At 61.8% G+C, this 57,671-nt stretch carries 48 protein-coding genes, 1 tRNA gene and 1 pseudogene (2 of these 50 cut by a window edge); 21 read left to right on the top strand and 29 right to left on the bottom strand.

Annotated features, from left to right (window positions below; all coding sequences use genetic code 11):
• Positions 1 to 173, top strand: partial view of a hypothetical protein gene (locus tag OIS53_RS00425; protein WP_264680414.1) — the 3' portion only. The gene continues 3,619 nt to the left of window position 1, outside the view; the window shows 173 of its 3,792 coding nt (coding positions 3,620-3,792); the start codon falls outside the window, past its left edge; it ends in the stop codon at positions 171 to 173.
• Between the two features lie 202 nt (positions 174 to 375).
• Here the strand turns inward: OIS53_RS00425 and carB are convergent, their stop codons facing one another.
• The 8 genes from carB to OIS53_RS00465 all read right to left on the bottom strand — a co-directional run bounded on the left by carB (position 376) and on the right by OIS53_RS00465 (position 10,301).
• Entirely contained in the window at positions 376 to 3,618 is a 3,243-nt protein-coding gene (gene carB, locus OIS53_RS00430) for a carbamoyl-phosphate synthase (glutamine-hydrolyzing) large subunit (RefSeq protein ID WP_264680415.1), read from the bottom strand.
• Between the two features lie 61 nt (positions 3,619 to 3,679).
• A complete protein-coding gene (locus OIS53_RS00435; protein ID WP_264680416.1) occupies positions 3,680 to 4,105 on the bottom strand; it encodes an immunity 7 family protein in 426 nt (141 codons plus the stop codon).
• A gap of 100 nt (positions 4,106 to 4,205) precedes the next feature.
• Entirely contained in the window at positions 4,206 to 5,282 is a 1,077-nt protein-coding gene (carA, locus tag OIS53_RS00440; RefSeq protein ID WP_264680417.1) for a glutamine-hydrolyzing carbamoyl-phosphate synthase small subunit, read from the bottom strand.
• An 80-nt stretch (positions 5,283 to 5,362) separates the two neighbouring features.
• Positions 5,363 to 5,764, bottom strand: coding sequence for an endonuclease domain-containing protein (locus OIS53_RS00445; protein ID WP_264680418.1), 402 nt, complete (start codon positions 5,762 to 5,764; stop codon positions 5,363 to 5,365).
• A 178-nt stretch (positions 5,765 to 5,942) separates the two neighbouring features.
• Positions 5,943 to 7,193 (bottom strand): 5-(carboxyamino)imidazole ribonucleotide synthase, encoded by a 1,251-nt coding sequence (locus OIS53_RS00450; protein WP_264680419.1) that lies wholly within the window; start codon positions 7,191 to 7,193, stop codon positions 5,943 to 5,945.
• Positions 7,190 to 7,726 carry a 5-(carboxyamino)imidazole ribonucleotide mutase gene (gene purE / locus OIS53_RS00455; protein WP_319805468.1) on the bottom strand — a complete coding sequence of 179 codons (537 nt, stop codon included), beginning with the start codon at positions 7,724 to 7,726 and terminating at the stop codon, positions 7,190 to 7,192. The genes OIS53_RS00450 and purE overlap by 4 nt, the downstream gene beginning before the upstream one ends.
• Before the next feature lie 220 nt (positions 7,727 to 7,946).
• Complete coding sequence (locus OIS53_RS00460; RefSeq protein WP_264680420.1) at positions 7,947 to 9,224, bottom strand: dihydroorotase; 1,278 nt, start codon at positions 9,222 to 9,224, stop codon at positions 7,947 to 7,949.
• Between the two features lie 96 nt (positions 9,225 to 9,320).
• Positions 9,321 to 10,301 carry an aspartate carbamoyltransferase catalytic subunit gene (locus OIS53_RS00465; protein ID WP_264680421.1) on the bottom strand — a complete coding sequence of 327 codons (981 nt, stop codon included), beginning with the start codon at positions 10,299 to 10,301 and terminating at the stop codon, positions 9,321 to 9,323.
• A gap of 394 nt (positions 10,302 to 10,695) precedes the next feature.
• On the opposite strand from OIS53_RS00465, the gene OIS53_RS00470 reads away from it, so the two are divergent.
• A complete protein-coding gene (locus tag OIS53_RS00470; protein WP_264680422.1) occupies positions 10,696 to 11,076 on the top strand; it encodes a hypothetical protein in 381 nt (126 codons plus the stop codon).
• Between the two features lie 220 nt (positions 11,077 to 11,296).
• On the opposite strand, the gene OIS53_RS00475 is transcribed toward OIS53_RS00470, so the two are convergent.
• From OIS53_RS00475 to OIS53_RS00505, 7 genes are all read right to left on the bottom strand, one after another.
• The gene (locus OIS53_RS00475; RefSeq protein ID WP_264680423.1) at positions 11,297 to 13,369 is read right to left on the bottom strand and encodes a beta-N-acetylhexosaminidase; all 2,073 of its coding nucleotides are present in this window, start codon (positions 13,367 to 13,369) and stop codon (positions 11,297 to 11,299) included.
• A 547-nt stretch (positions 13,370 to 13,916) separates the two neighbouring features.
• A complete protein-coding gene (locus OIS53_RS00480) occupies positions 13,917 to 15,260 on the bottom strand; it encodes a DUF58 domain-containing protein (protein WP_264680424.1) in 1,344 nt (447 codons plus the stop codon).
• Between the two features lie 119 nt (positions 15,261 to 15,379).
• Positions 15,380 to 16,273: an AAA family ATPase gene (locus OIS53_RS00485; protein WP_413775201.1), complete on the bottom strand. Its 894-nt coding sequence runs from the start codon at positions 16,271 to 16,273 to the stop codon at positions 15,380 to 15,382.
• A 342-nt stretch (positions 16,274 to 16,615) separates the two neighbouring features.
• Positions 16,616 to 18,073, bottom strand: coding sequence for a DUF4350 domain-containing protein (locus OIS53_RS00490; RefSeq protein ID WP_264680426.1), 1,458 nt, complete (start codon positions 18,071 to 18,073; stop codon positions 16,616 to 16,618).
• Between the two features lie 12 nt (positions 18,074 to 18,085).
• Entirely contained in the window at positions 18,086 to 18,853 is a 768-nt protein-coding gene (locus tag OIS53_RS00495; protein ID WP_264680427.1) for a DUF4129 domain-containing protein, read from the bottom strand.
• 109 nt (positions 18,854 to 18,962) lie between these two features.
• Positions 18,963 to 19,880: a hypothetical protein gene (locus tag OIS53_RS00500; protein ID WP_264680428.1), complete on the bottom strand. Its 918-nt coding sequence runs from the start codon at positions 19,878 to 19,880 to the stop codon at positions 18,963 to 18,965.
• A gap of 1 nt (position 19,881) precedes the next feature.
• Positions 19,882 to 20,856, bottom strand: a complete 975-nt coding sequence (locus OIS53_RS00505; protein ID WP_264680429.1) for a stage II sporulation protein M — start codon at positions 20,854 to 20,856, stop codon at positions 19,882 to 19,884.
• A gap of 167 nt (positions 20,857 to 21,023) precedes the next feature.
• On the opposite strand from OIS53_RS00505, the gene OIS53_RS00510 reads away from it, so the two are divergent.
• On the top strand, positions 21,024 to 21,758 hold the full coding sequence (locus OIS53_RS00510) for an RDD family protein (RefSeq protein WP_264680430.1): 735 nt from the start codon (positions 21,024 to 21,026) through the stop codon (positions 21,756 to 21,758).
• A 289-nt stretch (positions 21,759 to 22,047) separates the two neighbouring features.
• Here OIS53_RS00510 and OIS53_RS00515 read toward each other — a convergent pair whose 3' ends face one another.
• The 3 genes from OIS53_RS00515 to OIS53_RS00525 all read right to left on the bottom strand — a co-directional run bounded on the left by OIS53_RS00515 (position 22,048) and on the right by OIS53_RS00525 (position 26,768).
• Complete coding sequence (locus OIS53_RS00515) at positions 22,048 to 24,066, bottom strand: DUF4394 domain-containing protein (RefSeq protein WP_264680431.1); 2,019 nt, start codon at positions 24,064 to 24,066, stop codon at positions 22,048 to 22,050.
• A 333-nt stretch (positions 24,067 to 24,399) separates the two neighbouring features.
• Positions 24,400 to 24,924 (bottom strand): energy transducer TonB, encoded by a 525-nt coding sequence (locus tag OIS53_RS00520; protein ID WP_264680432.1) that lies wholly within the window; start codon positions 24,922 to 24,924, stop codon positions 24,400 to 24,402.
• A gap of 302 nt (positions 24,925 to 25,226) precedes the next feature.
• Positions 25,227 to 26,768: a carbon-nitrogen hydrolase family protein gene (locus OIS53_RS00525; protein ID WP_264682409.1), complete on the bottom strand. Its 1,542-nt coding sequence runs from the start codon at positions 26,766 to 26,768 to the stop codon at positions 25,227 to 25,229.
• 444 nt (positions 26,769 to 27,212) lie between these two features.
• On the opposite strand from OIS53_RS00525, the gene OIS53_RS00530 reads away from it, so the two are divergent.
• The 4 genes and pseudogenes from OIS53_RS00530 (at position 27,213) to OIS53_RS00540 (ending at position 31,402) form a co-directional block, all read left to right on the top strand.
• Positions 27,213 to 27,692, top strand: a complete 480-nt coding sequence (locus tag OIS53_RS00530) for a hypothetical protein (RefSeq protein ID WP_264680433.1) — start codon at positions 27,213 to 27,215, stop codon at positions 27,690 to 27,692.
• 505 nt (positions 27,693 to 28,197) lie between these two features.
• A pseudogene (locus tag OIS53_RS20420) lies at positions 28,198 to 28,386 on the top strand (hypothetical protein); the annotation flags it as partial.
• A gap of 519 nt (positions 28,387 to 28,905) precedes the next feature.
• Positions 28,906 to 29,943: a sensor histidine kinase gene (locus OIS53_RS00535; protein WP_264680434.1), complete on the top strand. Its 1,038-nt coding sequence runs from the start codon at positions 28,906 to 28,908 to the stop codon at positions 29,941 to 29,943.
• Between the two features lie 61 nt (positions 29,944 to 30,004).
• Positions 30,005 to 31,402 (top strand): sigma-54-dependent transcriptional regulator, encoded by a 1,398-nt coding sequence (locus OIS53_RS00540; protein WP_264680435.1) that lies wholly within the window; start codon positions 30,005 to 30,007, stop codon positions 31,400 to 31,402.
• 42 nt (positions 31,403 to 31,444) lie between these two features.
• Here the strand turns inward: OIS53_RS00540 and OIS53_RS00545 are convergent, their stop codons facing one another.
• The gene (locus tag OIS53_RS00545) at positions 31,445 to 32,575 is read right to left on the bottom strand and encodes a hypothetical protein (RefSeq protein ID WP_264680436.1); all 1,131 of its coding nucleotides are present in this window, start codon (positions 32,573 to 32,575) and stop codon (positions 31,445 to 31,447) included.
• A gap of 155 nt (positions 32,576 to 32,730) precedes the next feature.
• On the opposite strand from OIS53_RS00545, the gene OIS53_RS00550 reads away from it, so the two are divergent.
• Positions 32,731 to 33,207 (top strand): hypothetical protein, encoded by a 477-nt coding sequence (locus OIS53_RS00550; RefSeq protein WP_264680437.1) that lies wholly within the window; start codon positions 32,731 to 32,733, stop codon positions 33,205 to 33,207.
• 109 nt (positions 33,208 to 33,316) lie between these two features.
• On the opposite strand, the gene OIS53_RS00555 is transcribed toward OIS53_RS00550, so the two are convergent.
• The 9 genes from OIS53_RS00555 to OIS53_RS00595 form a co-directional block, all read right to left on the bottom strand.
• Positions 33,317 to 33,973, bottom strand: a complete 657-nt coding sequence (locus OIS53_RS00555; RefSeq protein WP_264680438.1) for a CoA transferase subunit B — start codon at positions 33,971 to 33,973, stop codon at positions 33,317 to 33,319.
• A gap of 109 nt (positions 33,974 to 34,082) precedes the next feature.
• Complete coding sequence (locus OIS53_RS00560; protein WP_264680439.1) at positions 34,083 to 34,787, bottom strand: CoA transferase subunit A; 705 nt, start codon at positions 34,785 to 34,787, stop codon at positions 34,083 to 34,085.
• 191 nt (positions 34,788 to 34,978) lie between these two features.
• Entirely contained in the window at positions 34,979 to 36,418 is a 1,440-nt protein-coding gene (locus OIS53_RS00565) for a T9SS type A sorting domain-containing protein (protein ID WP_264680440.1), read from the bottom strand.
• A 77-nt stretch (positions 36,419 to 36,495) separates the two neighbouring features.
• Complete coding sequence (locus OIS53_RS00570; protein ID WP_264680441.1) at positions 36,496 to 37,452, bottom strand: bifunctional riboflavin kinase/FAD synthetase; 957 nt, start codon at positions 37,450 to 37,452, stop codon at positions 36,496 to 36,498.
• 138 nt (positions 37,453 to 37,590) lie between these two features.
• Positions 37,591 to 38,463: a tRNA pseudouridine(55) synthase TruB gene (gene truB / locus OIS53_RS00575; RefSeq protein WP_319805469.1), complete on the bottom strand. Its 873-nt coding sequence runs from the start codon at positions 38,461 to 38,463 to the stop codon at positions 37,591 to 37,593.
• Positions 38,464 to 38,493: 30 nt separating this feature from the next.
• Positions 38,494 to 39,282: an undecaprenyl-diphosphate phosphatase gene (locus OIS53_RS00580; protein WP_264680442.1), complete on the bottom strand. Its 789-nt coding sequence runs from the start codon at positions 39,280 to 39,282 to the stop codon at positions 38,494 to 38,496.
• A 123-nt stretch (positions 39,283 to 39,405) separates the two neighbouring features.
• A complete protein-coding gene (locus OIS53_RS00585) occupies positions 39,406 to 39,708 on the bottom strand; it encodes a DUF3098 domain-containing protein (RefSeq protein WP_264680443.1) in 303 nt (100 codons plus the stop codon).
• A gap of 161 nt (positions 39,709 to 39,869) precedes the next feature.
• Positions 39,870 to 40,763, bottom strand: a complete 894-nt coding sequence (locus tag OIS53_RS00590) for a cell division protein FtsX (protein ID WP_264680444.1) — start codon at positions 40,761 to 40,763, stop codon at positions 39,870 to 39,872.
• 225 nt (positions 40,764 to 40,988) lie between these two features.
• The gene (locus OIS53_RS00595) at positions 40,989 to 45,563 is read right to left on the bottom strand and encodes a translocation/assembly module TamB domain-containing protein (RefSeq protein ID WP_264680445.1); all 4,575 of its coding nucleotides are present in this window, start codon (positions 45,561 to 45,563) and stop codon (positions 40,989 to 40,991) included.
• 278 nt (positions 45,564 to 45,841) lie between these two features.
• On the opposite strand from OIS53_RS00595, the gene tsaD reads away from it, so the two are divergent.
• From tsaD to OIS53_RS00625, 6 genes are all read left to right on the top strand, one after another.
• The gene (tsaD, locus tag OIS53_RS00600; RefSeq protein WP_264680446.1) at positions 45,842 to 46,849 is read left to right on the top strand and encodes a tRNA (adenosine(37)-N6)-threonylcarbamoyltransferase complex transferase subunit TsaD; all 1,008 of its coding nucleotides are present in this window, start codon (positions 45,842 to 45,844) and stop codon (positions 46,847 to 46,849) included.
• Between the two features lie 173 nt (positions 46,850 to 47,022).
• The gene (locus OIS53_RS00605; protein ID WP_264680447.1) at positions 47,023 to 47,430 is read left to right on the top strand and encodes a thioesterase family protein; all 408 of its coding nucleotides are present in this window, start codon (positions 47,023 to 47,025) and stop codon (positions 47,428 to 47,430) included.
• A gap of 76 nt (positions 47,431 to 47,506) precedes the next feature.
• Entirely contained in the window at positions 47,507 to 47,977 is a 471-nt protein-coding gene (gene smpB / locus OIS53_RS00610; RefSeq protein WP_264680448.1) for an SsrA-binding protein SmpB, read from the top strand.
• A 173-nt stretch (positions 47,978 to 48,150) separates the two neighbouring features.
• Positions 48,151 to 48,960, top strand: a complete 810-nt coding sequence (locus OIS53_RS00615) for a C40 family peptidase (RefSeq protein WP_264680449.1) — start codon at positions 48,151 to 48,153, stop codon at positions 48,958 to 48,960.
• 220 nt (positions 48,961 to 49,180) lie between these two features.
• Positions 49,181 to 49,675 carry an HNH endonuclease gene (locus OIS53_RS00620; RefSeq protein ID WP_264680450.1) on the top strand — a complete coding sequence of 165 codons (495 nt, stop codon included), beginning with the start codon at positions 49,181 to 49,183 and terminating at the stop codon, positions 49,673 to 49,675.
• Positions 49,676 to 49,790: 115 nt separating this feature from the next.
• On the top strand, positions 49,791 to 50,165 hold the full coding sequence (locus OIS53_RS00625) for a hypothetical protein (protein WP_264680451.1): 375 nt from the start codon (positions 49,791 to 49,793) through the stop codon (positions 50,163 to 50,165).
• A gap of 84 nt (positions 50,166 to 50,249) precedes the next feature.
• Here the strand turns inward: OIS53_RS00625 and OIS53_RS00630 are convergent, their stop codons facing one another.
• Positions 50,250 to 51,119, bottom strand: a complete 870-nt coding sequence (locus tag OIS53_RS00630; protein WP_264680452.1) for an alpha/beta fold hydrolase — start codon at positions 51,117 to 51,119, stop codon at positions 50,250 to 50,252.
• Between the two features lie 117 nt (positions 51,120 to 51,236).
• On the opposite strand from OIS53_RS00630, the gene OIS53_RS00635 reads away from it, so the two are divergent.
• The 7 genes from OIS53_RS00635 to cphA all read left to right on the top strand — a co-directional run.
• Positions 51,237 to 52,469 (top strand): DUF3298 and DUF4163 domain-containing protein, encoded by a 1,233-nt coding sequence (locus OIS53_RS00635; RefSeq protein ID WP_264680453.1) that lies wholly within the window; start codon positions 51,237 to 51,239, stop codon positions 52,467 to 52,469.
• A 216-nt stretch (positions 52,470 to 52,685) separates the two neighbouring features.
• Positions 52,686 to 53,750, top strand: a complete 1,065-nt coding sequence (locus tag OIS53_RS00640; protein ID WP_264680454.1) for a fatty acid desaturase family protein — start codon at positions 52,686 to 52,688, stop codon at positions 53,748 to 53,750.
• 91 nt (positions 53,751 to 53,841) lie between these two features.
• Positions 53,842 to 54,144, top strand: a complete 303-nt coding sequence (locus tag OIS53_RS00645) for a hypothetical protein (protein ID WP_264680455.1) — start codon at positions 53,842 to 53,844, stop codon at positions 54,142 to 54,144.
• Positions 54,141 to 54,545: a putative toxin-antitoxin system toxin component, PIN family gene (locus OIS53_RS00650; RefSeq protein WP_264680456.1), complete on the top strand. Its 405-nt coding sequence runs from the start codon at positions 54,141 to 54,143 to the stop codon at positions 54,543 to 54,545. The genes OIS53_RS00645 and OIS53_RS00650 overlap by 4 nt, the downstream gene beginning before the upstream one ends.
• Positions 54,546 to 54,713: 168 nt before the next feature.
• On the top strand, positions 54,714 to 56,831 hold the full coding sequence (gene rpsA / locus OIS53_RS00655) for a 30S ribosomal protein S1 (protein WP_264680457.1): 2,118 nt from the start codon (positions 54,714 to 54,716) through the stop codon (positions 56,829 to 56,831).
• A 298-nt stretch (positions 56,832 to 57,129) separates the two neighbouring features.
• Positions 57,130 to 57,200 (top strand) — tRNA-Cys (locus OIS53_RS00660).
• Positions 57,201 to 57,442: 242 nt separating this feature from the next.
• Positions 57,443 to 57,671 carry the 5' portion of a cyanophycin synthetase gene (gene cphA, locus OIS53_RS00665; RefSeq protein ID WP_264680458.1) on the top strand. 2,402 nt of this gene lie beyond the right edge of the window, so only the first 229 of its 2,631 coding nucleotides appear in the window; it begins with the start codon at positions 57,443 to 57,445; its stop codon lies off the right edge, out of view.

The raw sequence follows: 57,671 nt of genomic DNA on the forward strand, positions 1-57,671 counted from the left end.
TAGGCCTGGAAATCCTGCAAGCCCTGCGCCCCGGCGCCAATTTTACCTGGAACCTGAACCTGGAGCAGCGCCTCAGCAACGGCCTGAACGTGACCCTGGCCTACGACGGCCGCAAGCCCAACGGCCTCCCCGCCGTACACACGGGCAGGATGCAGGTATCGGTACTATTTTAGGAGAGATATACAAAGGGATGGCGCGGGGGTGTGGTCCACAGTCATCGAAACAGCTTGTGTAGAGACGCGACCCTTCGAGTCTCATCGTCCGCGCCGGCAGAACGAGCTAGTTGGGTCGTACAACGAGGAGACGCGAAGGGGCGTGTCTCTACAATCGTGCAGACAATTATTCTGGCAGAGGAGCAGAAGCTCCCGGACGGCGCTACATCGCCTTATACTCGTTCCAACTCTTAATTTTCAAGTCCTCTATCCCCAGCGTGCAGAAAGCCAGAATAAAGGCCCGCGCCAGCCGCGCATTCGTCAGCAAGGGCACGCCGGAATCCACGGCGGTGCGGCGGATTTTGTAGTCGTTGTCCAGCTCGCCTTTGGAGAGGTTTTTCGGGACGTTGATGACCAAGTCGATTTTCTTTTCCTTCAGGTAGGTTAGCACGTTGGGCTCCTGCATATCGTTGGGCCAGAAGAGCAGGCTCGAGGGCACGTTGTTTTCGGCGAAGAAGCGGTGGGTGCCCTGGGTGGCGTAGATCCGGTACCCGCGCTTCACCAGTAGCTCGGTGGCGGAGAGCAGCGCCACTTTCGACTGGATGGTGCCGCCGGAAATCAGCACCGATTTCTGCGGGATTTTGTAGCCCACGCTCAGCATGGCTTTCAGCAGGGCTTCCTCGGCGGTGTCGCCCAGGCAGCCTACTTCGCCGGTGCTCACCATGTCGACGCGCAGCACCGGGTCGGCGCCGGGCAGGCGGGTGAACGAGAACTGCGGGGCCTTCACGCCCACGAAGGGCAGGTCGTACACCCGCTCGCTTTCGTCGCGCGCTACTTGCTTGCCCAGCAGCACTTGGGTAGCCTTTTTGATGAGGTTGTTGCCCGATATTTTCGACACGAACGGGTAGCTGCGCGAGGCGCGCAGGTTGCACTCAATCACGCGTATTTCCCGGTTTTTCTCCAGGAACTGGATGTTGAACGGCCCGCTGATCTGGAAGCGCCGGGCAATCTTCTCGGCAATGACCTTGAGCTTGCGCACCGTGCCCACGTACACGCGCTGCGGCGGGTAATACATGGTGGCGTCGCCGGAGTGCACGCCGGCAAACTCCACGTGCTCCGATATGGCGTAGCTCACGATTTCGCCCCGGTCGGCCACGGCGTCCAGCTCGATTTCCTTGGCTTCCTGGATAAACTCCGACACCACCACCGGGTACTCGGCGCTGACGGCGGCGGCCAGCTTCAAGTACTCTTCCAGCTCCTGCGGGTTCAACACCACGTTCATGGCCGCGCCCGACAACACGTAGCTGGGCCGGATGAGCACCGGGTAGCCCACTTCCCGCACGAAGGCGTGAATGGCTTCCATGCTTGTCAGCTCGCTCCAGCGCGGCTGGGCAATGCCCAGCTCGTCGAGGATGCTGCTGAACTTGTGGCGGTTCTCGGCCTCGTCGATGCGGGCCGCCGAAGTGCCCAGGATGGGCGCGCCGGCCTGCTCCAGGCGGGTGGCGATGTTGTTGGGAATCTGCCCGCCGGTACTCAGAATCACGCCCTCGGGTAACTCAAACTCCAGGATGTCCATCACCCGCTCGAAGCTCAGCTCCTCGAAGTAGAGCCGGTCGCTCACGTCGTAGTCGGTCGAGACGGTTTCGGGGTTGTAGTTGATGATGATGGACTTGTAGCCTTCCTCGGCCACGGTCTGCACGGCCTGCACGCCGCACCAATCGAACTCCACCGACGAGCCGATGCGGTACACGCCCGAACCCAGCACGGCCACCGACTTGGCGGTTTCGCGGGCCAGGTCGTTTTCGGTGCCGTGGTAGGTGAGGTAGAGGTAGTTGGTGCGGGCCGGAAACTCGGCGGCCAGCGTGTCAATCTGCTTCACCACGGGCCGCACGCCCAGGGCCTGGCGGCGGGCGCGCACCAGCAGCTCGTTGGCTTTGACGTTGCTGGTGGCGCTGTTCTCGCCCAGCAGCAGCACGGCAATCTGCTGGTCCGAGAAACCGGCTTTCTTTACCTCGCGCAACAGCTTGGTTTCCAACGAGTCCAGGCCGGTGGCGCGGCCGGCGGCCAGCTGCTGGCCGAGTTGGAAAATCGTGAACAGGCGCTGCAAAAACCAGTGGTCGATGCGCGTCAGCTGGTGTACCTGTTCCAGCGTGTAGCCGGCCTCGAAGGCGTGGTTGATGGCGAAGATGCGCTCCTCGTTCGGCTCGCTCAGCAGCTTGTCAATCGTGTCTTGGTCGACGTGCTCGGGCCGGTTGGCCACAAAGCCGCGCCGGCCGGTGTCGAGCATCCGCAAACCCTTCTGAATGGCTTCCTCAAACGACTTGCCGATGGCCATGACCTCGCCCACGCTCTTCATGGCCGAACCAATCTGCCGGTTCACGCCCGAGAATTTGCCCAGGTCCCAGCGCGGCAGCTTCACCACTACGTAGTCCAGGGCCGGCTCGAAAAAGGCCGACGTGGTTTGCGTGACGCTGTTTTTCAGCTCGGCCAGCGAGTAGCCTAGACTCAGTTTGGCGGCCACGAAAGCCAGCGGGTAGCCCGTGGCCTTGGAAGCCAGCGCCGAGGAGCGCGACAAGCGCGCATTCACCTCAATCACCCGATAATCTTCTGACTCCGGATCCAAAGCGTACTGAATATTGCACTCGCCCACGATGCCCAAGTGCCGGATGGTCTGGATGCCGATGCTGCGCAGCTTGTGGTACTCGCGGTTGCTGAGCGTCTGCGACGGGGCCACCACGATGCTCTCGCCGGTGTGGATGCCGATGGGGTCGAAGTTTTCCATGTTGCAGACCGTGATGCAGTTATCAAACTGGTCGCGCACTACTTCGTACTCCACTTCCTTCCAGCCCTTGAGCGATTCTTCCACCAGAATCTGGTCCGACGTGGTAAAGGCCTGCCGGGCCAGGGCACGCAGCTCGTCCATGTTGTTGGCAAAGCCGCTGCCCAGCCCGCCCAGCGCAAACGCCGCCCGCACGATGATGGGAAAGCCGATTTTCTCGCCGGCCAGCAGGGCATCGTCCAGCGTCGTCACGGCCACGCTGCGGGCGCAGAGTACGCCAATCTGCGCCAGCTTCTCCTTGAAAATCTCCCGGTCCTCGGTGTCGATGATGCTCTGCACGGGCGTACCCAGCACCCGCACGCTGTACTTCTCAAATACGCCGGCGCGGAACAGGGCCACGGCGCAGTTCAGGGCCGTCTGCCCGCCAAACGCTACCAGAATGCCATCGGGCCGCTCCTTTTTGATGACCTCCTCCACGAAGTAGGGCGTCACGGGCAGAAAGTACACGTCGTCGGCCATGCCCTCCGAGGTCTGCACGGTGGCAATGTTGGGGTTGATGAGGATGGTACGGATGCCTTCCTCCTTGAGTGCTTTGAGGGCTTGCGAGCCGGAATAGTCGAACTCTCCGGCCTCGCCGATTTTGAGGGCGCCGGAACCGAGGATGAGAACTTTGTTGGGTTTGTTCATTCTAAGGGTTGGGTAACAGACCGTCGGGTCGTGTTAAAAAGGCAGTCGGGTTAGTGATTTCTTAGTCTTTAGGAGGATGGTTCTCGTCGTAGTCTTGCTCTACTTCTTCCACGTAAGGCGACAGGAATAAATCTTTTGACTTTACAAGCCGGCCTCGTTTCAAGACGTACACCTGAAATTCATTGTGCTGACACTCATCTTCATCATCATGAAAATGAAGAAGTCCATAGCTACCCGTTGAATTATCAGCTACCCAAGTAAAAATTTCTAAGGGATAAAATGGAACGCCTAAATGATTATGCTGCACTGTAAGAGTAAAGCAGGCCAATCCATTACGGCTCGTTAACCTACCCACTTGGTCATCAAGCATTCCTGCATACTGCCTAAGCAGAAATTGTTTGAAGTTGTACAGAAAGTTATTCTGCTCAGAATCTTCTGAGTGATAGTCGCTATAACGCAACGTGATCCAACCATGTACTTCTACCATTCTGAGTTGCGCTAACCTTATTAAGCCGGTAACAGGAAGCTTTAAACAAAGCGGGCAAGATGCTTCGCTACGCTCTGCATGACATTCTTTTTAGCTCCTTCTATTTACCCTCCTTATACTCCACCACCGCCTGCAAAAAGTCATCGAACAGAAACTCCGTATCCTCCGGCCCGCCCGCCGCTTCGGGGTGAAACTGGGTGGAGAAAAACGGCTTGGACGTATGCTTGATGCCCTCGCAGGTGCCATCGTTCAGGTTCTCGAACAGCATTTTCCACTCGACGGGTAGCGTATCGGTATCCACCGCGAAGCCGTGGTTTTGGGAGGTGATGTAGCAGCGCTGGGTGCCGGCCAGGCGCACGGGCTGGTTGTGGCTGCGGTGGCCGTATTTGAGCTTAAAGGTGTCGCCGCCCGCCGCCAGGCCCATGAGCTGGGAGCCCAGGCAGATGCCGAAGATGGGCTTGTCCTGGGTTAGGGCCTTTTGCAGGTGCTGGATGGTGGCGGTGCACATTTTCGGGTCGCCGGGGCCGTTGCTCAGGAACAGGCCGTCGTAGTCGAGGGTCGTGAAATCATAGTCCCAGGGCACGCGAATCAGCTCTACGTCGCGCTCCAGGAAGCAGCGGATGATGTTGGTCTTGGTGCCGCAGTCCACCAGCACGATTTTGTGCTGGCCGCTGCCGTAGTGCTGCACGCCTTCGGGGCTCACCTGCGCCACCAGGTTGTCGAGATTGGGGTCATGAAAGGGCACGTCGTCCGCGGCCACGATTTTGCCCAGCAGAGCGCCTTGCTCGCGCAGCTTCTTGGTGAGCAGGCGGGTATCGACGCCGCAGATGCCGGGGATGTTGTATTCCTTCAGCCAGTCGCCCAGGCTTTTGGCGGCGTTCCAGTGGCTGTGCTCCTCGGAGTAGTAGTTCACCACCAGCCCGGCAATGTGGATTTTGTCGGACTCGAAAATCTTCGAAATCGACTCGTAGAGTTCCTCGCCGGGCACGCCGTAGTTGCCCACCATGGGTGTGGTGAGCACCAGAATCTGGCCCGCGAAGGAGGGGTCGGTGAGGTTTTCGGGGTAGCCCGTCATGGCCGTGCTGAACACGACCTCGCCCGCGGCGGAGGTAAAGGCTCCGAAGGATTCGCCTTGAATTTCGGTGCCGTCTTCGAGGATGAGTTTTACGGTTTTCATTGTGCTGGCGGGGCGCCTCACCCCCCGGCCCCCTCTCCGAAAAGGAGAGGGGGTGCGTTCTGGTGGGGGGCGGGGCGTTTTTAGAGGTTGATTTTGATGGTGGCTAGGACGCGCCGGGGTAGATTGAGGGCTTGCTCGTTGGTGAAGCGGAGGATGCGGTATCCTAGCTCCTGAAGGTAGGCGGTGCGGCCTTGGTCGTAGGCGGCTTGGTCGGGTTCGAGGTGTCCGGCCCCGTCCAGTTCCACAATCAGTCGGTGGGTGAGGCAGACGAAGTCGACGATGTAGCGGTCGATACTGTGCTGGCGGCGGAACTTTACGCCGAGCTGGTTGCCGCGCAGGAGCTGCCACAACTTTGCTTCGGCCGGGGTAGGCTCGTGGCGCATACCTCGGGCGCGTTCTTTTAGCTTCAGCCTGGCGTACTGCTTTTTGTCGGCCGTGAAGATTTTGTCTTGGGGCAGATAGTTTTCGGCGGTGGGTTCCATAATGTTCTGGCGGGGTGCCTCACCCCCTGGCCCCCTCTCCGAAAAAGGAGAGGGGGTGCGTTCAACGAGTGAGCTTGAGGAAGAAAAGCTAGAGCTAAAAACTAGAAACTAGTCCCCCCTCTCCTTTTCGGAGAGGGGGCTAGGGGGTGAGGCGAACCAACGAACGACATCCTACACTCTAGATAAAGTCCAGCCCCGGCAAGCCGAGCAAACCAGCGGCGCGCCGCGCCACGGTTTTGACCCTGGCGACATCCGGGCCGGTGATGGTCAGGTGGCCCATCTTGCGGCCTGCGCGTGCCTGCACCTTGCCGTACAGGTGCAAGTGCGTGCCCGGCAAACTCAGCACGGCGGGCCAGTCCGGCTCCCGCCGCCCACCATTGCCGTCCAACCACACCTCGCCCAGCAGGTTGAGCATAATAGCCGGCGAATGGTGGCGCGGCGGCGGCAAGGGCAAGCCCGCCATCGCCCGGACCTGCAGGTCAAACTGCGACACGTCACAGGCGTCCAGGGTGTAGTGGCCGCTGTTATGCGGGCGCGGGGCCATTTCGTTGACCACCAGGCCGCCGTGCGCGCTGCCGTCTGCCACCACAAAAAACTCGACGCACAGCACCCCGACGTAACTCAGATGCTGCGAAATGGAAACGGCCGCCTCGCGGGCCCTATCGGCCAGGGCGGGCGGCATGTTTCCTTCGTAGGCGTGGGTCACGGCCAGAATGCCATCGACGTGCACGTTGCGCTGCGGGGCGAAGCTGACGACTTGCCCGTCCCAGCCGCGCGCCACCAGCACCGAACACTCGGCGGTTAGCGGCAGCAGCTTTTCCAGCACGCAGGCGGCGCCGCCCAACTCCGCCCAGGCGGCGGCCAGTTCAACGGCGGTCCTGACGCGGACCTGGCCCTTGCCGTCATAACCCAGGCGCGCGGTTTTCAGGATGCCAGGCAGCAAATCCGCCCGGTCGTCCTGGACGGCCTGCAGCTGGGCCAGCGTTTCAATCACCGCATAGGGCGCGCAGGTCACCCCCGACACGTCAGCGCAGGCCGTGAAGAGGGCTTTTTCCGCGATGCGGTTTTGGGCAATGCCCACCACAGCCGCGCCCGGCGCCACGGGCCGGGTCAGCGCCAGCGCTTGCAGGGCCTGGGCGGGCACGTTTTCAAACTCGGTGGTGATGGCCTGGCACAGCTGGGCCAGTTGCGCCAGCCCGGCCGGGTCGTGGTAGTCGGTCTGGATGTGGTGGTGACTCACTTGCCCGGCCGGGCTTTGCGCGTCAGGCTCCAGCACGGCGGTGAAGTAACCCAGGCGCTGGGCGGCATGCACAAACATCCGGCCCAGCTGGCCGCCCCCCATCACCCCCAGGGTCGCCTGCTGGCCAGCGGCGTCCTCACTGCCCGGTAAAACCGGGGTCATGGCTACATCGTGCATATCGGCGCTCATACCGGCAGCGTCATGGCGCGAGCGGCTTCGGTTTGTTCGGCGCGAAACGCCTGCAGTTTGGTCGCCAGGCCGGGGTCGTGCAGGGCCAGCAGGCTGACGGCAAACAAGGCCGCATTGGCCGCCCCGGCCGTGCCAATGGCAAACGTGGCCACGGGCACCCCCTTGGGCATTTGCACGATGCTGTGCAGCGAATCTACCCCCTGCAGATGGCGACTGGCCACCGGCACTCCGAGCACGGGCAGCGTGGTTTTGGCGGCCATCATGCCCGGCAGGTGGGCGGCCCCTCCTGCCCCGGCGATGATGGCCTGCAAGCCGCGCGGGCCGGCTTGTTCGGCGTAGGCAAACAAGTCGTCAGGCATGCGGTGGGCCGACACGACGCGCGCTTCATGGGCCACGCCAAAGTGCGCGAGCATCTGCACGGCATGCTGCATGGTGTCCCAGTCGCTGCTGGAGCCCATGACCACGCCGATCAGGGGCTGGCCTGAAGCGGTGCCGGGGGTATCGGGGGTGTTGGAGGTGGAAAGGGTATTCATGGGAAACAAATCAAGCTGACCTGACGCAGTGCCTCACCCCCCAGCCCCCTCTCCGAAAAGGAGAGGGGGAGCCAGACGATAAGGGTAATTATCTAATGGCTGTTTCTCAATTTTTGAGACATATATTCCGTCTCGGCTCCCCCTCTCCTTTTCGGAGAGGGGGCTGGGGGGTGAGGCGCCCCGCCAGAACTAGATTGTTGAATGCGTGAGTACTTAACTATCAGCGCTCCAGCAGGACTTCCGTGCCTAAAATCACCATATCCACCCGACCTTTCAGCGTCTGGTCGATGAAGGGCGTGTTCTGGGATTTGGACTTCATGAATTCCCGCGTGAAGGTTGTTTCCGCTTCGGTATCGAACAGGACGCAATTGGCTTCTTGGCCGACTTCGATGGTGGGTACCGGCAGGCCCATCAGACGGCGGGGCTCCGCCGAATAGCGCTTCACCACCAAGTCCCACCCGAATTTCCCGGGCCGGACGAAGTGGTGATAGAGCGACACCAGAGCCGTATCCAAGCCGGTGATGCCATTGGGCGCGCTGATGAAATCCTGGGCTTTCTCGTACGGCGTGTGCGGCGCGTGGTCGGTGGCAATGAGGTCGAACACGCCTTCGATGAGCCCTTCGAGCAGGGCATCACAATCCGCCTGCGTGCGCAGCGGCGGGTTCATCTTGTAGTTCGTGTCGTAGTCGCCGATGTGCTCGTCGGTGAACAGCAGGTGGTGCGGGGCCACTTCCGCCGTGACCTTCACATCGCCGCGGGATTTCCACCAGCGGATGGTCTCCATGCCGAGCTTGCTGGAAACGTGTTGGATGTGAATGTGGGCGCCCGCTGCCCGGGCCAGGCGGATGTCGCGGTCGATGATGATTTCTTCCGCGCACGCCGGCGAACCTTTGATGCCGAGCCGGTAACTCATCACCCCTTCGTTCAGGGCGCGCGGCCCGGCCAGTTCCGGTACCTCGCAGTGGCTGGCGAAAAACATCCCGAACTCGGTGGCGTACTGCATCGCCCGCAGCAACACCGCTGGGTCGTGGGTGGTGTCCCCGTCGTCGGTGAGCATCTTCACCCCAAGCTCGCGCATGCCCTCGATTTCCGCCAGTTCCTTGCCCTCGCGGTTCTTGGTGACGCAGCCGGAGGTATACACCGGAATGCGGGACCGGTGCTTGGCATTTTCCAGCACGGTGGCAATAGCGGTTGCCGAGTCGAGGGCCGGGCGGGTATTCGGCATCATGACCACGCCGGTAACGCCGCCATTGATGGCCGCTTCGCTACCCGTGGTGATGGTTTCCTTGTTCTCAAATCCCGGAGCGCGGAAATGAACGTGGGCATCAAACATGGCCGGCATCAGCACCCGACCGCGCGCGTCGATGACCCGGGCACCCTCGGGAATGGCTAGGTTGCTGCCGATATGCTGAATTTTTCCTTCGACAATCAGGACGTCGCCTTCGACAAGCACAGGTGAATTTTCAGAGGCGATGCGGGCGTTTTGAAGGAGAAGCATGAATGGATGAGTGCGGTAAACCGGCAGAGGGGGTGGGGGTATTTAGGCTATTGGGAATGAAAATACACGGGCGGCACTAGCCGTCGCGTCCGGCATTTAGGGCATAGTTACTGGTGAGCTAGCTCGCTGCGGGGCAGCATACGCTTCCTGCCGCGGGAACTCCCCGCCCGGCGTGAGCCAGTCGAGTACGGCCATGCGAACGGAGATGCCGTTTTCAACCTGGTTGGTGATAAGGCTGCGCTCGTAGTCCATGACGGCGTCGCACAGCTCGACCCCCCGGTTCACAGGGCCGGGGTGCATGATGTAGAGGCCGCGTTGGCGGATTTCCGCTAGCCGGTCGTTGGTGATGCCGTAGACCCGGTGATATTCCCGAAGGCTGGGGAAAAACTGCACGTCCTGGCGCTCCATCTGCACGCGGAGCAGGTACACCACATCGGGCGCCCAGGCCATGGCCGCCTCGTAGTCGGTGAAGCGGCGGATGCTTTCCGGGACATACTTGGGCACCAGGGAGCCTGGGCCGAGGTAAGCAACCTCGACGCCCAGCTTTTGCAGCAGGGTGCTGGTGGAGCGCGCGACGCGGGAATGGAGGATATCGCCGATAATGAGGACTTTTTTGCCCCTGGGGTCGGGAAATTTTTCCTGGATGGTGAAGGCGTCCAGCAGGGCTTGGGTGGGGTGCTCGTGCGCCCCGTCGCCGGCATTGATGACCGACGCCGTGGTTTGGCGGGCAATCATGCCGGGCAGGCCGGAGTGACCGTGGCGGACGACGATGTAGTCGGTGCGCATGGCCTGCAGCGTCTCGATGGTTTCGCGCACCGACTCGCCCTTGGTGATGGAGGAATGGTCGACGTTGAAGTTCGTCACCTCGGCCGAGAGGCGTTTGGCGGCCACCTCGAAGGAGGAGTGCGTCCGGGTGCTGGCCTCATAGAACAGCATGAGCACGGACTTGCCCTCCAGGGCGGGAATTTTCTTCACCGAGCGGGTGAACAGTTTTTTAAAGCTCGTGGATTGGTCGAGCAGGAACTCGATTTCCTCACGGTGCAGGGATGCAATGTCGAGCAGGTCTTTACGTGCCATTCCGGAGTTAGGGAAAAAGTGGCTGCGGGGCGGCAGCCGACGGACTCAATGGACATAAAAAAACCGTTTCGGAATCCGAAACGGTGGCGGGGCAACACCCAGAAAAAACAACGGAAATGCCAGAGGCAAAATCGGGAGAACCGATGGTGGCGAAGACCTTCCGGTCCACTCGCGGCTCCCGGCCGGGCAGGGTCCCGCGCTTCATCAACAAGTTTTTTGGCTGAAGCATGATGCAAAGCTACGGCATTGTTACGCCCGTCAACTCATCGGCAATGGTAATTTTTTTTTCGCACTGTTTTTCTCAAATTTCATTTTCGACCTAACGGGCTAAACGACATACTTTTTGTTGTTCTTTTCGCCAGCAAAAAAATTATGACTCACGTAACCAATTGCTTTGCAAGCACAAGCCATCTTATCTTTAGCTCTTTATTCCGCAGCCTCAGCTGGCGGGCCGCCACTCTCCGGCGGCAAGCAGCCCTTCGTCCCCGCGGATTCGGCGGTGGCGCTGCCCGTGTTTCTGCAACGTATGCTGGCCCCGCAGGGCAAGTGGTACCAGACCAAGGGATTTCTCGTCTGCCGGCTTGGTGAGTTGTATAAGTATTCCAACGTGAGCACGTCCTTGGTAGCCTATGTGCTAGAATTAGCAGCGCCGTTTCCAGACCCATGTTTCTCTCTGCAAGCCGTGCGCGTAGTTTCCGGACCCGTGCGCGTCAATCCTGACGACAAATCGGGCTTTGCGACGGTGAACCAGGCTTTGCAAGGGGTAACCCACTAGTGCAACGCTGAACTAAGCACTACCACAGTATACCGCGGGGCCCCAGCCCAGTGTCAGCCATCGGCGGGCTTCGGGCCCGCGATGGTTCGCGCCTCTACAATCGTTCTTGCATTCCACTCTGGTGGGGAAGCTGGAGCCTCTCAAATAGCGAACATGGGGCCAGAACTCCGTACTATTAGGTGTAGCGCGAACTGTACAGTTCGCGCTACACCGCTACCGCTTACTTCGCTTCCACCAACCGGCGCAGGTGGGGCAGCACGGCCAGCTCGGTTTGGCCGGCGGGGGCTTTGGCGGCGTCGAGCTGCTGGCGGACGGCGGCCAGCCAGGCGGGCGTGGGAGCCTGGTTTTTCTCCAGCAGCCGAAGGCGCTCCAGGGCCAGGGTGGCGCAGGTTTTCAGGTTGACAGAGAGCGGGGCGTACTCGCGCAGGGTAAGGTTTTGCTGAAGCACGGGCTGCACGCGGGCGTCGTTTTGCTGCCACTGTTCCAGCTGGCTCCGGACCTGCTTCAGCATCTTTTTCGTTGAGGTGGAACGCTGGTTAGCGGGTAAGCTGGTAGAAGCCAGCAGGCTATCCACCCGCCAGCCAAACTCTCGCGCTACATCCGACTCGGCCGGGGCAGCGTCAACGAGGCGGTTCAGGGGCGTTTGGGTGGTGTACTTGAAGCCCTGGAAGTGGCGCTTGTACTCCTTCACGGGCTCTAGCACGCTGGCTAGGGTGCGCAGGGGCGGTAGGGCGGCGGGCGTACCAGCCAGCTGGCGTAGGAGCTGCTCGGGAGCGGTGCGGTGATGAAGACCCAGGCGGTCCAGGTCCTGGCTCACCAGGGCCAGGCGGCGGTACATATCGGGCACGTTGCGCACGGTGGCGGGGCTCCAGAGCCGCTCGGCCACGGCGGCGGTTCGGGGCCAGATGCGCGAATCCACGATAACGCTGTCCACAAACTCGGCCCACATAGTGGCCTCGCCGCCCAGCACCAGCTGCCGCTGCGCCTCGGTAAGCGGGGCGTCCTGGGGCAGCGGGTCCACGGCGTAGTGGGTGGCGGCGCTGTAGTTGAGGTCGATGTAGTAGCCGTTGGACAGCAGGGTTTGGTGGCCGGCTTTGGCCGCTTCGTAGAGGCCTTTGCGCCCTCGCCAGCTCTGAATCACGGCATCTGGCGGCAGGCCGGGGCCCAGAATTTCGTCCCAGCCAATCATTTTCTTGCCCTGGCGCGTTACCATGCCCAGGATGCGGCGGTTAAAGTAAGTCTGCAAAGCGTGCTTGTCGGGCAACCCTTTGTCCGTCACGAAGCCCTGCTGCCGCATAAACGCCACGATGCGCGGGTTGCGCTTCCACTGCCGTCCGTCGTTCTCGTCGCCCCCGATGTGGAAGTAGGGGTCCGGAAATAGGCCGGCCATTTCCGTGAGCAGGGTATCGAGCAGGCCGTAGGTGGATTCCTTGGTGGGGTCCATGGCAATGTTGAGCACGCCCCAGCGGCGAGCCACCCCGTACACCGAGTCGTTGGAGGCCAGGCGCGGGTAGGCGGCCAGCCAGGCCGTGGCGTGGCCGGGCATGTCCAGCTCCGGCACCACCCGAATGCCGCGCCGGGCAGCGTAGCGCAGCACCTCGCGCACCTGGGCCTGGGTGTAAAACTGCCCCTCGCCGCCCACGGTGTGTAGGCGGGGCAGCGTGCGGCTCTCCACCCGGAAGCCCTGGTCGTCGGACAAGTGCCAGTGCAGCACGTTGAGTTTGGTGGCCCACATGGCGTCGAGGTTGCGCTTGATGACGGGCAAGGGCATGAAGTGGCGGGCCGCGTCGAGCAGCAGCCCCCGCCACGGGAAACGGGGGGAGTCGGTAATGTCCACTTCCGGCAGGTACAGGCCTTTCTTCTCCACCAGCAGCAGCTGCCGTAGCGTAGCCAGCCCCCGCAGCACGCCCAAGTGGGTGGCGGCATTCAGAGCCACGCCCATGGGCGTCACCCGCAAGCTGTACGACTCATCTTCGCCTACTTTGAGCAGGTTGCCCGGCCGGCCGTATTGAACGACCAAGCTGGCCGTGGGCAGGGGAGACGTCAGCCGCTGCGGAACTCCTGTACCCGGCTGTTGCAGCCGCGCTACGGCCTCGGCCACCGCCGAGTCGGCCGCCAGAGTAGCCGGGCCCTGGCTGGGCGTAAACACCTGCCAGGACAGCCCCGATTTTACTTGAAAACGCCCGGCGCCCCAGCGGGCTTCGGCCGGTACGGGCAGCAGAGTGCGGGTATCGGTGGGCTGGGCCGCCAGGGGAGAGGCCAGCAGCAAGAGAAAGAAAACAAGAAGGCGCATCAAGGGGAGAAGTGGCGTCAGGCAAAAGGCGAAGATAGAAAGCAGCCAGGGTCATTGCGAGGCGGGGCCTATCCGTTTTGGACAATCCTTACTTCTCAAAAGTCCTGCCGTGTGGCCTCACCCCCCGGCCCCCTCTCCCGTGGAGAGGGGGAGCCTGACGCCAGGTCGTTCTGCGCCGCCCTGTCGGCTACCGCCTCCAGAACGGCTACCAATATAGATGGCAGCAGGTGTCACGGCCGCATAGCGGCCTACAGGTTTGTAAAGCAGATAGAGATAGATGGGGAAGAACAACATAGCGCCGCGTAGCGGTGCAAGAAACGCCAGAACGTCTCTTGCACCGCTACGCGGCGCCACACGTGCCTGTCTTATCTGGCTACAAACCTGCTGGCCGCTATGCGGCCGGAACGTTCATATTGGTAGCCGTCCTGGAGGCGGTAGCCGTCCTGGAGGCGGTAGCCGTCCTGGAGGCGGTAGCCGACAGGGCGGCGCAGAACGTCCTACGTCAGGCTCCCCCTCTCCACGGGAGAGGGGGCCGGGGGGTGAGGCCCTATATCAACCCCCGCGCCTTAAACTCCAGGTACTTGTTGATGGTGTTCACCGTCAGGTTTTGCGGGGCGGTGAGCAGGGCATGAATGCCGTAGCGGTTCAGCTCGCGCACAATCTGGCGCTTTTCCTGGGCGAATTTCTCGGCTACGGTCTGGTTGTAGACGTCTTCGGTCGAGGTAGCGGGGGCGTCGAGGAAGGCGCGCAGCTCGGTGTTTTCAAAAAACACCACCAGCAGCAGGTGGTCCTTGGCCATGCGGCGCAGGTAGGGCAGCTGACGGTGCAGGCCCGACAGCGTTTCAAAGTTGGTAAACAGAATAAGCAGGCTGCGCTGCCGAACCTGAGTTTTGACTGTGATGTAGAGCCGCTCGTAGTCGGTTTCGAGGTATTTGGTTTTCTGGCGGTACAGGATTTCCAGCAGCTTGCGCAGGTGGCCGCTGCGGCGGTCGGCGGGCAGCAGGGCACCGGGCTGGTGGGAGAAGGTAATCAGGCCGGCCTTGTCGTGCTTGATAAGGGCAATGTTGCTGACGACGAGCGTGGCATTGATGGCGTAGTCAAGCAAACTCAGGCCCTCGAAGGGCATGCGCATCACCCGGCCCTTGTCGATAAGGCAGTACACCTGCTGGGCCCGCTCGTCCTGGTAATGGTTGACCACCAGCGCATCGGCGGCCTGGGGCGTGCTGGCCCGGCGGGCGGTGGCCTTCCAGTTGATGGTGCGCGGGTCGTCGCCGGCTACGTAGGGCCGGATTTGCTCGAACTCCAAGCTCTGCCCCACACGCCGGATGCGCTTCACGCCCACTTCCGTTAGGCGGTTATGGATGGCCAGCAGCTCGTACTGGCGCATCTGCAGAAACGACGGGTACACCGGTACTACCCGCTTCTCATCAAACCGAAACCGCCGCCGCACCAGCCCCAGCGGCGAGGCCACGTACACGTTCAGGGCCCCAAACTCGTACTCGCCCCGCTTGGTGGGCCGCAGCTGGTAGCGAATGATGCTGGTTTCGCCGGGCTTAATGGCCGCCCGAAACAGCACGTCGCGCCGCTGAAACTGGTGCGGAATCTCGTCGATGGTTTGGGTGCCGATGGGGAAGCGGTACAGGTTTTCGAGGTAGAGGGCCACGTCGTTGTCGGAGCCGTTGGCCAGCTTGTCGCCCAGCACCCGCCGCCCAAACACGCCGCCCCCCGCCGCATACAGCAGGGCCACGTCCAGAAGCGTGAGCAAGACAAGCAGCCCCAGCAGCACCTGTAGCGGCGCCAGCAAGGCCGGCACGAAAAACGCCACCACCAGCCCCACGATCAACGCCGTCAGGAGAAGGAAGAAGCGGGTGGAGAGGAAGAGGGACTTCATGCAGGGACAGTGGTTATTTCTCGCAGTGTTTCGCAGTGGTGGCGCAGTGTTTCGCAGTGTTCAGACGTCAGCACACTGCGAAACACTGCGCTTTTCCACTGCGAAACACTGCGAGAAACCTACCGTGGTACTTCAATCTGCTGCAGAATCTGCTTCACGATGTCGTCGGGGGTGCCGCCTTCCATTTCGCGCTCCGGCGTAAGCTGAATGCGGTGGCGCAGCACGGCGGGGGCCAGGTACTGGATGTCTTCGGGTGTGGCAAAGTCGCGGCCCCGTAGGGCGGCTAGGGCTTTGGCGCCGTTGAGCAAGGCCAGCGAAGCGCGGGGAGAAGCGCCCAGGTACAAGCCTTTGTGGGCGCGGGTCTGGCCTACGAGGCAGGCAATGTACTCCAGCAGCTTAGGCTCCACGTGCTGGCGGCGCACCTGCTCCCGCAGCCGCTGCAAGTCCTCAGCCGACACCACCGGCTGTACTGTGTCCAAGGGCGCCCCCCCGAAGCCGGCGTGGTGGCCCTGCAGAATCAGCACTTCCTCTTCCAGTGTAGGGTAGCCCACGTTGAGCTTGAACAGGAACCGGTCGAGCTGGGCTTCGGGCAGGCGGTAGGTGCCTTCCTGCTCCACGGGGTTCTGGGTAGCCAGCACCACGAAGGGCTCCGGCATGGCGTAGCGGGTGCCATCCTGGGTTACCTGGCGCTCCTCCATCACCTCAAACAGCGCCGACTGCGTTTTGGCTGGGGCGCGGTTGATTTCGTCAATCAGCACCACGCTGGCGAAGATGGGGCCGGGCCGGAACTCAAATTCGGCCCGGTTGGGCCGGAACACCGAGGTGCCCAGCACATCGGCGGGCATGAGGTCGGGGGTGAACTGGAGGCGGCTGAAAGGCACGCTCAGCGTGCGGGCCAGCAGCTTGGCTGTGAGGGTTTTGGCCACGCCGGGCACGCCTTCCAGCAGCACGTGCCCATCGGCCAGCAGGGCCGTGAGCAGCAGCTCGGCCAGGGCTTGCTGGCCCACAATCACCTTGCCCAGCTCCTGCCGAATGGCGTCGGCGTGGCGGCTGAGGTGGCTGAGGTCGGTGCGGGGAGCAAAGGCCGATGGGGCCGCGGCCGCTTCTGGGGCCACCGGCTCGGGAGCCGAAGGATGAAGCGGTGCATCGGGTGCAAAGGAGTTGCTGGTAGGTTCAGCGGACGGCGGAAAGTCGGAGTTCATTATACGAAAGCAGTGAAATGGCTACAAAGGAGGTGTGATATAATTACATATAATAAAATGTATACAAGTTAAAAATTAATGTTTACAGCAAGTGAGGGCGATATTGGAATAATTAAAAACTGGAAAAAGTCAACTTTACAGATCAGTGCAATTTCAAGCAGCAACGTGGCGGAAAGTGTTAATAGCTTTGTTCAGCGCCAGCAATTCCGCATCCGAAACTTGCCGGGCGGTAAGGACAAAGTGAATACGACGGCTCAGCGCGTCTACCTCGGCCCGCGGCAGGCCCGACTTCTGCGCCAGCCGTTCTCGGGTGGCTTCGTCGGTAAGGTCGAGGCCGGGCTCGTGGTAGCGAGTGCGTAGGTGCTCCAGAAACAAGTTGATTTTTTTCTCCGCAATCAGGGTGTGGTCGGTGCCGTGGTGGTAGAGGCTGGCCACGGTGCGCGTAAACAGCAGGCTCGTGTTGGGCAGGGGCTTGAGCACGGGAATGATGCGCTGCCGCCGCCGGGCTTCCACCAGCACAAACAGCGCCGCCGCGGCCAGGGTCAGGTAGGTGGCGTAGCGCAGGGCCTCGTGCTCCAGCAGCACCCGCAGCAACGACTGCTCACCCCGGCGCCCCTGCTTCTGATACTCGTCCCACCACACGGTGCGGCCCGTGGGCAGGTAGGAGAGGGCGGCGAAGGCAAAGCTGCTGGTGCGCGGCTGCAACACAAAGTAGTTGGAAAACGCCAGCGGCACCGAGCAGATGTAGAAGTGGCCCCGGCCGTGGGGCACGCGCAGCAGCACGGGCTGCCCCCGGTCGTCGGCGGCTAGCTGAGTGGCGCGGCTCGACAGGTTGGGACGGGCTTGCAGCCGGCTGCTGGCCGCCAGCAGCGGCAGCCGAAAGCCGCCACCGGCGGCTTGCCGGGCCAGCGCCGGGTTGCTGAGTTGCAGGCTTACGGAGTCGGTCAGAATAGGCTGTTCGGTCTTTTTCTGCACCTTCATGGGCGGCACGTACACGCTCGTGCCGAAGCCAACGGTATCGGCAAAAAAGGAGTCGAAGCTTTCGGCCGCAATCAGCACCTCGTTGCCGCGGGCCACGTGCCGCAGCAGGGAGCGGCAGTCTTGCCGGCTCAGCTCGAAGCTGGTAGCCACAAATACGTAGGTAGCCGGCGCGAAGCTACTTTCGCGCAGGCCGGCGGCATAGTCCTGGTCGTCCTCCTCGGCGGTAGCAGTAGTAGCCGAGTCAGCGGCGGCGGTGGAAACGACGGCTTCGCTGGTAGGAACGACGATGCGAAGGGAGTCGGCGGCGGTGGTGTCAGGGGCGGGAGCTTCCTCGGTGGCTGCCGCTGCCGAATCGGGTAGGACAATAGCCTCCGTCACTTCGGTGGTGGCATCTTCATCCACGCCTTCAATCTGGCTGTAGATGGGGGCGCGCACGGTTTTTACCTCGGCACGAGGCACGCCCAGCACGGCGGGCAGCTGGTCGTAAAGCACGTAGGCGCCGTACGGAATCTTATGGTCGTTGCGCAGGGTGGGCGTCCAGTCCAGGGGCTGGGGGCGGTAGTACTCCACGGCTACGTAAGCCGCAAACAGCAGCCCCAGCCCCAGCATGTACCAGCGGAAAGTTGTCATGGCAGTAGGGCGCTAGGCGGCGTGGCGGGTAGGAGTGAGGCGGCGCTGGAAGGCTAGGCGGGTGGCGCGCACCCGTTCGTAGTCGTCGGTGGTCAGGTCTTCCTGCTCCCCGTACCACACGTACTCAAACTGGCGCGTCAGCTCCCGAAAGGCTTCCGGCAGGGGGCCGGCGGGCAGCTCAAACAGGTAGTCGTGGTTGGTTTTGTCGGGCTGCCACCGGATAAGGCCGGTGTCGGACAGCTGGCGCAGCACTTGCAGGTAGCCCAGGCGCACGGCCAGGCGGTAGTTGCGCTCCGTCTCGGCCTGGGCCAGCAGGGCGTCGAGCTGGAGGGCGTGCAGGTCTTCGGTTTCGGTGTCGTAGCTGAGGGCGGCCCGGCGCGGAGCCCGCCCAAAGGCCCGGGTCAGGTCTACTTGCAGCAGCTTGAGCACGGCAAACACCAGGGCCGCCACCAGGAAGGCGTAGAGGCCATACTTCCACGCAAACCGCCCCGACGGCGTGGCCAGCACCTCGGCCACCCAGCGCCAGAAGCGCAGCCACATCAGGTCCCAGGCGCTCAGCTCACTTTTTACCTCCACGTAGCGAAAGTCGCGCTGCTGGCGCAGCTCGCGCAGGCGCCCGGCATCAGGGCGGCGCAGGCGCAGGGTGGGCGTCTGGTCGGCGGGAACGGGGCGGGTGGCCGCCGCCGAATCCGGCGCGGCAGCCAGGGCGGCGGGCAGCGTCAGCAGCAAGAGGGCCGCCAGCCAGCCGGCAGCCAGCAGCCGCCTGGGCTTGAGGAGCACTCCACTGAAAAAAGAGAAACGTAGCGGCACGGTGTATACGGTAAAAAGCGGAATCAGCGGCCCGTGGGCCAGTCAGCACCCACGGAAAGGAACGGGCGCCGGCTAGAGGCTAGTACTCACCCTCGTCGTCGGGCCGCAGGCTGGTATTAGATACAGTGGGGGCCGTGGTGGAGCCCAGGGAGTCAATCATACTGCGCAGGCCCAGGCCGTCTTTCTTCTCCACCAGGTTGAAGTACTGAAACGCCAGGGCCAGCATAAGCACGGTGTACAGCAGCGTATGACCAATAGCCATCAGAATGCCGCCGATAATCATGACGAAGTCAGACGACAGAAAGCTCCAGTGAAAGGCCTTGCCGAAAATAGCCAGGTACTGTGGTATCTGGAAGGCAATGCCCATAATGGAGATAATCATCGACACTACAAGCACGAGGCCCAGCGTAGCCCACCAGTGGTCTCTCACCAGATTGAGGCTGCGACGAAAGCTGTGGCCCAGCGAGGCGTCTTCCAGTATCTGCACCACCCACAGTAGGCTTAAGGCCACGGCCAGGTAAATGCCCGGAATAACCAGCAGCATAAAGCCTAAGCCCACCACCAGGCCGCCCACCAGGCTGCTTAGCAGGAAGGGCAGCGAGTAGCGGGCTACGTACTGACCCACCTGCCGCGGGGTAATGACTTCGGTAGCTGGCGTTTCGAGGCGCAGGCGCAGGTAGCCATACACAGTGGTGCCCAGCAGGATGTAGCTGATCAGGGAAGTCAGCAGGCTCAGCAAGTAGGACGAGCTACCCATAAAGTCCAGCGTCCGGGGCTGCGCTCTGCCCGTGGAAAACCCGTCCATGCCGCCGAACACCTCGTTCTGAAACAAGCCGGTGGCCAGGCCCGTCAGCAGGGCGGCGGGCAGCACGTAGTAGGCCAGGCACTTGCCCAGGGGCCGCCAGTGCGCCCCGATAAACTCGAACGTCGCCCCGATTTTCTGGCCAAAATCCCGCTCCTGCCGAAAATCAGCTTCTTGGGTAAACTTCTGCTGCATACTATGTGGTGGTGTGAGTAAGCGGGGGCGAAGCGGGCAGGGCCCGGGCGGCCAGCCGGCGCGGGTACACGATGAAGTACCAGATGATAAACGCCGCCGACCCACCGATAATGAGCAGGCTCAGCGCCAGCGGCATGTCGGTGTGGCGCGTGACAAAGCCTTCCAGAAAGCCCGCCATCACGAAAATAGGTACCAGGCCAATGGCCAGCTTCAGGCCGTCGCGCCCGGCCTGCCGGAAGGCTTCGCTGCGGGAGTAGGTGCCCGGAAACAGCACGCCGCGGGCCATAACCAGGCCGGCCCCGCCCGCCAGCACAATGGCCGAAATTTCGAGGGTGCCGTGAATCCAGATGGTCAGCACGGAGGGCAGCAGCACGCCTTTCTGGTAAAAGAAATACTGGAACGACCCCAGCATGACGCCGTTGCGGAACAACGCCCAGATGGTGCCTAGCCCCAGTGTGGCCCCCAGGGCGTAGGTGGTCAGGGCCACGTAAATGTTGTTGAGCGTAATGGCCAGGAACATAGGCGTTTCGTTCATGCCTTTGTACACGGCCATAGGGTCGCCACGCTCAATGTTTTCCAGGGTCCGGTTGACGTAGGCGTCGCCCAGCACCACGCGCACGAAGCTCTCATCATAGGCCGCCGACAACGCCCCAATCAAGGCAAACACCAGAAAGCAAACCAGCGAAACGGCCAGCGTGCGGTGGTGGCGGGCTACCACCAGGGGCAGCTCGCGGCGCCAGAACTCGGCAAACCGCCCCGTAGATTCCGCCTTGTTTTTGTAGAGCTGCTGGTGCTGGCGGGCCGTCAGGTCGTTGAGGTAGCGGGTAGTGGGCGAGCCGGGGTAAAAGGTCTGGGCGTAGGCCAGGTCGTCGGTGAGGGCCACGAAGCGGGCGGCCAGCTCCTCGGGATTGGTGGCCCGCTGCTCGTACTGTTTCCAGCGGGCTTCATTTTGACGGAGAAATACGGCTTCGCGCATACAGTACCGGGCAGGTAGAAACCCCGCACCCTGGCCATAGAATAGGAGGAGAAGAGGAAACCGAAGTTAGTGGCTAAGCATGTAATTTGCGCAACGTACCGGCCCGCGAAGATTAGCAATTTTTCGGTGCCGACGCGCTAGTCCACGGTCTTCTTCTCTCGCCTTTTATGAGTTCTATCCGCGTTCAGACCACCCAAAACGTTACGCTCGAATACCAGGTAGCCAGCGTCGGCGACCGGGTGCTGGCCACCATCGTCGACAATATTGTGATTTGGTCCTGGATTATAGCCTGGGTGATAGTGTTCTCGGTCCTGGGAATCAACAATGAAAGCGCGTTAGTGGTCGTCGGTATCGTGCTGGTGGCTCTGCCGGCATTGTTTTACCACCTGCTCTGCGAAGTGTTCATGAACGGGCAAAGCGTCGGCAAAAAAGCCCGCGACATCAAGGTTATCCGGCTGGATGGCACCACGCCCCGCTTCGGCGACTACCTGCTGCGCTGGATTCTGCGCATCGTGGATACCGGCATCATGAGCGGCCTGATTGCGCTGGTAGTGGTGCTGGCCAACGGCAAAGGGCAGCGCATCGGCGACATAGCGGCGGGCACGGCCGTCATAAGCACCCGGCCCCGGCAGGCGGCCGGAGCCCTGGCCCCGGCTGTTACCGAGCCCGGCTACGTGGTGGTGTTTCCCGAAGCCGCCCGCCTCGCCGACCACGACGTGGCCACCATCCGGCAGCTGCTGCACAAAAGCCTGGCCGGCGAAAACTACCTGGTGCTGCACGAGCTGGCCACCAAAGTCAAGGAGCTGACCAGCATCCGCACCGACTTGTCGGACGAGGCCTTTTTGCGCACCGTACTGCGCGACCATGCCCACCTGGCCGCCCAGGAAAGTCCCTACGCCTGAGCGGGTAGGGCTCGGGCAATGCGTGTAATGCCACTAGCCTCAGCGGAGCGGCATATCGGTAGGAGTCAGTAGGTACTGTATGCTCAAAGCCTCAGCAGAGCGACACAATCCTTCAACGATGAGTGTCGCCCCGTTGGGGCTTGGTGATTCTTCTGCTTCACCCTTTGCTATCGATAGGCCGCCCCGCTGGGGCTTGGCTCTTAATGCAACAAGCCCCAGCCGGTTGGCCAGGGCTTGCTGCGTTACGAATGCTGCAAGTCCACTCCTGAGGCAACTTGCCCCAGGGCGACTACTGCACCAGAATGCGCTGCGTGCCGGCCGTCTGGCCGTCCACGGTCAGGCGGAGCAGGTAGACACCGGCGCGGCGCGTGCCGGGCTGCCAGGTGAGCGTGTGCGGGCCGGCGGCCAGGGTCTCGGTCGACTTCTCTTCCAGGGTGCGGCCCAGGGCATCGGTGAGGGTGAGGGTGGCGCGGCCGGCGCGGGGCAGGCGGAAGCTTACCCAGGCGGCATCAGCTACTGGGTTGGGGTAGAGCGTGAAGTCGGCGGCTACCTCCGGGCGGCGGATGCCCGTGGCCACGCCGGCCGGTCCGGCCACGGCCAGGTCGCGCACCGTAATGCCCAGGCCGATGAGGGCCGGCGACGTGGCCGCGCCGGTGCTCAGGTTGAGGGAATAGAGGCTGGAAGTGGTGGCGCCGCCCGTAGCGGCTACCAGGTAGGCCGTGTTGGTGCCCGCCGCCGAGCTGAAGATGTCCATATCTACGTTGGCGCCGGGCGTTACCGTAATGCCCGAGGCGCCGATGGTGCTCAGCGTGCCGTCGTTGGGCGGGCTTTGGCGCACCAGCACGTTAAGAGCCTCGTCGTAGCCGAACAGCTCAGTGCTGCGCGGAGTGGTGGCGTCGCCGGCCGGGCCGGGGAAGCTGTTGGTGTAGGCCACCGAGCCAATGGCCGGGGTGGCGCTGGCGTTGACGTCGCCGGTGGCGTAGGTCAGCTCTTTGTCCGGAGCAGGGGCTGCCGTGCCGTCGTTGGGGTTGAGGCGGAAGTTGGCCCGGTTCACGCCTTCCACCCGAATCCGGTCGGCAGCCGGGTTGAAGTCAAAGGCCACGCTGCCCGAGCCCAGGGCCAGGGCCAAGCTGTTGCCGGTGGGCGTGGCCACGCCGGTAGCAGGGTTCAGGGTGTAGAGCTGGCCGGTTTGGGTGGCCGCGTCGTAGCCCAGCCCATACAGCACGTTGTTGAGCGGGCGCACATCAATGCCCACCAACGTTTGGGCAGCAGCCACGCCCGTAATGCCCACCGAGGTGCGAATAGTACCGGGCTGGGCCGTGTCGAAGGTAAGCAGATTGGTGCTAGGTGAGCCGGCCAAAGCGTAGGCCAGCTGCCCGGTAACGGCCGGCAGCGTGGCCGGCCGGGTGATGCGCACGGCAATGTCGGTGACGCGCGCGCCGAGCGTGCCGATGGCGCCCACCGCTGACGTAGCGCCGGTGCCCAGGTTCAGGGTGTACAGGATGCTGGTGCTGCCCGTCGAGGCCGGGTCGGGGGTGGCTACCGTCAGGTAAGCCACCTCGGTGCGGGTGGTCGGGTTGACGTAGATGTCCAGGTCGGCGGCTTGGCCGGCCTGGCTCAAGTCCAGACCCAAACCGCCCACCGAGTTCAGCGTGCCGTTGTTGGGCGGAATCTGCGTCACCAGGCGGCTGTTGGCCTCATCGAGGTTGTAGAGAATGGTGCTGGTGGCGCCGATGTAGCTGTTGGTGTAGGCCGAAGCGCCCACGCCGGGCGTCTGGGCGGCATTGGCGTCGGTGGCAGCGTAGGCGAGCTGGGTGTCAGTAGCCACCAAAGCGCCGGTAACGGGGTGCAGGCGTATATTGGCGCGGTTGCCCGCCGTCACCCGAATCCGGTCCACCAGTGGGTTGAAGTCGAAGCCGATACGGGCCGTGGTGGTGCCCAGGTCCAGGGTCAGGGCCTGCCCCACGGCGGTGGCCGCGGCGGTGGTCAGGTTGATGGTGTAGAGCTGGGCCTGGGTGCCGGTGGGGTTGTAGCCCAGGGCGTACAGCTCCCCGGTATTGGGCCGGAAGTCAAGCCCAACCAGCGTCTGGCCGGCCGCAACGCCCGTCACGGGCAGCGTGGAAGTGAGGGTGCCGGGAGCCGTGGCTTCAAACGAAACCAGCGACGTAACCGGCGCCGCTCCCGTCGGGATGGTGAGGCCATACACGGTTTGGGCGGCAGCCGGCGCGGCAGCAGTCAGGGCCGCAGCGGCACCCAGCAGCAGACCGGCCCGGCGCAGCACCGAGCAGCGGGTAGAAAATGGCAGCATGAAAAAGAGTAGAAGTAGGTGAATAAAAGAGAAATTAAGTGAGCCACCTCAGGGTGAGCGGAAGCAGATACGAAACCGGTTGGCGTTCGGCTTGCACCGATACAATAATTCTCTTCATCTTTCTTAGATAGGTTTCAATAAGCTGACTTTCAGCTGTATAAATTTTATCTAACCATCTAAACGAACAATAAAAAACGGCCTGTCAGCTGCTGACAGGCCGTGAAGAGGAAAAAAGTACGACGCAGGCCCCAGCTACTCTTTCAGCTGCACCACAGGAAACCTCCTACGGAGCACTGCGGAGTGATCCACAGGGGGGTAGCTCAGGCTGCCCGCTCAAAGCGTACGACCAATAGCTACGACCTCAACTTCCTGCACGTAGCGCGGCCGGTCATTCGCCTGGGCCTTGGCGGCCGGCCCGGATCTGGCTTGAATCATTCGCTGATGCTCGGCCTCACTCATTATCCGGAAGTTTACCTTCAGAAAGTGCCGGGTGGCGGCCGGATGGCCCTGATATACAGCAGGTATCCACGTGTCGGGGAGCAACTGCAGCACGCGCGCTACCTCCTGGTCGCAGGCTTTGCTCAGGCTGCCCTCGATGGCGTAGTCCGTGGTGTGCCCGTCGGGGCCCACCGTATAACCCACGAGCACCGTTCCCTGCTTGCCGACTTGCAGGGCAGTAACCGGGTAGCGTATAGAGCGGGTAATAGTAGCCAGCCGAAACTCAGAGCTACCCAGGATGCGCGGAGCCCGATGGAGGCGCCTGGGCTGCCACTCTTCTCCCACCCGTACCAGGTAGTGGCTCGTATCGGGCCTCAGAAAGCTGATCCGGCTGGAATCATAATCGAAAGTTAATTCCAACTCCCCGCTCGGGGTATAGAAGTTCCACTTCCCAACCCGCTTTCCATCAAGCTGGTTGCCCTTCTCCAGCTGCTCCGCGCTAAAAGGGTCGGGTTTACGATTTTTCTGAGCGTGAGCCCCAACGGAGCATAACAGGAAGCCAAGTACAACAAAGCCAGCCGGGCGCATAAGCGAAAGAGAATGCAGGGTAGTTATGAAGTAGGACCTTTTCAAAGCAGAATAATCATACAATGCCTGCGCTAAAGTAAAAAAGCCTTCCCAAAAACGGGAAGGCTTTTTGGCGGTGCTCTGCTGCCCGCGGCCTAGCCGGCCGCCACGGCTTTGCGGCGGCTGCCGCTTTTGGGAATGCGCTCCTCGCCCTGGGCCAGCAGCTCGTCGTCGCGCTCGGTTTTCTTGACCCAGCTCACCGAGTACAGGTCTTTGCGCCGGTCGCGCAGGTTGCGCACGGCCCCGCCGGTGTTCAGGTCCTTAAGCAGGTCCAGGTCGAGGTCGGCAATCAGGGTCATTTCCGTGTTTGGGGTGGCCTCGGCCACAATGGCGTCGTGGGGAAAGGCGAAGTCCGAGGGGCTGAACACAGCGCTCTGCGAGTACTGAATGTCCATGTTCTCGACCCGCGGCAGGTTGCCCACCGAGCCGGTAATGGCCACGTAGCACTCGTTTTCGATGGCGCGGGCCTGGGCGCAGAGGCGCACGCGCTGGTAGGCGTTCTTGGTGTCGGTCCAGAACGGCACAAACAGAATCTTCATGCCCTCATCCGACAGCATGCGCGAGAGTTCGGGAAACTCCACGTCGTAGCAGATCAGAATGCCAATTTTGCCGAAATCCGTGTCGAAGCACTTGAGCTTGTTGCCCCCGCGCATACCCCAGTAGCTGGCCTCGTCGGGCGTGACGTGCAGCTTGTACTGCTCGTCCACGGTGCCGTCGCGGCGGCAGAGGTAGGCCACGTTGTGCAGCTTGCCATCGTGGTAAAGCGGCATGGAGCCGGCCACGATGTTGATGTTGTAGCTCACGGCCAGCTCCATAAACTTGGCCTTGAGCGGCTCGGTGAAGGCGGCCATGGCCCGGATGGCCACCGAGGGCGTGTCCTCGTTGGTAAGGGCCATGAGCGGGGCGTTGTAGAACTCCGGAAACATCACGCAGTCGGCCTTGTAGCCCGACACGGTGTCCACGAAGAACTCGATCTGCTGAAACAGGTCCTCCAGGCTCTTGGTGGCCCGCATCTGCCACTGCACAATGCCGATGCGCACGTTGGACTTCTGGTTGCCGATGAGCTTGCCCGCGTCCTCGTCGTAATACACATTAATCCACTCCAGCAGCGTGGCGTAGGCCTTGCTTTCGGAGTCGTAGGGCAGGTAGCCTTTGATGATTTTGCGGACGTAGAAGTCGTTGGAAAGCTGGAAGGTGAGGATGGGGTCGGTCAGCTCCTTGTTGCGCACCATTTCCACGTACTTGGCCGGCGTCATCTCGTCGGCGTACTTGGCGTAGCCGGGAATGCGGCCCCCGGCCACCATGGCGCGCAGGTTCAGGTTTTCGCACAGCTCCTTGCGGGCGTCGTAGAGGCGGCGGCCCAGGCGCAGGTTGCGGTACTCGGGGTCCACGAACACGTCGACACCGTAGAGCGTGTCGCCGTCGGGGTTGTGGGTGTCAAACTTGCCGTTGCCCGTGATTTTGGAGTAGGTGTGCCGGTCGCCGAAGTCGGAATACTGCACGATGATGGCCAGGGCCGCGGCCACCAGGCGGCCGTTGTCCTCGATGCAGATCTGGCCCTCGGGAAATTTGCGCAGCAGGTTGTTGTATTCGTCCTGGGCCCAGGCGCCTTCCATGTTGGAGTACACCTGGTCCATGATGTCGCGCACGGCTTTGTAGTCGGAGCGGCGCAGGGTGCGCAGCACCAGCTTGTGCGCCGGCACGGCCGTGGGCGTGAGCAGCTCGGCCGGAGCCGGCGCAGACTTGTCGCGCGGGGTTACTTTTTTGGCGTGGGCGCCGCTGGTCGCGGCCTTGCCATTGGAGCTCGTGGCCATATCGGAAAAGGAAAGCTAAGTCAGAAGAATACGCAAAGATAGCCCAGCGGAGGCGGCTGGCCGCTCGTACGGCCCTGCAACACCGTAAGCAACAAAAACGGTCGGCGACGAGCAGCAACTGGTTTCTCTTGCTATATTTGGGCCCTGACGATGCCGTAGCGCCGGCTGTGGTCCGCAATGTATGTTTGCTGTACCTGAAAGCAGGCGGCGAGCCTGCCTCTTGCGGAGGCTTTGTCGGCCGTCTGTCTTCTATAAAAGTGCCTTTACATGCCCCCTGCTGAATCTTCGTCTGGTCCGCTACTGCTGTTATTCCCGATGGTATGGCTGGCAATCAGTTGGGTAATTGCCTTGCAGGGCTGGCGGCGGCTGGCCCGGCATTTCCGCGCCCATCATGCCCCGGTACCCGCCAAATCAGAAACGCTCTGGTTTGAGTCGGCCACTTTCCGCAATGTGGGAGAGGCCGGCACAGGCGCTCAGTACCGGGGTGTGCTGCTGGTGGATGCGGGGCCAGCGGGCATCGGACTGTCGGTGCTCCCGTTCTTTCGATTCGGGCACCCAGCCTTGTTTATCCCGTGGGCTGCCATCGGCCCGGCGCGGATGCAGCAGGAGCTGTTTGGGTGGAGCACGTATCACACCCTTCACATTTCTCTTCCCGATAATTCCGCCGGCGTTGAAATGCAGGTGGCGGGCTCCCGTTTGCTGGATAGAATAGAAGCGTATCAGCAGTTGGCCGGCTTAGGAAGCTAAACAGTTTTCCCACCACCCGCTGCCCCACCTTACCGCAGCTGGCTTTCAAACCCACGAGCCGCAGCCGCCGGCTCCTGGCTGCTTGCTTGCTGCGTGCTACCTGGCCTGCGGTGCCGAGGTTCAGGGGCCGGTACGCTCACGGATTTCGTGACTTTTCTGCCGTCCGCCTCCACTGGGTTGGAGGCGGCGTCGCGCGGTGGGGGCAGCTTCCGCGGGCCTGGGGGCTGTGGAGGTCGGTAGGGCGCCAAGAGGCGGCGAAAGAGAAAGGTTGGTACACTAATCGTGGTATCTTACCCTGCCTTATTCTCTCGTTATGTCCTTTCTTGCCTGCAAAGTATGGGGTACGCGCGCCTGGTGCTGGACGCTGGTGCTGCTGCTAGCCGCTGCCTACCCCGCCGCCGGTGGCCAGCAGCCCACCAGCAAAGTGGATAGCCTCAAACAGGCGCTACGAACCGCCCGCGACACAACGCGGGTGAAGCTTTTCACCCTCATGATGGAGGAGGTAATGAACGCTAATCCTGCGCAAGCTGAACTATATGCGCGACAAGGCTTAAGCGAAGCAAGAAAGATTAACTGGCGGCCGGGAGAGGCCCAGGCACTACAGAATATAGGATTTCTTTATGCGCGCAAAGGAGAGTATGCGGGGGCTCAGGAATACTTTTTAGCTGCCTTAGCGCAATGGAGAGAGTTACATCAGCAGCGCCATGTGCTGCACGTTCTTACCTCAATTGTGGCATTGTTAATTAATACCAAGCAGTATGCTGAGGCAACAGTGTGGGGAGAACAAATTCTGGAAGCCGCGAAGTCGGCTAACAATACTATCGAATCTGCTCGTGGCTACACGCAGTTAGGCTTAATTCAGAGCGCGCAGCGTAATCATGCCGCCGCATTACGCAACTACCAGAAGTCGTTGGATATAGTGCAAAAAATTACTTCTGAGCGAGGCCGGCGGGAAAATATTATCAACGGTATAATATCCGCCAACCTCAACAATATTGCAGACTCCTATATAGGATTGGGCCAGCCAAATTTAGCATTGCCTTATCTGTTTAGAGCTGTAAAGCTACGCCGTAAAATGGGCCGGGGTACCTATGAGCTGGCTGTATTTGAGGGCACCATAGCGCAAGCGTATGCGCAGCTTAAAAAATTAGATATGGCCATATATCACGCTCTACAATCTCGTCAGATTAGCATACAGCATAATAATATCCCCATGCTCATTGCAATAAATGATTTGCTGGATACTTTATACGTGCAACAAGGAAAACATCATCTTGCCCGGCAGTACGTAGCCGAAAACAGGGTGCTCGAATCGAAGGCGCGCATCCAGGAGCAGGAGCAGAAAGTAGCCGCTCTGCAAGGGCGTTTCGACACCAAAGAAAAAGAGCGCAACATCAAGCTGCTTCAGCAGCAAAACCGCATTGCCCAGCTCAGCACCTTGCAGCAGCGCACCTTGCGCAACGCCGCGCTGGTGGGGGCGGGGCTGCTGCTGCTGCTGCTGGCCGTGCTCTATAACCGCTACCGCCTGCGCCAGCGCACCGTGCAGCTGCTCGACCGGCAAAATCAGGAAAAAGAGGTGCTGCTGCGCGAAAAGACGCTGCTCTTGCAGGAGGTGCACCACCGCGTCAAGAACAACCTGCAAATCGTGCTCAGCCTGCTCAGCAACCAGCTGGACACCCAGCCCGACCCGGCGGCCGCGGCGGCCATCCGCGACAGCCAGAGCCGGGTGCAGACCATGGCCCTGATTCACCAGAACCTTTACCAGGCCGAGAGCCTGGCCCGCATCGACATGCGCCGCTACCTGGCCGAGCTGCTCGACGCCATTGGGCGGGCCTTCCGGCGCGAAGAAGTGGCCCTTACCCTCGACGTAGCCCCCGTGCACCTCACCACCCACGCGGCCGTACCGCTGGGCCTGATTGTGAATGAGCTGGTGACCAACGCCTACAAATACGCCTTCACGGGCCGCCAGCATAACACGCTCCGGGTAGAGCTGCGGCCACTCAGCGCCACCACCTACCGCCTGGTGGTGGCCGACAACGGCATTGGGCTGCCCCAGCTGGACCTGGAGATGGCGCAGTCGTTGGGGCTGCGGCTCACGGCCGGGCTGGTGCGCCAGATGCACGCCCAGCTCACCATTCACCGCGAGTCGGGCACTCAGTTTCACATTGTTTTCCAGGAGGCAACGGACGCCGCCTTCAGCTCTGCCCAGCCGCGCACTCCGGCGGGCTCAGGGGTGCCCGCTACCGCGTAACACAGCTCGTAGGCGGGTAGGGCCGCTGCCGGGCGTTCCTGGATTATTTTTTCACGCACCTATGCACACCATTCGTATCCTGCTGGTAGAAGACGAGTTTGTGGTAGCCGAAGACCTGAAGCGCATGCTGCGCAAGCGGCGCACGGGGCCAGTGGGCCTGGCATTTTCGGTGGCCGAAGCCGTAGCCTCCATCGAAGCCGACCGCCCCGACCTCGTGCTGCTCGACATTATGCTCCAGGGCGAGCGGACCGGTATCGAGCTGGGCCAGCAGCTGACCAGCTACTACCAGATTCCGTTCATCTACGTCACGTCGCACTCCGACAAGCAGACCCTGCAACGGGCGGTAGCCACGCAGCCCAGCGGCTACATCGTGAAGCCGTTTCAGGAGGACGAGGTGCTGGCGGCAATTGAAGTCGGGCTGGCCCAGGCCACGGGCCGGCGGCTGGTGCGGGAGCAGGCATTCGCGCCCGGTCCCGGCTCGGTGGCCGCCCTGCCTTCCCAGCACCATATTGTGGGCGAAGACCCCGCCATGCAGCGCGTGCTGACGCAGGTGCGGCAAGTGGCGCCCGTGAATATGACCGCCCTGCTGCTGGGCGAAACGGGCACCGGCAAAGAGCTACTGGCCCGCGCCGTCCACGACCTGTCGCCGCGCCGCAACCAGCCCCTGGTGACCGTCAACTGCGCCGCCTTGCCCCCGCAGCTGATTGAGAGTGAGCTGTTTGGTCATGAGAAAGGAGCCTTCACCGGGGCGCACGAGCGGCGGCTGGGCAAGTTTGAGCTAGCCGACGGCGGCACTATTTTTCTGGACGAAATCGGGGAGCTGCCGCTGGAGCTGCAAGTAAAGCTGCTGCGCGTGCTCCAGGAAAAGGAAATCGACCGGCTGGGCGGCAAGGCGTCCGTGCCCCTCGATGTGCGCGTGGTGGCGGCCACCAACCGCGACCTACAGGCCGAGGTGGCCGCCGGCCGCTTCCGCTCCGACCTCTACTACCGCCTGCACGTGCTGCCCATTACCATCCCGCCCCTGCGCGAGCGGCCCCGCGACATTCGGGGGCTGGCCGAGTTCTTTTTGCGGCGCGTAAGCGAGGAGCTGGCCCGGCCGCCGCTGCGGTTCAGCCCGCAGGCCCTGGCGCAGCTGCAGCAATACTCGTGGCCCGGCAACGTGCGCGAGCTGCAGCACACCGTGGAGCGGGCCGCAATTTTCACCTCCGAAGACGTGATTCAGCACGTGGATTTGTCGCAGGTACTGCCGCCGGAAGCCGGTGGCAGCTCCGCGGCCGGCAGCGGCGGCTTTCAGCCCCAAACCCTGGAAGAAGCAGAGCGCCAGCTGATAACGGCCACGCTCAAGCACTGCCAGGGCCGAATCCGGGGGCCGGGAGGCGCCGCCGAGTACCTGCGGATTCTGCCCAATACGCTGGACGCGCGCATCCGCCGGCTGGGCATCCAGCGCAATTACAGCTGAGGCCACGAGCGGCGCCGCCAGGAAGAGGCTCGCCGAAGGCCGCTACTCCCGCACTACCCGCCGCACAGCCACGCCCGTAGCCGTTTGCACCCGCAGCAGGGCCACCCCCCGAAACGCACCAAAGGCTGCGGCCGGCACCACTGCCTCGCGACCCGTGGCCGTCAGCTCCCGCTCAAACAGCCGGCGGCCCGCCACATCGGTGGCCGAAACCACCACCCGGCCGGATGCGGGCAAGGCCAGGCGCAACGCCGCCTCCCGGCCAAGCGGATTCGGGAAGGCGGTGACGGCCGCGGCCGGCAGCTGCGCGGTTGTGCCGAGCACGCGCAGGCGGCGCGGAATGTCGCGGTACTCGATGCTGGTAACGACTTCGGTGCCGGCCAGGTCCTGCGTTATAATGGTGAGCACCGGCACGTGCACGTTGTTGGCCAGCCACTTATACTCGCGCTGCAAGGGGCGCGGAATGACCACGCCCGGCATGCCCTGGCTGGAGATACTGTCGCGGGTGAGCGTGCTGCTCACCACCCGCACCGTCTGGAACGTGCCAAACGGCGTGATGAGCGTGCCCGCGGCGTCTACGCGGTTCACGCGCTTTTTCCGCTCGCGCAGGTACACAGTCTGCGGAATGTTGACGATGAACTCCGACACGCTGGAGTCGCGCGGGCTGGCCAGGCTCAGCGGAAACCGGTAGATAACGTCCTGGGCCGCGCCGCTCACAAACCCCACCGGCACGCCCAGGCCCGCCAGCGTAAGGCCAAAGCCCACGGCGCGAAAATCGGCCGCCGAGGTGCGGAAAAAGAAAATCGGGTCCGATATGGGCAGCGTCGTGCCGGGCGGCAGGGGCAAGGCCTGCGGCGAGGCCACCGTAGCTTGGTTGGCGCCGCCAAACGGCCCAAACGCCAGCTGGTACAGCGGAGCCGTGGCAGTAATGGCCACAAACCGCTCCACCCGCTGCGCCGCGGGCGTCAGGGCCGTATAGTTCCAGGTTTGGTTGGGGCCGCGCTGGCTGAGGGCGGGCAGGCCGGCGGGCAGCGCCTGCACGTTGGCCTGGCTGAGCCGCAGCGTGTCGCCGGGCACGGGCATGTCGGCCTGGGTGATGACGGGCTGCTGGGCACGAGCCGGCAAGACAGCTAAGATACAGGCGGCCAACAGGCTCAGGCGGTAGAAGGCAAGCATACGCGCGGCAAGATGAGGTGAGAAGATACGACTGGCCCCACGTGGTGCAGCGCAGCCTGGCTGGGCTACCACGCCCGGAGCAGCGCAAGATAAAAACCTGGCCGTTGGGCCGCGGCCGGCCTGGTCTCCCGCGGCGGAGTGCGTATCTTGCAGGTATGGCCCTGCCCACCCGACGTCTGCAAACCCTGGCTGCCATCCTTGAGCAGCCGGCGGAGTTTCCGCCCACGGCGTGGCTGTGTGCCCCGCCCGAGGTGGGCCGCTGGCTCCCGGACAGCCCCGCCGCCGTGGTGCTGACGGCCGCGGCCGGGGCCCCCGTACCTGCTCCGCCGGGCATGCGCCGCATCCTGTTCATGGACGAAGTGCAACTGCTGATGGAGCGGCTGCTGCGGCAGGTGCCGGGCGCCTCGCCCATGCTGCGGGTGCAGGTGCTGAGCCGCTACCGGGAGCACGCCGAGTTCCCGGCCCTCACCGCCCAGCCCGATACCCTGGCCTACTACCTCGCCGATGCCGTCCGCCACGGCACCCTGGAGCCGGCCGATGCGCTGAATCACCTGCTGCGCTACTTCTCTCACTTCACCCTGGAAGCCGCCCAGCACATTCTGGCTAAGGCGTTTTTGCGGCAGGGAGAGTAGGAAGTTTGCAAGTTAAAAAGGTGGGAAGTTAGAAAGTTGGGGAAAGGCCACTGGGCAAGTCCACTGACTTTCTAACTTCCCACCTTTTTAACTTACAAACTTCTTACTCTCACACCTGCATCTCCGGCACTTCGCCTTCGGGGATGACCAGCTTGCCGGCGGTGGCGGCCTTGATTTGCTCCACCGACACGCCAGGAGCCCGTTCGCGGAGCACAAAGCCGTCGGGGGTCACGTCGAGCACGGCTAGCTCGGTCACGATTTTCTTGACGCAGCGCAGGCCGGTGATGGGCAGCGTGCACTGGGGCAGCAGTTTGCTGGAGCCATCCTTGGCCACGTGCTGCATGGCCACGATAATATTGCGGGCCGAGGCCACCAGGTCCATGGCGCCGCCCATGCCCTTCACCATCTTGCCCGGAATCTTCCAGTTGGCAATGTCGCCCTGCTCCGATACCTCCATGGCCCCCAGAATCGTCAGGTCCACGTGCTCCCCGCGAATCATACCGAACGAGTCGGCCGAGGAGAAAATGCTGGAGCCGGGCAGAGTCGTGACGGTCTGCTTGCCGGCGTTGATGAGGTCGGGGTCTACCTGGTCTTCGGTGGGGAAAGGGCCCATGCCCAGCAGGCCGTTTTCACTCTGCAGCTCCACGTTGATGCCCTCGGGAATGTAGTTGGCTACCAGCGTCGGGATGCCGATGCCGAGGTTGACGTAGGAGTTGTTTTCCACTTCTTGCGCGATGCGCCGGGCAATGCCGTGTTTGTCGAGCATAGCTCTTGAATTAAGAATGAAGAATTAAAAATTAAGAATTGAGGTAAAAAACTGGGCTTATGTAGACGGCGTGCGCCGTGCAGAACGACCAATTTTTAATTCTTCATTCTTAATTTTTAATCGAAGAAACCGTCCGCTGCTCAATGCGCTTCTCGTAATTCTTTCCTTCAAAGATGCGCTGCACGAAGATGCCAGGGGTGTGAATCTGGTTGGGGTCCAGTTCGCCGGCGGGTACCAGTTCTTCTACTTCGGCCACGGTGATTTTGCCGGCCGTGGCCATCATGGGGTTGAAGTTGCGGGCCGTGCCTTTGTAGATGAGGTTGCCGGCCGTGTCGCCGCGCCAGGCCTTTACGAAGGCGAAGTCGGCGCGCAGGCCGGTTTCGAGCAGGTACATTTTGCCATGGAACTCCCGGCTTTCCTTGCCTTCGCCTACTTCGGTGCCGTAGCCGGCCGGGGTAAAGAAGGCCGGAATGCCGGCCCCGCCCGCCCGGATGCGCTCGGCCAGCGTGCCCTGCGGAATCAGTTCCACTTCCAGCTCCCCGCTGAGAAGCTGCCGCTCAAACTCGGCATTCTCGCCTACGTAGCTCGATATCATCTTGCGTACCTGCTTGGTCTGGAGCAGCAGCCCAATGCCAAAATCATCGACGCCGGCGTTGTTCGAGATACACGTAAGGTTGCGCACCCCCAGGCGCAGCAGCTCCTGGATAGCGTTTTCGGGAATGCCGCACAGCCCGAAGCCGCCCAGCATCAGGGTCATGCCGTCGGCAATGCCGCGCAGGGCTGCCTGGGCATCGGGTACAACTTTGTTGATCATAGAATGGGTGGAGGTTGAGAAAGGAGCCGCGAAAAAGAAGGAGGGTGCCCTCGTGAGAGGTAAAAATTCACCTATTTTCTCGGAATCCCGCTTTCACCAAAACAGCCAACGACGTAACTCGCTGGCTGCTTTCGGTTTCCGGCTTCGACCAGGATGTAACAGGATGCAAACAAACTGCTACAGCAGTACGGCTAGTTTTTCAGAATGCGCAATGCTGATTGTTTCCCGTTCGCCTGCTGGCCTATGAGCACGTACATTCCTGCCGGAATGCCCTGCAAGGACAGGCGGATGTCACGGTTGCCTTTCAGCTCTGACCAGCGGCGTAGCAAGTGGCCTTGCAGGGTGTAAAGGGTAACCTGGTGTAGTGGGGAGGGAAGCGCTGGAACAGTCAAAATATCTTTGTCAGACAGCGGATTGGGCCAGGCTTTCAGCGGCTCGGCTTTAACCCTGGCGGTACTCGTAACGATGCCTAAGCCGGCAAACGAGTAGGCATTCAGAAAAACCTCGGCCGCGTTGGCGTCCATGTCCCGCAAAAAACCGCCCGCAACCACCTGCCCGGTTGCTGCATTCACGAACAGCCCGGCAGCGGCAGCGCTTATGGAGCTGCCTATGATGTGGCGCACCGGCACCGGGCCGCCCCCTGGGCCGGCAGGAGGAGTATACAGCTGGTTGCCTTCGGCATCCAAGTGAGCTATGGTGGGCCTAAAAGTATGGCTGCTAACGCTTTCGATGCCATACACGAGTAAGTTGCCGTTGGGCAAACGCGCCCCCCACGATGGATTAAGCAACAAATTGCCCTGGGAACGAGCACGGGTCCAGTAAACCGTCGAGGAAGAAAGCTTGATCTTATCGAGCTGCCCATCTGAAACGATGAGTACATCGTCGCCAGCCAGCGGCACCACGTCCGTCACGTAGCTGTTGGTCTGGTTTACGTAAACGTTGACCGGCAGCGTGGTTTCGGAGCCCAGAACGCCTTGGTCGGATACTGAAATCAGCCGGCCACTCGTGTGGGCATACAGGCCGGACGGTAGGCGGAACAGCTTATAAACTGGGCCGTTAGGCACGGCAACCCGCTGCATTTCGCGGCCGGTGGCATCCAGGCGCAGCAGTGCCGCGCCCGACGCCTCATTAATGCCCACCCAGAAGTTGCCAGCATCGTCCAGGGCACCGCCAACATAGCCTGGGGTGAGTCTCCCGGATGCAGGTGTCCGTTTGCTCCACGCGACACTGCCATCGGGTTGGAGCAGGAGCAGGAGCCCCGTGCTGGTCTGGGTTCCGGAGGTAGTGGAGCCTAGCGTGATGGTGGCACTCACCAGCACCTGGCCCGCCCCGTTTTCAGAGGCCGCCGTCGGAAATATCTGGTCGGAATCCGGAATGGAGTGGTTGCGGGTCCAGAGCTGGTTGCCCTGCTCATCCGTCCGAACCAGGTAAAGCTCCTCATACTTTTCATTCTGCGCAGCGCGGCTGCCAATCAGCAGATAGCCACCCCCTTTTAAATGAACAAGCTGAGAGCAGGTTTCGCGGCCCCCGCCCCCGTACAAGCGTTGCCACGTGGGCTGTGCTATGGCCGTTTTGGACGAAATAAGCAGCAGCCCGTACGTCAGGGCGTACAGAAGTAGATTTTTTAGCATGCAGTCAGTGGTAGGTGTGATTTAAAATGAAAAATACGCCAAAGCCGCGGTAGTTACTGCGGCTATGTACGAATAAGTTAGGCGGTATTCAGCAAGCACTGCCGCGCCGCCTCGGCATCCCGCGCCAGCTGGGCCTTCAGCTCGTCGAGGCCGTTGAATTTCTGCTCGTCGCGCAGGAGGGCCACAAACTCCACGGTCAGCGGCTGGTCGTACAGGTCGCCTTCAAAATCGAGCAGGTGGGCCTCCACAGTCTGGGCCAGGTTGCCGCCCACGGTGGGCCGCACGCCGATGTTGAGCATGGCTGGGTGCCGGGTGCCGGCGGCCGTGCGGGCGCGCACGGCGTACACGCCGCGGGCCGGCACCAGCTTCAGCGGCTCGGGGCACTGGATGTTAGCCGTGGGCCAGCCGATGGTGCGGCCCAGCTGCTGGCCTTTCACCACGGTGCCCGTCAGCGGGTAGGCATACCCCAGGTAGCGGCCGGCCGTCAGCACGTCGCCGGCTTCCAGGGCGCGGCGGATGCGGGTGCTGCTCACGCCCACGGCGTCCACGTCTTCGCGCGGAATTTCCTCCACGCTCATGCCGTAGCGGCCCGCGTGCTGGCTGAGGTAGTCGAAGCCGCCTTCCCGGTTGCGCCCGAAGCGGTGGTCGTAGCCAATGACCAGCTTGGCCGTGCCCACGGTGCGCAGCAGAATGTGCTGGATGTATTCTTCTGAGGTCCAGGAGGCAAACTCACGGGTAAACGGCACAATGAGCAGGTGGTCGACGCCCGCTTCGCGCAGCTTCTCGGTGCGCTCCTCCAGGGTGTTGAGCAGGTACAGGTCGCGGGGCTCGGGGTGGGAGAGGGGCGGGGCCAGCACCAGGCGCGGGTGGGGCCAGTAGGTGATGACCACCGACGGACCACCGCTGTGGCGGGCCACCTCGCGCAGGCGCCGCAAAATCTGCTGGTGCCCCACATGCACGCCATCAAACGTGCCGCTCGTAACAACGGCATTGCCCAGGTACGGAAAATGGGCCGGGTCGTGGATGACGAGCATGGAGTCGAATTGCTGATGTGCGCTGAGTACGTTGATTACGCTGAGGGCAGTCGAAAAGCCAGCGGCTGATTTCGTAGGAGCACGTCGCACGCGCCGGACGGTGAAAATCCGCCTTACCAACCAACGGCTGACCTGGATTTAGTGCGGGGCGTTGTCCGGGGTCGGCGCTTCGGGGGCGGCGTGAGTGGCGGCAAAGTATTCCAGCCCGGCTCGGCGCTCGGGGCGCGGCGGGTTGTGGCGGCGGGGGGCGCGGTCGGCCTCGCCCTCGGGGCGGGGCGGGCGTAGGGCTTCCAGCTGGGCCATACTTAGGGCGTCGGTGAGGTGGTAGTTGCCGATGCGGGTGCGCACCAGCCGGGTGAGGTGGGCCCCGCAGCCCAGGGCAGCGCCGTAGTCGCGGGCGAGGCTGCGGATGTAGGTGCCCTTGGAGCACACCACCCGAAAATCCACTTCGGGCAGGACAATGCGCGTCAGCTCAAACTCCCGGATGGTGACTTGCTTGCTCCTGATTTCGGCCTCGCCGCCCCGGCGGGCTACCTCGTAGGCCCGCTCGCCCTGCACTTTCACCGCCGAAAACAGGGGCGGCGTCTGCTCAATCAGGCCCAAAAAGGAGGTGAGGGCCGCGTGCAGGTCGGCTTCGGTGAGGTGCTGCCAGGGCAGCTCCTGGTCTACCGGCGTTTCCAGGTCGAAGCTAGGTGTGGTCTGGCCCAGGCGGAAGGTGCCGGTGTACTCTTTTTCCTGGGCCTGAATCAAGTCAATCTGCTTGGTTTTCTTGCCCGTGCACAGCACCAGCAGGCCGGTAGCCAGCGGGTCGAGGGTGCCGGCGTGCCCGATTTTGGGAATGCGCAGCGTGTTCTTGACCTTGCGCACCACATCAAACGAGGTCCAGGTCAGGGGCTTGTCCACAGCCAGCACCACGCCCTCGGGGCTGTGCAGCTCGGCCAGGGTGGTGGCAGCGGTGGCGGCCGGAGCCAGGGAGGCAGCAGCGGTAACCGGCGAGGACGACTGTTCCATATCTGTTTGGCAGAAAACGGGCCGCGCGGCCTAGAGAATGTGCAGATTGATACCCAGGGCCACCATCACCAGGATAATAACGCCCACCACAATGCGGTAGAAGCCAAAGGCCCGGAAGCCAAACCGCGACACAAAATCAACGAAGCTCTTCACCGCCAGCAGGGCCACCACAAAGGCTACCACGTTGCCGAACAGCAGGAGCTTGATGTCCTCGGCGCCGGGCGCACTCACCTTGTACGTTTTGTAGAGCTGGTAGGCCGTGATGACGAACATGGTGGGCACGGCCAGCAGAAACGAAAAGTCGGCGGCCGAGCGCCGGTCGTAGCCCTGGGCCAGGCCCCCCACGATGGTGGCCGCCGACCGGGACACGCCCGGAATCAGGGCCAGGCACTGAAACAGCCCGATTCGCAGGGCCTGGGCAAAGTTGGGGGTGGTTACCTGCTTCCGCTCCCCGGTGAACAGCCGGTCGATAAACAGCAGCGCCACTCCGCCTAGTACCAGGGCCCAGGCCACCACCGACACATCCTTCAGCAGGCGCTCAATGGTGTCCTTGAGCAGAAAGCCCAGCAGCCCAAACGGCAGAAAGGCCACGATAAGCTTAAGGTAGAAATCCACGCTCTGCAGAAACCGCCGCCAGTACAGCGCCACCACGGCCAGAATAGCCCCGAACTGAATAGAGGTAATGTAGGTGTCGGTAAATGGCAACTGCCCGATGCCGAGCAGGTTGGCCACGATAATCATGTGGCCGGTGCTGGAAACGGGCAGAAACTCGGTGAGGCCTTCGACAATTGCCAGCAGCAGCGCGTGCCAGTAGGACATGGGTAGAGACTTAGGTAGGGACGTAGGGGCTTGGGGACTTAGGGTCTTAGATGACGTTCTACAACGCAGTCGTTGTGTATCGAAACGTCATCTAAGACCCTAAGTCCCCAAGCCCCTACGTCCCTATTTTTTATAAACGGGCGTGGTGGGCGGCTGGGAGGGCACGGTGGCGCGGGTAGCGGTGTCCTGAGCTACGGGGGCCGTGGTGCCAGGCCGGGCCATGATGGCCCAGAACTCGATGCCGAAGCCGATGGCCAGCAGAATCGGCCCGAGCGTAATGCCCAGGAATCCTTCGCCGTAGTCGGCCGTGTCCAGGGTCATGGTGATAAAGCCGGCGGCCAGCACGGCCAGGCCAACAAACATCAGCCGGTAGTTGCGTGGCCCGAAAGCAAAGCGCGGAGTAGGATTCGGTTGCAGAGGTTCCATAGACGGCGTAAAGGTAGGGTAATGGAGGCGCAGATGCGGTAAATGGGAAAAGGGTTGTGCCACGGCTGGATTAAAAACCGACGGAAACCTTCCGGCGTTGTGCCGGGCCTGCACACGCACCACTTCTGCGTAATCAGCTGGGAATCGGTAGCATCCGGGAGTTAATACAGCTCATCCAGCGACATGGCGGTGTACTTGCGCACGGCCCGCCAGGAGCTGAGGAAACCGATGCCGATGCCCAGCATCACCAGCGCGGCCAGCAGTACGGCCAGCAGCCGGTCGTCGCGCAGCAGGCGCAGCTCTTCCAGCTGAAGGTAGGCGTACTGCAGCAGGGCAATCAGCAGCAGGCCAGCCAGAATGCCGCTCATCAGGCCCTGCCAGGTGGCCCGGCGCAGAAACGGCCACTGAATAAAGCTCGGTGTAGCGCCCACCAGCTGCATACTCCGAATCAGGAAACGCTGCGAGAACAGGGCCAGCTTGATGGTATTGTTGATGAGCACCACCACCACGAAGGTGAGCACCGTAGCAAAGCCCAGCAGCACTAGGCTCAGGTTGCGCAAATTGCGGTTGACGGACGTAATCAGGTTTTCCACGTACTCAACCTCGTACACGCCCGGCAGCTGGCGCAGCTGCTCCCTGATGCGGCTAAGGTTATCGGTGTTGCCGTACTCGGCGCTGATTTTCAGCAGAAAAGCGTCACGCAGTGGGTTGTCGCCGAGAAACTGCTGGAAGTCTTCGCCGGTCTGGTCGATGAGCTGCTTGGCGCCTTCTTCCTTGGACAGGAAACGCACCTGCGGCTGCTGGTCCTTGACGGCAATGTAGGGCTGGCGGGCCAGGTCCTGTTGCAATTGCAGCAGCTGCGTTTCGGGCAGGCCACGCTCCAGGTACACTTGCATCTCCAGGTTTTCCTTCACCAGGTTGGAGATTTTGTGGGCGTGAATCAGCAGCAGCCCAAACAGCCCAATTACCAGCAGCGCCAGCGTAATGCTGAATACCACCATCGTGTGCGGGTAGCTGCCCAGCGTCTTTTTACGGGTCGGTCGGTTTTGCGCCATAGAAGGGCAAAGGTAGTGAAGTGATGGGGTGATGAGGTGACAGGTGACAGGTGACAGGTGACAGGTGACACGTCTGTCATGCTGAGCGAAGGCGTAGCCGCAGTCGAAGCATCTCTCCTGCTTCGTCTGCACATGATGAGAGTTACCCTCGGTAGAGATGCTTCGACAAGCTCAGCATGACGTTCTACTTGTTACTTGTCACCTGTCACCCGTTACCTTATCTCCTCACAACACCGTCCGCGGGTCGTCGTCGATTTGCAGCTCACGGGCTTTGCGGGCGTTGGCGTCGCGGCGGCGCAGGCGCTTGCGGGCAAATAGCTCCCGCAGCGAGTCGAACTGCTCGGTGTGGAGCAAGGACACACCGGCGCGGGCCTGGTTAACGAGCTGGGCTTGGCCGGTGAAGTCGCGCGGGGTGGTTTCGTAGCGCAGCTTGGCCCGGAACTTCCCATCGGGTTGCAAGTAGTACTCCAGGCTCAAGTCGCCGATGAGGGAGGCTTGCGCGTTGGGTACGGGCTGGCTGCCGGGAACGTTAGTAACAGTAGTGCCCCCGATGCCGCCTTCGCGGGTGACGCGCAGGCGGCCGTTGAGGAAGGAGTAACTTAGGCGCACCTGCAAGGCCTGCAACTGCTCGGCCGAGAGGCCGTTGAGGTTGAAGCTGATTTCCAGGTTGGGGTCAATCTGCGAAGTCAGCAGGCCCAGCTGGGTAGAAATAATCTGCCCCACACTATTGCCCAGGGCGTTGTTGTTGCCTTCGAGGCGCGTTACGGCCAGGGAGCCCACCGGCGTCAGCTGCCGAAACACAATCAAGCTGAATACCTGCCGGTTCAGCTCCTGCTCGTCGTTGCGCAGGGCCGAGAGGAAAGCTGTTAAGTCGCCCTCCGTGGACGAAGGGATGTCGTTGAACTCCAGATTGAGCTTGATAACCGGCTGCAACAAGGGCCCGGTAAGGTTCATCACGGCCGTAACGGGCACTACCGAGTTATTCTGGCCCTGAGTAGCGGGGGAAATGGAGGTGCGCTGGGTGTAGGTGGCTGTTACGTTCATCTCGCCGGCCAGCGGGTCGCCGTTCCAGCTGATGGTGCCGCCGGGCCGCACCACAAACTCCTTGTTCACCAGCCCTTGCAGGGTGAAGTTGTAGGCTCCGCGCACGATTTCCACCTGCCCGTACATGTTGAAGTCGCCGCGGGTGTCGATGTTGAGGCGGAGCTGCCCGGTGGCCGTGCCCCGGATTACGTCGCCGGTGGCTTCGTCGAGCAGCAGCTCCACGTAGGCGTCGGGCGTTACTTCCAGGTTCATGTTCAGGCGCAGGCCGGAGAGGTCGGTGCGGCCGGCGGCCTGCACGGCGGCCGTGGCGGTGCGGGCCGTGTCGGGCAGGTTGCGGTTCACGAACCGGATGTAACTGGCCTGCTGGGCCGTAGCCGTGTTGTCGAAGGGCAAGGACACCCGCGTGCCGGCCTCACTGCGGGCCGTCACGCCGATGAACAGATTGTCGGTGGGGCCGCGCACCACGGCCGTGCCCGTGCCGTAGGCCTGCCCGAAGTACAGCTCGTTGTCGCGGCGGGTGGTGTTAAGCAGTTGCAGCTTGCGGTAAGAAGCCCGCAAATCGAGGCGCATGTTCTGGAAGCCTTGGTGCAGAATGTCGCCGGTGAGCGTGCCCACGTTGCCTTGCGGGTCGCGCAGGGCAATGTCGCGGAAGGATATCCGGTCCTCGGTAAACCGGATTCGGTCGGCGAAGGTGTACGTAGTGCCCAGGTAGAGAAACGTGAGCTGCCCGCCGGTTACGTCCACGTTGCCGGTGAGCGTGGGCGCGGCCAGCCGGCCCGTGAGGCGCAGCGTGCCCACGGCCGTGCCGCGCAGGTCCCGGAACAGCGTGTTGAGCAGAGGCTCAGCCAGCTTCACCGGCGTTTGGGCCAGCGTGCCGGTCAGGTTCAGCTGCTGCTCTTTCTCGCGGGGGGCGTAGGTGCCCGCCACGGTCAATACATGCTGCTGCTGGCGCTCCACGTCCAGGTTCACGGCCAGGCGACTGGTGGCGTTGTTCCAGTCGCCCTGCCCGCGCACGTCCCCGATCAGCACCTTGTCCATGAGCAGGGAGTCAACCGACAAAGACGAGTTGATAACCAGCGGCCCATACACCCCGCTGATGGTGCCGAGGGCATTTAGGCGGCCCTCCAGCTTCTGGCCGGTCAGGCCGTTAAGGGTGGCCAGCTCCAGGTTCTGCACGGTCAGGGCCAGGGGCTTGGCGGGGTTCTGCGAAATAAAGCCCTGGGCGCTGATGCTCTGGCCGCCGTTGCTCAGGTTCAGGTTCTGAATATCTACTTCCTGGCCCCCGCCCGAAATCAGGATGGAGTTGTCCTGGGCAATGGTCCAGTCCTGGCCCAGCACGTTCACGCCCGACCGCCGGAACACAATGCGCACGGCCTCGGGCAGAAAGGCCAACGAGCCGTTAATCTGAGCGCGGTTGGTGGTGCCGGTCTGGGCCAGAGCCGTCGAGAAGTTGATTTTCTCCTGGTCCCACACGCCTTCCACGTAAAAACCCTCGGTGCGGCCCAGCCCCGGCAGCACCTGCCGCCGCGACGTAACGCTGGCCTGGGCCAGCACCTCGGGCTGGTAGGCCAGCTTGGAAGTGCTCAGGTCGAACTCATTATCATACAGCCGCAGGTTGTCGAAGCGCACTGAGTCGACGTGGCCGCCGAGCTGGAAGAAGCTGGTGGGTCCGTTGCGGAAGGTGCCGTCGATGCGGGTGTAGTCCGACACGGTGAGGCGGGGCTCCAGCAGGTGCAGCAGCGGGTTGGCCCGCTTCAGGTACAAGTCCAGGTCGATTTCGTACTCCGGAATGGGCTGCTGGCGCTTGCGGCGGTAGTAGGCGGCAATGGCCTCGTCGTTGCTCTGGAAATTGAGCCGGTATTCCTCAATAAGAACTTGCAGGCTGCGGCTCACCTGGCCGTAGGTGAAGTTGCCAGCGGCGTCCAGGTTCAGGGCTTCGGAGCGCACCAGCAGGCGGCGCTGCCCGGCTTCGTGCTGGCTCACCAGGTCCAGGGTATCCAGCGCCACGGTGCGGCCCCGGTAGGTCAGGCGGGAGTCGCGCAGCCAGATGCGGCCTACTAGGTCATCTAAGCGCAGGCCTTGGAATTTCAAATCGGCGGTGGTCGAAACCGTAATGGGCTGGCGCGTGAGGCCCAGGGCGCGCAGGTCGGCGCGGCGCACTCGGGCGCGCAGGTCGAAGGCCTCGCGGCGGCGGTTCAGGTCGATACTGCCGTCGGCGTCGAATTGCAGGTTAGGGTCGTTGGCGGCCAGCCGGCCCCGGAACGACTCGCGGCTGAACTGCCCGTTGGTGGTGAGGTTGCGGTAGCGGTACCCGTTCAGCCAGATGCTCTGCACGGTGGCGTTGGCCGTGAGGCGGGCCGTGGCGGGCACGAAGCCCACGCCTTCCACGCGGCCGTTCATGGTCACGTCGCGCACCATGCGCTGGTCGCCCAGCAGCCGGCCCAGCTGAAAGCCCGTGGTGCGCACCTGCCCCTCGTAGCTGGAGTAGCGCGGGTCGTCCTTGAACTTCAGGTTGACGTCGGACACCACCGAGCCCAGGGCCGTCTGGAAGGAGCCGTTGGCTACGAAGTCGTTGTAGAAGCCCAGAAACTGCCCCCGCAGCCGCACCGTGCCCAGGCGCTGCACGTAGGGCCAGCCACTTTTCGGAATGTAGCGCCGAATGTCGCGCCCGTCCACTACCGAAGGCTTCAGGCGCATCTCCACGAAGCTCTCCTTGAAGTTGGGCAGGCCTTCCACGTTGATGCTGCCCTGCACCCGCGTGTTCTGGCCGTAGCGGATGTCCAGGTTCTTGGTGGTGAAGTTGCGCACGTAGCCCTTGGCCTCGCCCGACAGCCGCACGGTTTCCTTCAGCTCGCGCATAAACTGCTGGGGCGCAAACTTGGCAATGTCGTCGGAGCGGACCAGGCTGGGCTGGAGGCGGGCAACGACGCGGACCGAGTCGTTGAAATCGGTGAAGTTGAGAAAGTGCTGGTACTCGAAGCGTACGTAGTTGTGCAGGTGGCTGCCGCCCACGCGCAGCATCAGCTGGTCGAACTCCCAGAACTTACCCGAGTAGGTCATGTTGGCCGTCAGCTCCCGCAGCCGCGTGCCCGAGGGCGTGTCTACGGTGCGCAGGCCCTGGATGCGGGCGTGGATAGTGTCGCCCCGAAACCAAAGCTGGTCGGCATCGGCGTAGATGCTGTCCAGCTGCATGTGGGCGTAGTCGAGGGAGCGGCCGTACTCCGGAATGCGCGGCACGTCTTGGCGCTCCAGCACGAAGCGGCCGTTGCGCAGGCCCAGGGCCTGAATCTGGAAGTCGAACGGCTTGCTGACCTTGCTGGTGTCCGGCGGCCCCAGCAGCCGCTTGAAGGCGCTGATGAACTGGTCGAGGGAGGTAGAGTCGGGCTGGTCTTTGTAAGTGACCAGCGCAAAGCGCGGCTCCTCCAGCGTGAGCTTGCCCACGTGCAAGTGGCTGGGGTCGAGCACCGAAAACAGCCGGATGTCGGCATCGGCCCGCCCGATGCTGAACAGCTCGTTGCCGCGCCGGTCGAGCACCCGCACGCCTTCCAGCAGCACCCGCGAAAACGGCCGCACGTCTACGCGGCCCACCAGCACCTGCTGGCCCAGCTTCTCGCTCAGTACCCGCGCCGCCCGTTGGGCCACCGAGGTTTGCACGCTGGGCACGCGCAAGGCCACCAGCACGCCCACGCCAGCCAGCACCAGCAGCAGGAGCAGGGCAAACAAAACCTTGAGCGTGACAGACAGAAACCGGGGCACGGACGGAAGATAAAGGGCCGGGAAGGCGAAGATACGGGGTTGGGCTCAACCGTTGCCCGCCCCTGGCACCCGCCAGGAAAGGGCCCGAAACCGGCCGGGTGATGGTCAATAAACGTGGCCCGCGGCTATTTAGCGTTTTGCCCCGACCTTTGGGGGGAATTAGTAATTAGGAATGAAAAATGAAGAATTGGAGAATCAGAACCTCCAGTTTTTTTGCGCACCAGCAGTTTGCGTCATCCTCAATTATTAATTCCTACTCATTAACTCTTAATTAAAAAATGCACCCCATCATCCTTGCCATCGAATCTTCCTGCGACGATACTTCGGCCGCCGTCATGGTGGGCGGGGAAATCCGCTCCAACGTGGTGGCCACCCAGCAAGTGCACGAGCAGTACGGCGGCGTAGTGCCCGAGCTGGCTTCGCGGGCCCACCAGCAGCACCTGATTCCGGTGGTGGAAGCGGCCTTGCAACGGGCCGGCGTCACCAAAAAAGACCTCGATGCTGTGGCTTTTACCCAGGGGCCGGGCTTGCTGGGGTCGTTGCTGGTGGGCGGCATGTTTGCCAAAACCCTGGCCCTGGCCCTGAGCAAGCCCCTGATTGCCGTCAACCACATGCGGGCCCACATCCTGGCTCACTTCATCGAAGACCCCCGGCCCACGTTTCCATTCCTGTGCCTGACGGTGAGCGGGGGCCACACCCAGCTGGTGGTGGTGCGCAGCGCCCTGGATATGGAAATCATCGGCCAGACCATCGACGACGCGGCCGGCGAGGCCTTCGACAAAACGGCCAAGCTGCTCGGCTTGCCCTACCCCGGCGGCCCCCACCTCGACAAGCTGGCCCGCCAGGGCAACCCCACGCGCTTCGCGTTTCCGGTGGGCGCCATGCCGGGCTACGACTTCTCCTTCAGCGGCTTGAAAACGGCGGTGCTTTACTTCCTGAAGAAAGAAACTGCCCAGAACCCCGACTTCGTGCAGCAAAACCTGGCGGACCTCTGCGCCAGCATCCAGCACACCATCATCCAGACCCTGCTGCGCCAGCTCCGCCGCGCCGCCCACGACCAGGGCCTCACCCAGGTTGCCCTGGCCGGCGGCGTGGCCGCTAACTCCGGCCTGCGCCAAGCCCTGCAAGACGAAGCCCAGTCCCAGGGCTGGCAGGTGTTCATTCCCGCCTTCCAGTTCTGCACCGACAATGCCGGCATGGTAGCCATGACGGCCCACTTCCAGTACCAGGCCGGCGACTTCGCCGACCAGCTGGTAAGCTCCGACCCGCGGCTGAAGCTGGGGTAAAGCTTCTGCTATTGCGAGCGGAGCGAGGCAATCCGTCCTTCTGAAATCTCAAAGCGCCCGAACTCTTAAAAGCCCTCAGCAGTGACCAGGCACTACTTGATGAGCCTACTTGACGCGTTAGGCCGACAGCCAGCTGCCGGCGCAAGCTCCAAAGCCTACAAAGCTTACGCTACATGACCAACCCCTTCCAGCCCGGCGACGAGCAGCACCACCGCCTCACGGTAACGCCCGAGCACTTTGCCGTGCTCAACGGCCGGCTAATTCATCCCGTGCTCAGCACGTTTGCCCTGGGCCAGGCCCTGGAGTGGACCAGCCGGCAGTTTGTGGAGGCCATGCTGGAAGAAGGGGAGGAGGGCATCGGCACGCTGCTGACCGTGGAGCACCGCGGCCCGGCCTTCGAGGGCGAAACCGTAGAATTTCGGGCTATTTTTGAGCAGCTGGCTGGCCCCGAGCTGCTCTGCCGCGTAGAAGCCCGCGTAGGCCCGCGCCTGGTAGCCACCGGCCGCACCGGCCAGCGCATCGTGTCCAGTGCCAAATTGCAGGCCCGCTTCCAGGAGCTGCGCCAGCAGGCCGGCCACTAGCACAACTCAGCGCCCCAAAGGAAGGCGTAGCCAACCTCAGCGCAACCCTCAGCGAACCTCTGCGAGAACTATACCCGTGAGTAAACAAGACGACGCCCCCAAACGCATCAACATCCAGAACCGCCGGGCCCGGCACGAGTACAGCTTTCTGGCTCAGTACGATGCCGGCCTGATGCTCCAGGGCACCGAAATCAAAAGCATCCGGGAAGGAAGCGTGCAGCTCCAGGACGGCTTCTGCACCTTCCACCCCGACGGCAGCCTGTGGGCCCACAACATTACCATTGCCAAGTACACCGAAGGCACCTACAACAACCACGAGCCCACGCGGCCCCGCAAGCTGCTGCTCAACAAGCGGGAGCTGAAGCAGCTGGCTGGCAAAGCCCAGGAGCAGGGCCTCACCATCATTCCCGTGCGCTTGTTCGTCAACGACCGGGGTTTCGCCAAGCTGGAAATAGCCCTGGCCCGCGGCAAAAAGCTCTTCGACAAGCGCGAAGACCTCAAAGCCAAAGACCAGAAGCGCGAAATGGACCGGGCGAGGGAGTATTAGGAGTTAGAAAGGTGAGAAGTTGGGAAGTTAGAAAGTTGTGGAGAGTGGCGCCTTCTTGTCAGATTGCTCCTAGCTTTGCTGACGCTATGTAAGCAGGAGGAAAGTGCGCCCGAACATAGATTCCAAGGTGATTAACTTTCTAACTTCTCCACTTCTCACCTTTCTAACTTCCCTTGGAACACGGAATCTGCGCGCTGAGCGCCGTGCCGGTGCGCGCCGAGCCTTCCGATAAGGCCGAAATTGTCACGCAGCTCATCTTCGGGGAGTGCTATTCCATCCTGCTCACCCAGGGCAACTGGTACCAGGTGCGCATCGCCGCCGACCACTACGTGGGCTGGATGGATGTGAAGCAACACACGCCGGTAAGCGCCGCCTACTTCGCCGACTGGCAGGCCCAGGACCACCCCCGCACCCTGGATGTGGTGCAGGTGGTAAGCGACTCTACCACGCGGATTCCGGTGGCGCTGGGGACGCGCCTGCCCTTTTTCGACGGCATGACCTTGCGCCTGGGCGACGAGCGGCAGCTGTTCTACAACGGCTCGGCCACCAACCCCCAGAACGGCCACGGCCCCCAGGGCCCCGCCGACCAGCGCCTGCGCCTGCTCCAGAAAATGGCCCTCACCTTCCTAAAAGCGCCGTATCTGTGGGGCGGCAAAACGCTGTTCGGCATCGACTGCTCGGGCCTCACCCAGCAGCTCTACGGCCTGGTGGGCGTGCAGCTCCCGCGCGACGCTCACCAGCAGATTCATGTGGGCCAGCCGGTGCACTTCGTGGCCCAGACCCAGCCCGGCGACTTGGCCTTTTTCGACAACGCCGAGGGCCGCATCGTGCACGTGGGGCTGCTGCTGGAAGACCAGCAAATCATCCACGCCAGCGGCGAAGTCCGCATCGACCCGCTCGACCACAACGGCATCTTCCGCCGCGACTGGCAGAAGTACTCGCACAAGCTGCGCCTGATCAAGCGCCTGCTGCCGGAAGAATAAGGGTTGTTTTTTGGTTGGTGGTTACTAGTTGGTGGCTTTGTACCGAGACTTTTCTTTCGGTAAGAACATAACGTAGGCGCTAGGCGTCCTACACCATCCAACAGCTATAAACCACCAACTAGTAACCAAAAACCACCAACCGAACTAAACGGTGGGCCTATTGTTAATGCGCTTAGAATCATCTAGCTTTCTGCCAGACCCGATTCTTTCCCAAGCGTGTATGGACCAAAAAGTTCTTGTTCTAAATGGCGACTACACTGCCATTACGCTGTGTAGTGTGCAAAAAGCCTTCGTGCTGCTGTTTCTGGAAAAAGCCGAACTGATTGCCAAGTCGGAGCACGGCGTGCTGCGGACGGTGAGCAAGTCGTACCCCAAGCCGAGCATTATCCGGTTGCAGCGGTACGTGCGTGTGCCTTACAAGGGCATTGCCCTGAGCCGGCACAACATCATGAAGCGTGACCATTTCGAGTGCCAATACTGCGGCTCGACGAAAAACCTGACCCTGGACCACGTGGTGCCCCGCAGTAGGGGCGGCGAGTCGAGTTGGAGCAACCTGCTCACGGCCTGCTCCCGCTGCAACCACGCCAAGGGCCACCGGACGCCGCAAGAAGCCGGCCTCACCATCCGGCAGCAGCCCAAAAAGCCTACTCTTTCGGGTTTTCTTAAGCTCAGCGCCGGCACCCTCGACCAAAACTGGCACGCCTACCTCAACTGAAAAAACCGGCAGCCTCTCGGCTGGCCGGTTTTTTTATTGCGTACGGGCACGTCAGCCAGCAGGAATGCAACGGTTACCTCTCCGTTGTGCTCCTGTAGCGGTAACCCTTTGCATTATGAAACACCGCCTGCTCTTGCTGTGCCTGAGTCTGCTTGGCCTGTTGCACACTGCCTGTAAAAAGGAAGGTTCCGACGAAGTCCGGATTCAAGTAAAAAACGCCAGCGGCTACCGATTTGAGAGGGTGTATGTAGATACCTCGGGTGGCGAAAAAGAGTATGGCAGCCTGGCCCCCAGCCAAAAATCGGACTACGCCACATACACGGTAGCATTCAACTACGCCTACATCAAGGTGGTAGTAAACGGCCAGGAGCTAACATGGCAACCTATCGACTACGTGGGCGAAACGCCGCTCAAGCCGGGCAAGTACACCTACGTGGTGGGTGTGCAAGACCTGGCGGCCAAGCGCCTGAGCCTGACGCTGGATAAGTAGAGACTCCGCACTACGTGAAGGTGCCCCTAACAGAATCGGTATGACTCTGCTAGGGGCACTTTCACGTGGTATAAGCCGGGGCTGCTACCGGCGGGCTGAGCTTTCGGCGGTGCTTACCGCTGAAGTCACGAAAGCGGCCAGGTCCTGGTTGAGTTTGTCTTTCTCGGTGATGAACAGGCCGTGGGGGGCGCCTTCGTAGGTGATGTAGGTGGCGTGCTTTAGATAATTGCCCATCAGGTTGCCGCTGCTTTTAATGGGTACGGTTTGGTCGTTGTCGCCGTGGATAACGAGGGTAGGTACCTGAATGGCGGCCAGGTCGCGGCGGAAGTCGGTTTCGCTGAAGGCCCGCACGCAGGCTTCGGTGGCGCGGGGCGAGGCCAGCTGGCACATTGACTGCGTCCAGTCCAGCGTGGCCTGGCTGACGGGGTGGCTAACCAGCCCCACGCCGTAGAACTTCTTGCCGAAGCTGGCCAGGAAGTCGAACCGGTCTTTGCGGATATTGTCCACCATGTCGTCAAAGGTGTCTTTATCCACGCCGTCGGGGTTGTCGTCGGTTTTGAGCAAGAAGGGCGTTACGGCCGCCACAAACACCACTTTGCTCACGCGGGCCCCGCCGTGGCGGCTCATGTAGCGGGCCACTTCGCCGCCGCCCATCGAAAAACCCACCAGCGTCACGTTTTGCAGGTCCAACTCGTCCAGCACGGCTTTCAGGTCATCGGCGAAGGTATCGTAGTCGTAGCCATTCCAGGGCTTGGAGGAGTTACCGAACCCGCGGCGGGTGTAGGCCACCACGCGCATGCCGTGCTTGGGTAGCTCCGCCAGTTGGTGTTCCCACATTTCGTACGTGGCCGGCCAGCCATGAATCAGCACTACCGGAGTGCCTTGGCCTTGGTCGATATAGTGCAGGCGGATGTCTTGGCCGTTGGTGTCTTGGCCAACTTTGATGTAGCTCATAGCAGTGTGCGAAGAAGAAAGTGTGACAAGGATGAGGTACATACGGCGGGTTAAGCCCTGGGACAAGGTGAGGCCAAGATGTTGTACACGTGCCGCTAATCTGCGTCCTTTGACGGAATGAGCTTGTTTTTTGCCTTTCATCCCGCCGCGCGTGCTGCCTGCGTCCTTGGCCTGCTCCTGGCCTCCTGCCAGTCGGGTTCCTCCGATAAGCCCGCGGCCCGCGCCTTGGCCGCCCCACCGGCTGCGCCAGCCACTCCCCCCGACTCGCCCGGCACCTGGTACCGGCAGTACCGTACCCTGCTGCCCGGCTCCCCGGATAGTGTCACGGTGCACTTGCAACGCCTGGGCACCATGCCCGCCGATGAAGGCCCCGCCCCACTAAGTGGCTTTTACACCAGCGCCAACGGCCGCCCGCTAGAGCTGAGTGGCACCTTCTCGGCCGCCGCCCCCGACAGCCTCACCCTGCGCGACACCGACCCCAGCCTCGTCGATACCAACTACAACGGGCCCGTGTGGCGGCTGCGGCGCGAAGGCTCGGCCCTGGTAGGCACCCGCGCCGGCCAGCCCATCCGCCTACGCCTCGTGCCGCCCCAGGGCGGGGCGCTGGTTTCGCGCCAGTTCACCGATTCGATTCCGGCCCGGCCCAACACGCCCACCGACAGCATCTACGGCCACGTGTCGTTGCACGCCCTGGTGCCCGCGGGGCGCCCGGCCGTGGCCGCCACCCTGCTCCGCGGCCTGCGCGGCGACACACTCGATACGGCTGCGCCGCCCACCCTGGCCAGCCTGTGGCAAGAGCAGCGCCGCGCCTTTGCGGGCATGTACCAGGAAGAAGTGGGAGCGGTATTGGCCGAGTGTGCGGCCGACACCTCCGGCTATTGCCCCTCGGCCACGCTGCGCTACCAGGACCAGACCAGCATGCTGGTGCTGTGGAATGATGATAGGCTGCTGAGCGTTGGGTACTTCTCCTACCGCTACTCGGGCGGAGCCCACGGCATGTACGGCACCCGCGTGCTCAGCCTGGACCCGCGCACCGGCCGCGCCCTGCGCTACGCCGACATCTTCCGGCCCGGCTCCGAAGCTCAGCTGGAAGGCATCTTGGCCCGCTACGCCCGCCCCGCCCTGGGCCTCAAGCCCGGTGCCCCGCTCTCCGAAGCGTTATTTGAAGACACCTTGCCTGCCACTCACAACGTGTACCTGACCCGCGGCGGGGCCATGTTCGTGTACGGGCCGTATGAGGTGGCCTCATTTGCCCAGGGCGAGGTTCGGGTGTTTGTGCCACTGGAGGCGCTGCGGCCAGTGCTGAAGCCCGGTCTGCCGGTGGGTGGGGGAGAGGTAGCCAGCCGCTGAGCCGGTTGTGTCAGGCTAAGAAGGCACTGTCTGAACCTTCTTGCCATACGGTGGCTTAATAAAGAGAAAGAAGCCGGCACCACAAGGTGCTTTCAGTGTACCTGGTGTGCTGCGGACGAGCTGCAGCACCTGCCAGGTACAAAATCTTGCGCTTTCGGAGCCAACGTGCATCCGCCCTGCGGAAGACGGTACCTTTGACCGTTCTTTTCCCATTCTATGCAAGCACCCAAATTCGCGGCTTCCCGCTCGTTTCACCAGGAACTGAAGCGCCGCACCAACGCCTACTTCCAGGAAGCCGGCAAATCCACCACTGGCGGTAACGCCCTGTTCTTCAAAGCCGTACTGCTGACCTCGGCCTTCGCGGCCATCTACCTGCACCTCGTGTTCTGGACCCCGCCGGCCGCGGTAGGCGTGCTGGAAAGCGCCTTGCTGGGCCTCATCGGCGCCGCCATCGGCTTCAACGTCATGCACGACGGCGCCCACGGCTCGTTCAGCAAGCGCAAATGGGTTAATCAGTTTGCGGCCTTCACCCTCAACGTCATGGGTGGCAACTCCTTCATGTGGAACATGAAGCACAACCTCATCCACCACATGTACACCAACGTGGAAGGCGTAGACGACGACCTCGATGCCCAGCCCTGGCTGCGCCTGAGCCCGGAGCAGCCCCGCCGCCGCCTGCACCGCTTCCAGCACCTCTACTTCTGGTTTTTCTACGCCCTGCTCTTCCTGGCCTGGATTTTCTACATGGACTACCAGAAGTATTTTCGCCGCAAAATCGGTGACATGCCCCTCAAAAAAATGACAGCCACCGACCAAAGCGTGTTCTGGGGCTTCAAGGTGCTGCACCTGGGCCTGTTTGTGGCCCTGCCCATCGTCATGACCGGCTTCGTGAGCTGGCTGGTGGGCTTCCTGGTATTCATGTGCGTAGCCGGCTTCACCCTGAGCATTGTGTTTCAGCTGGCCCACACCGTGGAGCACACCGCCTTCGTGGTGCCCGATGCCACCACCCGCAAAATCGAGGACGAGTGGGCCATCCACCAGATTAAAACCACCGCCAACTTCGCCACCGACAGTAAGCTGATTAGCTGGCTGGTGGGCGGCCTCAACTTCCAGGTCGAGCACCACCTGTTCCCCACCATCTCCCACGTCCACTACCCGGCCCTGAACAAAATCATCCGCCAGGTTTGCGAGGAGTTCAACATCGAATACAACGAGTATCCCAAGATGCGCTACGCCGTAGCCTCGCACGTGGCGCACCTGCGGGAGCTAGGGCGGCGGTAAGAAAGATATTTATATCGTAGAAAAAGGCGGTTGTAGCGAAGTATATTCGCTATGGCCGCCTTTTCGTATGTTTGATAGAAAGGCATTATGTATGAAAACCATTGTATTGCAGCTTCCGGATTCAGTTTTGCTTAGTGAGCAGGAATTACAGGAGTTATTGCTTCAAAAATTGGCTGAAAAGGCAAGCGTTGGTCAACAACCTGATTCCGCAACTGTGCAGGTGCCAGCCAAGGATGCTGACGAGATTCGCCACCTCATTGGGTTGTACTATGCCGAAAAAGCGGCTAACTTGGTAGATAAATTGTGGGATGAAAATGGGTGGACGGCTGAAACTATGCACGCTTGGGTGCAGGAGCACATGCGTACTCCGTACCGTCGGGAATCGGCAGCGTGAGAATAGTCGTTGACACCAATGTGCTGCTGGCCAGTATCGGGCACCATTCACCTTACCGACGGTTGTTCAATGCCATTATGCAACGCGAAGTTGAGTTACTCGTCAGCACAAGCATCTTATTAGAGTATGAGGAAATTCTTACGGCTCGGAATAGTGCTGCAGTAGCAAGCAATGTTCTTCAGGCATTGAATAGCTTTTCGAACGTGCATCGTTACGACGTTTATTATGACTGGCGTCTCATTCACGCTGACCCCGATGATGAGAAGTTTGTGGATTGTTACGTAGCAGGGCGAGGTGATTATTTAGTCACAGATGATCATCATTTCGACGTTTTGTCTGGAATTGGTTTTCCATCTGTAAGGGTAATATCGGCACTGAGTTTTCTGCAATTACTATCCTAGCACTTCACTATTCTTCAACTTAAAGTGTATAGTTCAGAACAGAAACTCCGTATCTTTGCCGCCCCGCCAGGGTGGCGGGCCAGTACTAGCGTGCTGGAAATCAACCAACAACGCGTTTCGGAGGCGGGCCCTGCGCCGGACGTGTACACCAGGGCCAACCGCTAACTCATGGCAGAAGTAGTAGACAACTTCGACTGGGACAATGTCTCGGCTAATGCGTTCGGTGGTAACTATACCGCCGAGCAGCGCGCTGAGATGGAGCAGATGTACAGCAGCACGCTGAACACGGTCCAGGAAGAAGAAGTAATCAAAGGCACCGTGGTGGGCATCACCGACCGTGACGTCATCCTGAACATCGGCTTCAAATCCGATGGTCTGGTGCCCCTCTCCGAATTCCGCGACCTGACCGACCTCAAAGTTGGTGACGAGGTGGAGGTGTTCATCGAGGATCAGGAAGACCAGAACGGCCAGCTCATCCTGAGCCGCAAGAAGGCTAAGATTAAGCAGGCCTGGAAAGCCATCTACGATGCGCTGGAAAATGACACCGTGCTGGAAGGCGTGGTGAAGCGCCGCACCAAAGGCGGCCTCATCATGGACCTGGACGGCGTAGAAGCCTTCCTGCCCGGCTCGCAGATTGACGTGAAGCCCATCCGAGACTTCGACATCTATGTGGGCCGCCGTATGGAAGTGAAAGTGGTGAAAATCAACGCCGCTTTCGACAACGTAGTGGTGTCGCACAAAGTCCTCATCGAGAAAGATCTCGAGAAGCAGCGCGAAGCCATCCTCAACAACCTGGAGAAAGGCCAGATCCTGGAGGGCGTTATCAAGAACATGACCAACTTCGGCGTGTTCATTGACCTGGGCGGCGTCGACGGCCTGCTGCACATCACCGACATCTCGTGGGGCCGCATTGCCCACCCGAGCGAAGTGTTGCAGCTGGATCAGAAGCTCAATATCGTGGTGCTGGACTTCGACGAAGCCAAGAAGCGCATCAGCCTCGGCCTTAAGCAGCTGACCCCGCATCCGTGGGACAGCCTGCCCGCCGACATGGGCGTGGGCTCGAAGGTGAAAGGCCGCATCGTGAACGTAGCCGACTACGGCGCGTTCATGGAAATCATCCCCGGCGTGGAAGGCCTCATCCACGTATCGGAAATGAGCTGGAGCCAGCACCTGCGCAACCCCCAGGACTTCATTAAGCAGGGCGACGTAGTGGAAGCGCAGATTCTGACGCTGGACCGCGAAGACCGGAAGATGAGCCTCGGCATCAAGCAGCTGACCGAAGACCCCTGGACCCGCCAGGACTTCGGCACCAAGTACGCCGTGGGCACCCAGCACAACGGCTTGGTGCGCAACCTGACCAACTTCGGCCTGTTCGTGGAGCTGGAAGAAGGCGTGGACGGCCTCGTGCACGTGTCGGACCTGTCGTGGACCAAGAAGGTGAAGCATCCTTCGGAAGTTGTGAAGGTGGGCGACCGGCTGGACGTGGTAGTGTTGGAGCTGGACGTAGCCAATCGTCGCCTGGCCCTGGGTCACAAGCAGCTGGAAGAAAACCCCTGGGATACGTTCCAGACGGTGTTTACCTCCGGCTCGGTGCACAAGGCTACCATCACCGACAAGAACGACCGGGGCGCCGTGCTCGAACTGCCCTACGGCATCGAAGGCTTCGCCTATCCGAAGTCGCTGGTGAAGGAAGATGGCTCGCAGGCTGAAAACGGCGAAACCCTCGACTTCCGCGTGGTGGAATTCTCGAAGGATGACCGCCGCATCGTGCTGTCGCACACGGCCGTGTACAACCAGGCGCAGGAAGAAGAAAGCCGCGCTGCCAAGTTTGCGAAGAAGAAGCCCGCCGGCCAAGCTGGTGGTGCCGCTCCGCAGCAAGGCGAAGGCAAGCTGAGCGACCTGAAAAAGCCCGCTCCGGCGGAGAAGTCAACCCTCGGCGACCTGGACGCTCTGTCGGCCCTGCGCGACAAGATGATGGGCAATGAGCGCCAGGCTGGTGAGCAGAAGCTGGCCGCCAAAGCGGCTCCGGCTGCTGCCGCCCCGGCTCCCGCCGCTGCTGCCGAAGAAGCTCCCGCCGCTGACGGTGGCATCCTGGCCGCCGTAACCGGTGCTGCCTCGGCAGCCTTCGATAAAGCCAAGGAAGTAGTAGGCGACGTGGTAGAAGCCGCCTCGCACTCCGGCATCCTGGACAAAGCCAAGGAAGTGGCTGGCGACGTAGTGGACACGGTGAAAAACGCCCTGACCAGCGACGACACTGCTGACCAGAAAAACGAGGAGAAAGCCTAGGCTGACTGCTTTTTCTAGATGAATAAAAGGTCCCGGCAGCCCTGCCGGGACCTTTTTTGATGGTGCATTATAGCTTGCCAGCAGCCGTCAGCTTCTGGTACAGCCCTTGGCTTTGCAGAGCTGCGGGTTTAGGCCAGCTATAGGGCATATTCATCTTTTTCGTGCTAAGGGCAGCCGGGGGGGGCTGGAAAGCATTCTTTCATTCACGTCTCCAACAACTTACCGGCCCGGCGCCGAAAAACCGCCGTTGGCATTGGCAAAAGTCGGATTAAGGTGTAAGTTTGCATCCCCAAACCACGGTGACGTGACCGAGTGGCTAGGTAGAGGTCTGCAAAACCTCCTACAGCGGTTCGAATCCGCTCGTCACCTCTTTTTCCCTGTTTTCGGAGTGCCAGTGCCCCGGTCGATTAGCCCCGACCGGGGTTTTTGTTTGTAGGCCCAGCCAAGAGGAAGCGGGGTGATTATTGAATAGAAGCTACACCGAAAGAAGCGGCTGGGGCAGTTGAGCTTAGGCGAGCGGGAAAAACGCGCGTGGATTTCCTGCGGCATTATCCCTACATTTCATTCGCGCGTAGAAACGCGCACGCAAGCATTTTTTCTCCCACCGTCCTATGAAGATTGTTGACCTCCGCACCATGCGCGGCCCAAGCTACTGGTCCGTCAAGCATTACAAGCTGATTGTAATGAAAGTGGACCTGGGCGACTTAGCCGGTACGTGGTCGAACAGCGTGCCGGCCCTGGCTGAGCAGCTGCCGCAGCTGCTGCCCGAGCTAGGCCAGCCCCAGCCGGCCGAAGTGGGCCGTACCGCCCAGAAACACCCGCCCCTCACGGCCGAGCAGC

The organism is Hymenobacter sp. YIM 151500-1 (assembly GCF_025979885.1).
In the GTDB taxonomy this organism is placed as follows: domain Bacteria; phylum Bacteroidota; class Bacteroidia; order Cytophagales; family Hymenobacteraceae; genus Hymenobacter.

Coding starts and splice junctions, on each gene's coding strand:
- carB (WP_264680415.1), bottom strand. CDS start 3,618: ATGAACAAACCCAACAAAGTTCTCATCCTCGGTTCCGGCGCCCTCAAA.
- OIS53_RS00435 (WP_264680416.1), bottom strand. CDS start 4,105: ATGGTAGAAGTACATGGTTGGATCACGTTGCGTTATAGCGACTATCAC.
- carA (WP_264680417.1), bottom strand. CDS start 5,282: ATGAAAACCGTAAAACTCATCCTCGAAGACGGCACCGAAATTCAAGGC.
- OIS53_RS00445 (WP_264680418.1), bottom strand. CDS start 5,764: ATGGAACCCACCGCCGAAAACTATCTGCCCCAAGACAAAATCTTCACG.
- OIS53_RS00450 (WP_264680419.1), bottom strand. CDS start 7,193: ATGAGCGCCGATATGCACGATGTAGCCATGACCCCGGTTTTACCGGGC.
- purE (WP_319805468.1), bottom strand. CDS start 7,726: ATGAATACCCTTTCCACCTCCAACACCCCCGATACCCCCGGCACCGCT.
- OIS53_RS00460 (WP_264680420.1), bottom strand. CDS start 9,224: ATGCTTCTCCTTCAAAACGCCCGCATCGCCTCTGAAAATTCACCTGTG.
- OIS53_RS00465 (WP_264680421.1), bottom strand. CDS start 10,301: ATGGCACGTAAAGACCTGCTCGACATTGCATCCCTGCACCGTGAGGAA.
- OIS53_RS00475 (WP_264680423.1), bottom strand. CDS start 13,369: ATGCGCCTTCTTGTTTTCTTTCTCTTGCTGCTGGCCTCTCCCCTGGCG.
- OIS53_RS00480 (WP_264680424.1), bottom strand. CDS start 15,260: ATGAAGTCCCTCTTCCTCTCCACCCGCTTCTTCCTTCTCCTGACGGCG.
- OIS53_RS00490 (WP_264680426.1), bottom strand. CDS start 18,073: ATGACAACTTTCCGCTGGTACATGCTGGGGCTGGGGCTGCTGTTTGCG.
- OIS53_RS00500 (WP_264680428.1), bottom strand. CDS start 19,880: ATGCAGCAGAAGTTTACCCAAGAAGCTGATTTTCGGCAGGAGCGGGAT.
- OIS53_RS00505 (WP_264680429.1), bottom strand. CDS start 20,856: ATGCGCGAAGCCGTATTTCTCCGTCAAAATGAAGCCCGCTGGAAACAG.
- OIS53_RS00510 (WP_264680430.1), top strand. CDS start 21,024: ATGAGTTCTATCCGCGTTCAGACCACCCAAAACGTTACGCTCGAATAC.
- OIS53_RS00515 (WP_264680431.1), bottom strand. CDS start 24,066: ATGCTGCCATTTTCTACCCGCTGCTCGGTGCTGCGCCGGGCCGGTCTG.
- OIS53_RS00525 (WP_264682409.1), bottom strand. CDS start 26,768: ATGGACCAGGTGTACTCCAACATGGAAGGCGCCTGGGCCCAGGACGAA.
- OIS53_RS00530 (WP_264680433.1), top strand. CDS start 27,213: ATGCCCCCTGCTGAATCTTCGTCTGGTCCGCTACTGCTGTTATTCCCG.
- OIS53_RS00535 (WP_264680434.1), top strand. CDS start 28,906: ATGCTCATTGCAATAAATGATTTGCTGGATACTTTATACGTGCAACAA.
- OIS53_RS00540 (WP_264680435.1), top strand. CDS start 30,005: ATGCACACCATTCGTATCCTGCTGGTAGAAGACGAGTTTGTGGTAGCC.
- OIS53_RS00545 (WP_264680436.1), bottom strand. CDS start 32,575: ATGCTTGCCTTCTACCGCCTGAGCCTGTTGGCCGCCTGTATCTTAGCT.
- OIS53_RS00550 (WP_264680437.1), top strand. CDS start 32,731: ATGGCCCTGCCCACCCGACGTCTGCAAACCCTGGCTGCCATCCTTGAG.
- OIS53_RS00555 (WP_264680438.1), bottom strand. CDS start 33,973: ATGCTCGACAAACACGGCATTGCCCGGCGCATCGCGCAAGAAGTGGAA.
- OIS53_RS00560 (WP_264680439.1), bottom strand. CDS start 34,787: ATGATCAACAAAGTTGTACCCGATGCCCAGGCAGCCCTGCGCGGCATT.
- OIS53_RS00565 (WP_264680440.1), bottom strand. CDS start 36,418: ATGCTAAAAAATCTACTTCTGTACGCCCTGACGTACGGGCTGCTGCTT.
- OIS53_RS00570 (WP_264680441.1), bottom strand. CDS start 37,452: ATGCTCGTCATCCACGACCCGGCCCATTTTCCGTACCTGGGCAATGCC.
- truB (WP_319805469.1), bottom strand. CDS start 38,463: ATGGAACAGTCGTCCTCGCCGGTTACCGCTGCTGCCTCCCTGGCTCCG.
- OIS53_RS00580 (WP_264680442.1), bottom strand. CDS start 39,282: ATGTCCTACTGGCACGCGCTGCTGCTGGCAATTGTCGAAGGCCTCACC.
- OIS53_RS00585 (WP_264680443.1), bottom strand. CDS start 39,708: ATGGAACCTCTGCAACCGAATCCTACTCCGCGCTTTGCTTTCGGGCCA.
- OIS53_RS00590 (WP_264680444.1), bottom strand. CDS start 40,763: ATGGCGCAAAACCGACCGACCCGTAAAAAGACGCTGGGCAGCTACCCG.
- tsaD (WP_264680446.1), top strand. CDS start 45,842: ATGCACCCCATCATCCTTGCCATCGAATCTTCCTGCGACGATACTTCG.
- OIS53_RS00605 (WP_264680447.1), top strand. CDS start 47,023: ATGACCAACCCCTTCCAGCCCGGCGACGAGCAGCACCACCGCCTCACG.
- OIS53_RS00620 (WP_264680450.1), top strand. CDS start 49,181: ATGGACCAAAAAGTTCTTGTTCTAAATGGCGACTACACTGCCATTACG.
- OIS53_RS00625 (WP_264680451.1), top strand. CDS start 49,791: ATGAAACACCGCCTGCTCTTGCTGTGCCTGAGTCTGCTTGGCCTGTTG.
- OIS53_RS00630 (WP_264680452.1), bottom strand. CDS start 51,119: ATGAGCTACATCAAAGTTGGCCAAGACACCAACGGCCAAGACATCCGC.
- OIS53_RS00635 (WP_264680453.1), top strand. CDS start 51,237: ATGAGCTTGTTTTTTGCCTTTCATCCCGCCGCGCGTGCTGCCTGCGTC.
- OIS53_RS00640 (WP_264680454.1), top strand. CDS start 52,686: ATGCAAGCACCCAAATTCGCGGCTTCCCGCTCGTTTCACCAGGAACTG.
- OIS53_RS00645 (WP_264680455.1), top strand. CDS start 53,842: ATGAAAACCATTGTATTGCAGCTTCCGGATTCAGTTTTGCTTAGTGAG.
- rpsA (WP_264680457.1), top strand. CDS start 54,714: ATGGCAGAAGTAGTAGACAACTTCGACTGGGACAATGTCTCGGCTAAT.